Origin of the sequence: Flavobacterium sp. CF108 (assembly GCF_900129795.1) — a bacterium.
Lineage (GTDB): Bacteria > Bacteroidota > Bacteroidia > Flavobacteriales > Flavobacteriaceae > Flavobacterium.
The window spans coordinates 173,015-230,685 of sequence record NZ_FQWW01000006.1; the positions used below are offsets into that span (position 1 = coordinate 173,015).

At 31.5% G+C, this 57,671-nt stretch carries 31 protein-coding genes (2 of these 31 running past the window's edge); 16 read left to right on the top strand and 15 right to left on the bottom strand.

What is annotated here, in order from left to right:
- The 10 genes from BUE10_RS17270 to BUE10_RS24030 form a co-directional block, all read right to left on the bottom strand.
- A protein-coding gene (locus tag BUE10_RS17270; RefSeq protein ID WP_073487098.1) for a hypothetical protein crosses the window boundary here: on the bottom strand, nucleotides 1-1,680 show its 5' portion. Its footprint begins 1,329 nt before the window's first position; the window shows 1,680 of its 3,009 coding nt (coding positions 1-1,680); its start codon is at nucleotides 1,678-1,680; its stop codon lies off the left edge, out of view.
- The gene (locus BUE10_RS17275; RefSeq protein ID WP_073487099.1) at nucleotides 1,680-3,857 is read right to left on the bottom strand and encodes a hypothetical protein; all 2,178 of its coding nucleotides are present in this window, start codon (nucleotides 3,855-3,857) and stop codon (nucleotides 1,680-1,682) included. The genes BUE10_RS17270 and BUE10_RS17275 overlap by 1 nt, the downstream gene beginning before the upstream one ends.
- A 28-nt stretch (nucleotides 3,858-3,885) precedes the next feature.
- Nucleotides 3,886-4,383, bottom strand: a complete 498-nt coding sequence (locus BUE10_RS17280) for a hypothetical protein (RefSeq protein ID WP_073487101.1) — start codon at nucleotides 4,381-4,383, stop codon at nucleotides 3,886-3,888.
- 21 nt (nucleotides 4,384-4,404) lie between these two features.
- Nucleotides 4,405-4,863, bottom strand: a complete 459-nt coding sequence (locus BUE10_RS17285) for a CHAP domain-containing protein (protein WP_073487103.1) — start codon at nucleotides 4,861-4,863, stop codon at nucleotides 4,405-4,407.
- The gene (locus BUE10_RS23905; protein WP_091290755.1) at nucleotides 4,860-5,147 is read right to left on the bottom strand and encodes a methyl-accepting chemotaxis protein; all 288 of its coding nucleotides are present in this window, start codon (nucleotides 5,145-5,147) and stop codon (nucleotides 4,860-4,862) included. The genes BUE10_RS17285 and BUE10_RS23905 overlap by 4 nt, the downstream gene beginning before the upstream one ends.
- Nucleotides 5,148-5,463: 316 nt before the next feature.
- A complete protein-coding gene (locus BUE10_RS17295; RefSeq protein ID WP_053471137.1) occupies nucleotides 5,464-5,709 on the bottom strand; it encodes a hypothetical protein in 246 nt (81 codons plus the stop codon).
- A 436-nt stretch (nucleotides 5,710-6,145) separates the two neighbouring features.
- Nucleotides 6,146-6,346 carry a hypothetical protein gene (locus BUE10_RS17300; protein ID WP_053471136.1) on the bottom strand — a complete coding sequence of 67 codons (201 nt, stop codon included), beginning with the start codon at nucleotides 6,344-6,346 and terminating at the stop codon, nucleotides 6,146-6,148.
- 122 nt (nucleotides 6,347-6,468) lie between these two features.
- Nucleotides 6,469-7,185: a DUF3164 family protein gene (locus tag BUE10_RS17305; RefSeq protein ID WP_083598141.1), complete on the bottom strand. Its 717-nt coding sequence runs from the start codon at nucleotides 7,183-7,185 to the stop codon at nucleotides 6,469-6,471.
- 27 nt (nucleotides 7,186-7,212) lie between these two features.
- Nucleotides 7,213-7,491 (bottom strand): hypothetical protein, encoded by a 279-nt coding sequence (locus tag BUE10_RS17310; RefSeq protein ID WP_073487105.1) that lies wholly within the window; start codon nucleotides 7,489-7,491, stop codon nucleotides 7,213-7,215.
- Complete coding sequence (locus tag BUE10_RS24030) at nucleotides 7,484-7,621, bottom strand: hypothetical protein (RefSeq protein ID WP_157849152.1); 138 nt, start codon at nucleotides 7,619-7,621, stop codon at nucleotides 7,484-7,486. The genes BUE10_RS17310 and BUE10_RS24030 overlap by 8 nt, the downstream gene beginning before the upstream one ends.
- Before the next feature lie 307 nt (nucleotides 7,622-7,928).
- Between BUE10_RS24030 and BUE10_RS17315 the strand changes: the two genes are divergently transcribed.
- Nucleotides 7,929-8,612 (top strand): S24 family peptidase, encoded by a 684-nt coding sequence (locus BUE10_RS17315; RefSeq protein WP_053471133.1) that lies wholly within the window; start codon nucleotides 7,929-7,931, stop codon nucleotides 8,610-8,612.
- A gap of 318 nt (nucleotides 8,613-8,930) precedes the next feature.
- Nucleotides 8,931-10,727, top strand: coding sequence for a glycoside hydrolase family 2 protein (locus BUE10_RS17320; protein ID WP_083598143.1), 1,797 nt, complete (start codon nucleotides 8,931-8,933; stop codon nucleotides 10,725-10,727).
- Between the two features lie 139 nt (nucleotides 10,728-10,866).
- Here BUE10_RS17320 and BUE10_RS17325 read toward each other — a convergent pair whose 3' ends face one another.
- The 5 genes from BUE10_RS17325 to BUE10_RS17340 form a co-directional block, all read right to left on the bottom strand.
- Nucleotides 10,867-13,047, bottom strand: coding sequence for a prolyl oligopeptidase family serine peptidase (locus BUE10_RS17325; protein WP_073487108.1), 2,181 nt, complete (start codon nucleotides 13,045-13,047; stop codon nucleotides 10,867-10,869).
- A 42-nt stretch (nucleotides 13,048-13,089) separates the two neighbouring features.
- Nucleotides 13,090-13,239, bottom strand: a complete 150-nt coding sequence (locus BUE10_RS24035) for a hypothetical protein (RefSeq protein WP_159439065.1) — start codon at nucleotides 13,237-13,239, stop codon at nucleotides 13,090-13,092.
- A 127-nt stretch (nucleotides 13,240-13,366) separates the two neighbouring features.
- Entirely contained in the window at nucleotides 13,367-15,073 is a 1,707-nt protein-coding gene (locus BUE10_RS17330; protein ID WP_073487110.1) for a helix-turn-helix domain-containing protein, read from the bottom strand.
- The gene (locus BUE10_RS17335; RefSeq protein WP_073487112.1) at nucleotides 15,070-15,945 is read right to left on the bottom strand and encodes a thiopeptide-type bacteriocin biosynthesis protein; all 876 of its coding nucleotides are present in this window, start codon (nucleotides 15,943-15,945) and stop codon (nucleotides 15,070-15,072) included. The genes BUE10_RS17330 and BUE10_RS17335 overlap by 4 nt, the downstream gene beginning before the upstream one ends.
- Nucleotides 15,935-18,244, bottom strand: coding sequence for a lantibiotic dehydratase family protein (locus tag BUE10_RS17340; protein WP_073487114.1), 2,310 nt, complete (start codon nucleotides 18,242-18,244; stop codon nucleotides 15,935-15,937). Before BUE10_RS17340 ends, BUE10_RS17335 begins: the two co-directional genes overlap by 11 nt.
- Before the next feature lie 471 nt (nucleotides 18,245-18,715).
- Here BUE10_RS17340 and BUE10_RS17345 point away from each other — a divergent pair, with 471 nt between their 5' ends.
- From BUE10_RS17345 to BUE10_RS17405, 14 genes are all read left to right on the top strand, one after another.
- Nucleotides 18,716-20,068, top strand: a complete 1,353-nt coding sequence (locus tag BUE10_RS17345) for a radical SAM/SPASM domain-containing protein (RefSeq protein WP_073487116.1) — start codon at nucleotides 18,716-18,718, stop codon at nucleotides 20,066-20,068.
- Nucleotides 20,069-20,131: 63 nt separating this feature from the next.
- Nucleotides 20,132-20,281, top strand: a complete 150-nt coding sequence (locus tag BUE10_RS24040; protein ID WP_159439066.1) for a hypothetical protein — start codon at nucleotides 20,132-20,134, stop codon at nucleotides 20,279-20,281.
- Between the two features lie 73 nt (nucleotides 20,282-20,354).
- A complete protein-coding gene (locus BUE10_RS17350) occupies nucleotides 20,355-21,458 on the top strand; it encodes a lysophospholipid acyltransferase family protein (RefSeq protein WP_073487118.1) in 1,104 nt (367 codons plus the stop codon).
- A gap of 29 nt (nucleotides 21,459-21,487) precedes the next feature.
- Nucleotides 21,488-22,627, top strand: coding sequence for a hypothetical protein (locus BUE10_RS17355; protein WP_073487119.1), 1,140 nt, complete (start codon nucleotides 21,488-21,490; stop codon nucleotides 22,625-22,627).
- A 620-nt stretch (nucleotides 22,628-23,247) separates the two neighbouring features.
- Entirely contained in the window at nucleotides 23,248-24,234 is a 987-nt protein-coding gene (gene sbnA / locus BUE10_RS17360; protein ID WP_073487121.1) for a 2,3-diaminopropionate biosynthesis protein SbnA, read from the top strand.
- Between the two features lie 28 nt (nucleotides 24,235-24,262).
- Nucleotides 24,263-25,249, top strand: coding sequence for a 2,3-diaminopropionate biosynthesis protein SbnB (locus BUE10_RS17365; RefSeq protein ID WP_073487123.1), 987 nt, complete (start codon nucleotides 24,263-24,265; stop codon nucleotides 25,247-25,249).
- Between the two features lie 55 nt (nucleotides 25,250-25,304).
- Nucleotides 25,305-26,297, top strand: coding sequence for a TauD/TfdA family dioxygenase (locus BUE10_RS17370; RefSeq protein WP_073487125.1), 993 nt, complete (start codon nucleotides 25,305-25,307; stop codon nucleotides 26,295-26,297).
- 142 nt (nucleotides 26,298-26,439) lie between these two features.
- Nucleotides 26,440-28,386 carry a cyclic peptide export ABC transporter gene (locus BUE10_RS17375; RefSeq protein ID WP_073487126.1) on the top strand — a complete coding sequence of 649 codons (1,947 nt, stop codon included), beginning with the start codon at nucleotides 26,440-26,442 and terminating at the stop codon, nucleotides 28,384-28,386.
- A gap of 20 nt (nucleotides 28,387-28,406) precedes the next feature.
- Complete coding sequence (locus BUE10_RS17380) at nucleotides 28,407-30,797, top strand: ABC transporter permease (RefSeq protein WP_073487128.1); 2,391 nt, start codon at nucleotides 28,407-28,409, stop codon at nucleotides 30,795-30,797.
- 232 nt (nucleotides 30,798-31,029) lie between these two features.
- Nucleotides 31,030-37,374: a type I polyketide synthase gene (locus BUE10_RS17385; RefSeq protein WP_073487130.1), complete on the top strand. Its 6,345-nt coding sequence runs from the start codon at nucleotides 31,030-31,032 to the stop codon at nucleotides 37,372-37,374.
- Between the two features lie 15 nt (nucleotides 37,375-37,389).
- Nucleotides 37,390-43,863, top strand: a complete 6,474-nt coding sequence (locus tag BUE10_RS17390; RefSeq protein ID WP_073487131.1) for a non-ribosomal peptide synthetase — start codon at nucleotides 37,390-37,392, stop codon at nucleotides 43,861-43,863.
- Nucleotides 43,864-43,872: 9 nt separating this feature from the next.
- Nucleotides 43,873-48,612 (top strand): non-ribosomal peptide synthetase, encoded by a 4,740-nt coding sequence (locus tag BUE10_RS17395; protein ID WP_073487133.1) that lies wholly within the window; start codon nucleotides 43,873-43,875, stop codon nucleotides 48,610-48,612.
- 42 nt (nucleotides 48,613-48,654) lie between these two features.
- Nucleotides 48,655-55,206, top strand: a complete 6,552-nt coding sequence (locus tag BUE10_RS17400; protein ID WP_073487134.1) for a non-ribosomal peptide synthetase — start codon at nucleotides 48,655-48,657, stop codon at nucleotides 55,204-55,206.
- Nucleotides 55,207-55,224: 18 nt separating this feature from the next.
- Nucleotides 55,225-57,671, top strand: the 5' portion of a protein-coding gene (locus BUE10_RS17405) for a non-ribosomal peptide synthetase (protein WP_073487136.1). It continues 4,108 nt past the right edge of the window; only the first 2,447 of its 6,555 coding nucleotides appear in the window; its start codon is at nucleotides 55,225-55,227; its stop codon lies beyond the right edge, outside the window.

Here is a 57,671-nt window from a genome sequence, read left to right on the forward strand (position 1 = left end):
ATAATATAAGAAAAATACAGGAATTCGAGATGTAGGGTCATCTATATTGATGTCATTTTTAGGATTTCTAAATTCAATTAAATCTAAATCTGGTTTAAACCCAATAATTGAAATAGGTTGAAATAAATCATATACTCCATATACATACGAATATGGCATTTTATGCTGATTGTTATCCTTAGGGGAATTTGTTGTTATCGTTGTTTCTCCTTTTTCAAGTATAGTAATTTTTCTCCCTTTTATACCTTCAATTTCGTATTCTATATTTGTTGAACTGAGAAAAGCATCGTTTAATTCTCCAAATGATTGATAAAGTAATACTGCTGGAGAATTCTCGCTGTTATAATATTTTGTTTTTTCTATTGAACTTCCTGAATCAATAATTAATTTCATATAATATGATTCTGGGAATAGGCCAAAAGCGTTTGCTCCTAAAGTATATGATGGATCAGCATATTTTGGATTGTATTTAGAAGATTTCCAAATTTTATATAATGTTAGTACGAATTTTTTTCTATTATCATTAGTATTAAAAATGTTATAATATCTACCAGATCTGTTGTCATCAATTTTTGAATATAATATTTCAAAAAGGGTTTGCTGTGTATCGACAGTATTAGTTTGATTATAAACATTAGCAACCTGATATACTTGAATTTTCATAAGTCTATCTAGTAAATCATTTCTATCTCCAGCAGGTACAGAAGAAAAAGTGAAAGATTCGATAATCTTTATAGCTAACTGCTCTCCATTATTATTTTCAGTTAATCGATGACTATAATCACTTATATTTTCTAATAAATCAACTTTGTCATTCATAGGTACAGTTGCTAAAGCTTCGGCAGAGAGACATCTTGCTAACCAGTAAAATTGCTCTTTTTTAGGAGCTTTTTTGATAGAAATTTGATTTGCATAAAAGCCTTCATAGAAACTAGTTAAATTTCTCATATAATCTTCCAAAACTTTAACAGTTGGACTTACAAATATTGGCTGATTACTCCATTCAGATTTTTGACTGTTTATATATTGACCAAAATCACTACTTGTTCCTAATTCAATAGAATTAAATATATTTTCTATTGAGTTGATTTGAATAGCAATCTTTGCGATCAAAAACGCTTTTGCCTGTTTATCATCTACATCGGTAAGTGGCGTGACAAATAATCCAATCTTATGATTGTAAAATTGCATGGCGGTATTATTCAATTGAACGTTTACCCCTTCTATAGGATCCGGAAAAACTCCAGTTGGAATTTTAATCTGCCAAGTTCCATAATCAACAATTTGTATATTAGGTTGATGTGGCCATTTATATGTTTCAATTTTACAGAAATCAGTATACGGGGCTACCACTTTTAGTTTTTTAACAATTATTTCATCTTCAACAGATGCTGGTTTAAAAGGGTACTTATGATGTTTTAGTTCATAGAGTTTATTTTTATCGATAAGATATTCTAGAAAAAAATCTTCTTCATAAAAACCGCCTACAACATCTTTATCTACTTGTCCAACAAGATCTACATCCCTGAAATCTTCCTTTACCGTTTCTCTAAATTTTTTCGTAACTCCATTAACATTAGCTTCAAACGAATTTAAAAAGCCATATATACTATATTTTGGGTTAAGTAAACCAGTTAATTTAATAACTTCTCCTGATTTTAATATTGCTGCTTGTTCCATTATACAGATAAATCTAAATCTAACATTAATTCTTTTTTTAAGTCTTCTTTTACATACTCACTATATTTTTCACTAAAATGATATTTTCGATCAAGGGAGTAAACAAAAACAACACTTTCTGGTTCAGATAATTCTGTTTCACCATTTGTGTTTTCAGCTACAATCGCAACTTTGTATTTCTGATATATAATATTTTCAGGTGAGATCAATTCATTTCCATCCTCAAATAAATCAATCAAAAACAAACGAGGATTTTTTGTGTCATCAGTAATTAATGCTTTTATAGCATCATTTTCATCTTTCGTTAATCCCAGAATAATTTTATTAGGTGTAGAGCCATCCAGCGTTTTTAATTCCAGCCCGGTAATCGTTTCAGTACTGTCTGTAAACAATTTCAAATTATAGTAATAAGGATCTGGTAATTGATACGTTTTACTTTTTGTGACCGCGCCGCTTGCAGAAGCTGTTGTTTTTGTATCTGGCGTTGTGCTTCCGGTTGCAGAAACAGCATTGTTCATAACATCACCTGCTTCTGTTAGATAAGTTACACGAGCAACTGTAGGTGATTCTTCAATTCCGGTTTCAATAACATCATTTACTGTGAGAGTTTGTACAATAGAAATTCCCTGCTGTTTTTTATCGTAAAACTCATTGATAAGATTTAGTTTTTCAGAAGTCATTCTCGAATAACTGTCATCGCCGTTTAATTTTAATAAAGGTTCTGCTTTAATTAAACTAAACACATCATCAAAAAAGTTAGCTTGTCCGTTTACAACTACTGGATCTCCATTTTCATCTAATACTTCTCCAGCTTTATAAGTATTGACTTTTCCCTGATAGAGCAAAATACTAAGTGCGGCAATATTTTTACCCTGAACGGCTGGAGTTGTAAGCTGAATTTTAGCCGTTAAATCTGTATAATTTCCTTCTTCATCAGGAGGTAATTGTAAACCGTCTGCATTAATGAAATTATCTTTTTGTGCATTGGCAACTTTGGCAATCTGTCCGTAAAAAGCAGTATTGTTATTGTTATCGGTTGCAAATTGTAGATAAAGGTTATTTGTTGTAACTGTATTTGCTTGCTCTTGTTTATCAATTAAAACTGGCCAGCCATCCGTGCCATAAGTTATGGCTGTCATTGGGACAATTCCTTCTGAATTCGCTAATAAACCTGTTTTAAGATTTTCTGGACCATCGCCAATTTTGTAGTTTCCGTAAAAATCATAACTGCGCGTACGATCACTCTGAATATAGACATACCAATAGTTTTTAGTGAAAAAATTATTGATAACACTATTGAAAATCTCAGCGCCTTTTTTTGTTGTTTTAGTTCCTGCACTGACAATATCTACAGCATATTCTGGAACAAACAAACCATAAAAAGCAGCAATATCAATAAATTGAACACTTTGCTCCCTCTCTAATTTTTGTTTATAAGGAGTATCGCCTGTAACCAAAATTGAAGCAAATGCTTTACGAGCATATTTTAAATTAAAATCAAACTCGCCATTATTAAAATTATGTTTGTAATCGCCGTAATTTAGAACAACATCAATTCCGCATTCTCCCTGAGCAAATTTTCCCAACGATTTTCCTATATCAATCATAGGAAGTTCGAAATCGTCTGTTTCGTCGAAAGTATTATTCGCTTCAACAAATTCAGACTCTTTAAAAAAGAAACTAGAAAGTGGAATTGCTAATTCTGTTGCTTCCTCTTCCTCAGTTGGATTGTCTTTATAACCAATGTATTTAGCAGCAAAATCTGGTTTTTGAATAGGGTTGTTTTGAGCATCTTTACGATTATCGTGAAAAGCATCAAAATCAATATTAATCTTATTGATAAAATCAGACGTTTGTCCTGTTTGCTGAATTATTCTAGGATTAGAACCCGCTGTAAAAAAATCACTTCTTTGCAGTCCTCTATAAATGAAATATTTAATATTTAACCCAGGAAATGGCTGTTTGTAAGGACGAAGAATAAGATTTACTTTATCAGGACTGCCTGTTTGAGGCTGCACTAAAACAACTCCTTTGCAGATTGCATAAGCCTTTTTGGGAGAAGCTAATGAAAATTTGGAGGTCAGGTTAAACTCGGTACTCGATTGAGGACCAAAAGCTTGCTCGCGGCTTTGCGTAAAGCCTCCTGACTCCACGAAAAAATGAGACTGTGAAGACATATTTAAATGAATTATTTAAAAGTTAATTTTAAACCATTAATGGTTTATAGATTTTGTAGACGAATCTTAGAAGTATAAAAACCAGGGCAATAAGAAGTATTCTGCCCAGCCAAATTTGAACCTTTTGCCAAAAAGTTAAGTAATTGACAAACTTGGTAATTGTAATCGTTTTTTCCTGAACATCTTTTACCTGTTTCGATTTCCAGAAAGCATAGAGTTCCTGTTCTTTTAAGTCGCAGTCAACGCTGAGTTTATTGTTATCAAGTCGAACCCTTGGGCTTTTTAATGTACGCCCTGGTTCGGCCTGAATAACATTTTTAAGAACTACTTTTCCGTTAATACAATCAAGTAATGCATTGTAAGAACTGCTGTCTTTGGCAATTTTAAAAACAGTATCGTGCAGCGTTTCTGTAATAGTAATAGTTTGAACTTTATTTTCGTTTTCAATGGGTTTCGGACTTCGGCATGAAATCACGATCAGAATAATCAAAAGCGAAAAAACAAAGCATTTTAGTTTTTTAGTCATAATTAAAATTGGTTTATAAATTTAGTTTTGCAGACGTAAAAAGCCTTTTACGCTTTTTATATCACGTTTTCTTCTGGCTACTTTGTAACCTTCACGGCCTCCGGCGTCATTTGTGTTTCCTTCAATGGTGTAAATAGTGTTTCCAGTCACTTTTTCAACGAAACCCGTATGGCCAGCGCCATTATTAAAATCCATAATGAAAACATCTCCGGGCTGAGGTGTTTTTTTTACCAAAAGCGGTCTCGAATTATATTGATCCAGAACTCCGGCAGTTTTCTTTAAAGGATTTTTAGCATTAATCTGCAGCGCTGCTTTTTGTGTACACCAGTAAACAAAAGCCATACACCAGGCATATCCTTTTGATAGACCAACGCTTCTTAAATAAATTTCAACTTCGGGTCCGGAGTTGCTGTTTCTGGGAATTTCTTCGACACCAATTTGTGCCGTGGCGATTTCTAAGGTTTTTTGGGTTAGTGTCATGAATTTTTTCCGTTAAGCTGTTTAAATTTTTGTAACTCATCAACCAGCTGTTGGTTAATAAGCATAAGTTCTTTGTGCTGTACTTCCATTTTTTTTATGGTATCTGTGGCGGCGGTTAGGCGAGCGGTAATGTCATCAAGAAGATCACGATAATATTTTACGGCGCTTACTGCGTTGTCAAGTTCGGCGGCGCGGTCTTCTGCTAATGATTTTCGCATAGAGAAAAACCAGGTTATAAAAGCGGCAAAAAATGCCGTAAGAGATGGGTATAGAAACTGTTCCATTGAATGTATTAATGTTGAATATTTAATAAATGTGATTTGGGAAAACAACAGCAGCATGTTGTTTTTTTGGAAGAAGCGAATCTTAGATTTTGGCAGTTAGATTCCTGCCGTTCTTCCCTTTTGTGATTGCAAAGATTGGGTAAAAAAAGCCCTAAAAAAAACGAATGCAAGGTGTGTGAACATTAGTATTCTAGGGCTTTACATAGTTGTACAGAAAGCGAACAAAGCTCATTTTCACGAGAGTAAATGGCTCATCTTTGTACCATAAAAACAATGTTTTTAAGTGCTGAAAAGATTCGCTTTTCTTTTATAAGGATTAAGAAGACTTTTCCTGATTGCTCATAAGTTCTTCAATTTTTTTCAATTCTGAAGTAATAGGTGTGCAAAGTATTTCATACAAAGTAGTTCTTGAAATGGGATAAACAGGATATACATATTTACGCCATACTACCGTAGTAGGAATATCTTCTGTCTTGTGTTTTTGATACAGTTCTTTAACAAGTTTGTAGCGTAATAATTTATTTTTTTGAATTCCGAGGCTTCTGTTTGAGGATATAGGCATGATAATGATATTTATAGAGTGATAGAAAATGAAGAAAGATTTTTTGAAAAGAGAAGAATTATTAAAATGAAGATTTAATCATGATTAAGAATTATTTGAATACGATATAACGACATAAAGATTTACAGCAGCCAAACCATTTAATCTTTTTAAGTAATGGTTTTTCTACTTCAAATGCCATTTTTTTGAACCTCGTTCTGAGGTGCTATTTGTTAAAGAATATTTTTTAACAATTGAGGTCTGTACTCTTCCTATCATGATCTCGTTCCGCAGCTCTAAAGACTGGGAACTCTACAGAAAGAATGGTTTTTGGCTGCTTTTTTGGGTAAAAACCGCCCATCTTCGGTTCCTGTTTTCCTTCAGAAAGAAGCGAAAAACAGGAACCATTTTTTTATGTTTACTTAAGTTTTTATAAAGTAGATTTTGAGGGATTTATTCAGCCTTTGTAGGTGGCAGTTGTGTGTTTTTTAAATCTCGGATTTTTAATTACGATGCTTTCATATTGATTAAAAGCCTGACGTTCTTTATTCGATAAATCATTTTTACAGTTCCAGTTTCCTAGTCCGTCTTTAAAAATGGTATGTTCATTAACCTTGTAACTTTCGTGGTCAGTAATTGGCTTTATTTTTACGCTCATTTAAGTATTGTTTAAAAATTATTTTGATTCTGAAATAAAACCATTCACGGAATAAAAGAATTGGTTTTAAATTGGTTGCAATAAGCAGAAGGGCTAAAAGAGCCGACGCGTAAATATCATTATTAGGCTGCATGACTTTGTTCGTTTTGCTGGTTAAAGAAATTAAAAGCATAACCCTGTAAAAAATCTACAGACGACATTGACAATGGGATATTAGTTTTTACACCATTTTCATCAATTCTGTTTGCCTCAATAAACCAGCTTGAGCGGATAGGTTTAAAAGAAGAAGCAATAATTTCAACACCATCTGTAAATTCTTCATTATTAAATTCTTTCGTTAATTTTTGAAGTTCTAAAACGCGCGAACCTTTTAAATTTCCTTTAGCATCTTTTTTTAATAAATTGAAAACAATTTTTACTAACGATGCTGTTTCTTTACTTGTAGAAAGCGACGAAATATAATTCTGTACTTTTTCGATTCCAATTGTTACTGTATCGTCCCAGCCTTCATTAATGCGATATCCAATCGTGATTTCTTCTTTATCATTAGAAAAAGTATGAGACATTTGTTTCTCTTTAAAACCATAAACCTGATTCTTTAAATCCAGAATAGTTTCAAATAATTGAAAAGTTTCTGTTTTTGCATTTCGCATCATTTCAGAAGTTTCATGTAATCTCGAAAGTGCTTTCGGAATAGTTTCGGCTACCAGCTTTTTATAAGCATCTCGTTCTTCATTTTTTTTATTTTCAATTCGGTTTAAGGCCTCTTTTAATTGCTGTGCAGAAAATTGAGATAAGTCCATAGATGGGTTAATTGTATTTGTTAATGCAGTGTTCATAATAATTAGCTTTAGTTTTATAATAATTTAGTTATGCAATAAGATTTCTTCTTTAAATGGATCACCGTAATAAGGTTTAAAATTATAGTGATCAGCAAGTTTTAATACTTCTTTTAACTTGTTTTCAATTGCCTGTGAAACGGGACGGGGAGAGGCGGTTTCATCGTCCAGAATATGCATCCATTGAAAACGTTCCTGATTAATGCAGATTCTTTCTCCGGGCGTAAAAGATTTCGATCTTTCAGAACAATATTGAAGTGCCAGATACAATTGTGCAATTCTTGTTTCGATTTGATTTCTACTCATGATTTTTATTTAATAAGGTTCGTAATTTTTTGATGTCAGATTCTATTAAGTTTCTCTCGGGGCTGTTTGGATTTTCAATCAGCCAATTTTCCAGTTCCTGAATTTTTTCCTTGATTTGATTTGTTTCCATTTTTATGATTTAGATAATGATGAGTAAAGTTTTTTTTAAATTTTAATGATTAATATTACTAGTCATTCGTAGTTTTATTCTGATTTAGTGTAGTGTTTCTTTTTTTTATTTTTCAGCAACTTAAATGTGTTGTAATTATTTTATAATCAACATATTGTTTGTGCATTTTGTTTTGGTTGTAATTTCTGTGGCGCATAAATTTGTATGTGTTTGGCTTGTTTTTAATATTTATTTTTCTTTACTTTGCAAATATAATGTAAAATAATACATCAAAACAAATTTTTAACGTAAAAAAATACATCTTTTTATGGGGTCGACTGAAAGAATAAGAGAATACCTTGATTATAAAGGGATTACTAAATATAAGTTCTGTAATGATTTAGGATTTTCTAATAAGTTTTTAGATAACAGTAGTAATATGGGAACTGATAAAGCATGTAAAATTTTACACTACTACCCAGAGATAAATTCAGAATGGCTTTTAACAGGAAACGGATCCATGATAAAAGAGGACAACACTAATATTGTAATTATGAATAATGACCGAAAAACAATCGATTCGCTGCATGTGAGTCAGGAAATACCATTATATGATTTGGAAGCTGTAGCAGGTTTAAGGGAATTATTTAGCAGCGGAAAGCCACAAAGAGTTTTGGATACGATAAAAATTCCAAATCTTCCTAAGTGTGACGGAGCTATTTCTGTTACAGGAGATAGTATGTATCCGTTATTAAAATCCGGAGATATAATTTTGTATAAGGAAACAGAATTTGATAATATCTTTTTTGGAGAAATGTATCTTTTAAGTGTCAAATTAAACGACTGGGAAGAATATATTACGGTAAAATATGTTCAGAAATCAGAACAAGGGCAGGAGTTTGTAAAATTGGTAAGTCAGAATTCACATCATCAGCCAAAAGATATTCATATTTCAAAAATATCTGCATTGGCACTTATAAAAGCCAGTATTCGTATTAATACGATGATGTAAACATATATATTACTATAAAAGTTAAGCCTCTTAAATTATTGTATTTAAGAGGTTTTTATTTTTTTACCCCATCAATAAAGTGCAAGTAGATGCTCTTTAAAAGAAAAAATCAACTACGCTCTTTTTTTGCGTTAGATTTACTTTGTAGTGTATTTGATATGTTTTTTCTAAGTTTAAGGTAAATAAACCTATTGTAATTTAGGAACGGCAAATGGATTAATTAGTTATGAAGGATGATTTTTTGATATGCAGCTGATTGTTAATTCGTTTTTTTAATAAGAAATAGAATGTTGTATTAAAAATAAAATAAATTTAACTATGAGAAAAATTATAATGCTGTGTTTTGCTTTTCTGATTTTTGGAAAAATGATGGCACAGGAAATTCCGTTACTATCCAATATTTCATCTCGAAATAACATCAACCTAAATGGGAAATGGAGTTATATTGTAGATCCGCTTGAAAACGGATATTACGATTATCGTTTAATGCCTTTAAAAGACAACGGATTTTTCGAAAATAAAAAATTCAATACCACAGATTTAACCGAATATAATTTTGCGACTTCAGCCACGATGGATATTCCGACTGACTGGAATTCAAAAGATCAAAGATTGTTCTTTTATGAAGGAACAGTTTGGTTTCAGAAAGACTTTAATTATAAAAAAGATGCACAAACCAAAGGTATTCTTCATTTTGGAGCAGTTAATTATGATGCAAAAGTATATGTAAACGGAAAATTGGCAGGAACTCATGTTGGCGGTTATACACCTTTTAATTTTGATGTAACTAATTTATTAGTCGAGGGAAATAACTTTGTCGTAGTAAAAGTAGATAACAAACGCCATAAAGATAATGTTCCAACGGTAAATATGGATTGGTGGAATTACGGAGGAATTACAAGAGATGTTACTTTGGCTCAGGTTCCAAATACATATGTTGAAGATTATTTGGTTCAGCTAGACAAAAAAGAAAAAATTTCCGGCTGGGTGAAGCTGAATACTGAAACTGGAAATCAATCAATTTCGGTTTCCATTCCTGAATTAAAAATAAAAAAGAGTATTACAACCGATACTAAAGGTTTTGCCTATTTCGAAATAAAAGCAAATCCGGTTTTATGGACTCCGGAAAAGCCAAAATTATACGATGTAGCCATAACCAAAACAGGTGAAAATATAAACGATAAAATTGGTTTTAGAACAATTGAAACCAAAGGAAAAGAGATTCTGTTAAACGGGAAAAAAGTCTTTTTAAGGGGGATTAGTATTCATGAAGAAGCACCTTTTAGATCTGGAAGAGCATGGTCGCAGGAAGATGCTGTTACGCTATTAACCTGGGCAAAAGAATTAGGGTGTAATTATGTTCGTTTAGCGCATTATCCGCATAACGAAAACATGGTAAAAGAAGCTGAAAAAATGGGATTAATGATTTGGTCTGAAGTTCCGGTATATTGGACCATTTCATGGACAAATCCTGACACATACGCTAATGCTGAACATCAGCTGCATGATATGATTTACAGAGATAAAAACCGCTGCGGAATCGTAATTTGGTCAATAGCAAACGAAACGCCTCATGGCGACGACAGAGATCTTTTCTTAAGCAAACTGGCAAAATATGCCCGTACGCAGGACAATTCTCGTTTAATTAGTATGGCGATGGAAGTAACCAAAAGTTCGAACAATATCAATACGCTGCAGGATAATATGAATGAATATGTAGATATTGTGAGTTTTAATCAATATTTAGGCTGGTATAGGGGAACGAATGAAACCTGTAAAGATATGCAGTGGGTAATACCATATAATAAGCCGGTTATCATCAGTGAATTTGGTGGCGAAGCTTTACAAGGATTACACGGCGACAAAAAAGAGCGCTGGAACGAAGAATATCAGGAAGAGCTGTATATTCAAAATACACAAATGTTTAATCGAATTGAAGGTTTAGCAGGAGTGTCTCCGTGGATTTTGGTAGACTTTAGGTCGCCAAGAAGGCAATTGACAAACATTCAGGATTTCTTTAACCGTAAAGGCTTAATTTCAAGTAATGGAATTAAAAAGAAAGCTTTTTATGTGATGAAAGATTGGTATGCGCAGAAAGAAGAAGAGTATAAGTAAAACGAGTTTTAGATAAAGTGAAAAACCTTCAAAATCAGAAATGATTTTGAAGGTTTTTGTATTTTTTTCAATATTAAAATTTTCTACAAGTATTCCAGAACCTATTTCTAAGCTCAAAAAATGTAGAAAAATAAAATACTTACTCCCTAACTTTATAGTTGTCTTTGGTTAATTTAAATTTTGGATGCCCCATTTGCCAAAAAGCAAAAGCAAATTCATCTGCAAAATCATTATACAATTGCAAATTTGAACTATTTATCCCATGTCCGGCATCATAATTTACTGCAAAAAGGATTTCATTTGTAGACGATTTAATACTTTCAAGTTTAGCTACAAATTTGGCTGACATCCAAGGGGCAACTCTGGCATCATTCATACCTACAGAAATAAGGCAGGCCGGATAGTTTACACCTTGTTTTAGGTGATTAAAAGAATCAATTTCTGCCAATATATTGAGTTCTTCTTTGATACTTGGATCACCTAACTCCTTCATGTTATTAGGGCCATTTGGAGCCTTGTCAATTCTAAGTGGATTAAGATAACCATCATAACAAATCATTACTTTGAATAAATCAGGACGTTCTGTCATTGCCCTGCCTACAAGAATACCGCCAGCACTTCCACTTAACATACCTATTTTATCTTTTGCAGTTATATTATTAGCGATTAAATATTCTGCAGCAGCAATAAAATCTTTCCATGTATTGGGTTTGTTTTTCTTAAAACCACTTTCATGCCAGCTGTCTCCTTTTTCTCCTCCTCCTCTTACATGTGGTATAACATAAATGCCGCCATTCATGACCCATGACAGAATGATAGGCTGAAATCGCGGACTTCTTGAAATTCCATAAGATCCATAACCATCCATCATGACGTAATTTTCTTTATCACGTTTTAATTTCTTATTGTAAATTAAACTAACAGGGACTAAAACACCGTCGTGCGAAGGAATTTCAATTTCTTTTACTACAAAATCTTTAAATTCAGGATATGAAACAATAGGATTGGTAGTGTCCTCAATAAACTGATTCTTAGCAAAGTTATAGCAAAATCTTCTGTTTGGGTTCAGCCACCCGCTTATGTTTATTGATAGATCACTGCCATATTTGTTGTTTGAAGATATGGAAATGTTTCCCGCTTGTGCAGGTAAATTAAGAGGTTTTATTTTTTTATTTTTTATGTGATATAACTTGGCTTCAACGCCATTTTTTTTAGTCGTATAAAAGAGACCGTCATTATTTACCACAAAATCATCGATCGTTTCTTTTACATTTTCTTTTACGATTATTTCAGGATTTTGAAGGTTTAAATTAGAAATTTGGGTTTTAATGATTTTAAAATTTGAAGTTTTATTTGAAGAAATGCAATACAATTCGTCATTTAAAATTACAGGATTTAATAATCCGTCGCTTTTTTTATAGAGTAATTTCCAATCTATTTTCGAATTTTTTAATTCGCTGATATCAGCATAATAATAGTCTAAATATATTGCCGCCCCACTCAGAGAAGCTAAAATATATTTATCCTTATAATTTATTTTTTTTATAATTGGGAAATCTGATCGTGAAATCTGCAAATCGGGATTGTTTTTTTTTGAGAATAAAACAATATGTTTTGATGAATCATCTCCAATTTTATAAGCAACAGATTCAGTATCTAAAAGATAATTGGGTGATTTTGTGTCAATAACAGGTATGTTAACATAGATTATTCCACTGTTATCTGGCAGCCAGTTAATTCCGCCTAATTCTGCAGGCCAGCAATTTAAAATAATTGAGGGTAGTATTTTTTTGCTATTAATATCAAGAAAACCTATTTCAGCAATTTCTTCTCCATTTTTGGTAAAACTAAGTGCAATTTTTGTTTCATCCCACGATGGTTTAAGGTAAGAAATGGTGTAAATGTTTCCTGTTTCTTTTTTATAGTTTGCAGCATCAAAAATTAAAACTTCATTTTTTCCTTTTTCTTTTAAATAAAGCTTGTCAGACTTGTCTGCAGAGGTTCTTTTTAAATAATAAAAAGAGTTATTTTCTGTAATTGTTAATAATGTTACATTAAATGATTTTCGTTTTTCAAATTCAATGAATTTTTCAACGAATTCATTTCTACCCGAAATGTTATTCAATAAATTTCTAGCTCGATCATTATGTTGTTTAAACCATTTTTGTACTGAATCATTCTGTAAATTTTCTAGATATTGAAAATTATCCATAATTGTAGTATTCGAATGTTTATTATCTTTCTCTTTTACTATCACATCTTGAGATAAGGCGGTAATTGAGAAACAAAATATAAAAATAAGCTGTATTATTGATTTCATTAATGTAACATTATTTAATTGCCTGGATAACTTAAAAACAAATTATCCTCTTATCGTTGGTGAAGTAATTGGTGGATCTTCATCTGCCAGCGAAGCTCCGCCGCCTACGATAACTTTTTTGTTTTTAATTTCTGCAATTCTAAATTTTTCCAAAGAAAGTTTTTTTTCTTCAATTCTGTTTACTTTTTTCATTTGATTTGTATTTGTAGTTGATACTAGTTTGATACAAATGTATATTGATGAAGTAATTTAAAATAATAGTACTTGTCTACATTTATAAATGTAGATGATTTAGGTTGTTAATCATTGATAATCAGAACTATGCGGATAATTTATTTTTTGTTTCTTCTATTTTTTTAATGAAATATGAAGGTTGTAGTCCTGTCTTTGTGTAAAATGCTTTTGCAAAAGATTCCGAATTACTAAAGCCAACCTCTTCTGAAATAGCTTTTATAGTATATCTCCTAAATTTTTTATCTTTTTTCAATCTTGAAATAGCATAATCAATACGCATATCATTAATGTATTGACTAAAGTTTTTCTCTTTGTAAAAATTGATAATTTTAGATAAATAGCTGCTATTACTGGCAAATTCTCTGGCAAGATCTGTCTGTTTCAAGTTTAGTCTTAAATATCCTTTCTTATTTTCAAATTCTGACAGCTTTTTTAATATGTCTTTTATCATTTCAATAGGCAGGTCAATTGTTTTTTCTTCCTGATTGTTTTTTATTTGAATAATTTGTTCTTCATTGTTTGAATTTTCCAGTAAAGGAGCCTGCATTAATTCATTAAAACGTTGTTCAAAGAGTTTATTTTTGTTTTTTACTTTTATTAGGTAATAAATAGAAAATACAAGTCCTAACATTAATAAAATAGAAATAATAGTGTGAAAAATATTTTCATTTTTAATCTCTTTAATTAAGTTTTCTTTCTCAATTAAAAGATTTGGTGTGTCATAATTTTTACTTATTTTATTTGAAAGTATTACATTATTTGCTTTAAAATAGCTCTCAATCTCTATCAGCCTGTTTAAATAATATAATTGTTTTTTATCATTATTAGTAATCTTTGAAATTTCTATTAAACGGATGTAATTGTCTTTTATATCACAAGAGTATTGTTTTGTTTTAACTAAAATGGAATCGACTTTTTCATAATAAAGCATTGCTTTATCAATGTTTTTTTCGCTTTTAAAGATATTCTCTCCTTTATAATAATAACAAATAGCTAAGTTTGAAGTATCATCAGTTTTCTTAATTAAGCTTATAGCTTTTTCCAGATAAGTTTTACTTTGATTAAAATCATTTTTAAGATTCAAACATATCCCTTTATACATTATATAGTATGGGTAATATGGATTAGTAACCGGAAGTGTTTTTAATTCATTATTTATATAATTCAATGCAACATCCTCTTTATTTAATCTTATATAAATATCTGCAAGGACCCATTTAATAAAAATAACGTCGATTTTTTTATTTGGCTTGTCCTTAAAATAATTTAAGTTCTCGACAAATAAGGGCAAAGCTTCTTCTGGCCTTCCTAATTCAATTTTAATTAACCCAATATATCTTTTAATTATTAAATTCTGCTCAAAATTGCCTCTCTCCTGAGACAGCTTTTCAGCAATCAATATATATTTTAATGCTTGGTTTAAATTAAGGTTGATTTGAAAGTAATTAGCTTTCAATACATAAGCTTTTGCCGGATAAATAAAATCAGACTTACCTTTTGTCAATGAAATAATAGAATCTGCATATTTTAATTGAATCGCTTTCCCTCTGTGAGTTAAAGCTTTATAATACATAGCGTCTGCAATCCTGAAAACATCATTGACTTGCCGGGCTTTTTTATAATAAATATCAATATAAGCTGTTTTTTGATTTAAGTCTGACGCTGAATTTTCTATTTTTTCATCTAACTCTTTGAAACTTAATTCTTTTAAGTTTATGTTCTTTAAGTTATTCTGTTGTGAGAAAATCACTCCATTAATAGCAAGCAATAAGATTAAAGTAATTTTTTTCATTTTTTTTTATGTATAACATATTTGTAATATCGGCTCATAAAATCATAACATAACAATTCATATTCTTTTTGTTTCGATCTGAATGTTCTATTAATATTCATATGAATAAAAGAAGTAATTAAATCTAAAGAATTGATATTTGGATTTTTATGACTTTTACTCAGAATTGTTTTTATAGTTTTTATTTCTTCGTTATTAATTTTTATTATTTCAGTAAGTCCATCTAAATATTCCGGGTCTTGTTCATTGTCAAGAAATGACAAAATATCTGGTTTGTATTTTAAATACACCCGGGATAAATTGTTTGTATTTTCTTTTTTTACATTATGTTCGGTTTTAAATTTCATAGACACATGCTGTACAAACTCCAGACAAGTTTCTATTGGTATTTCAAAATATTTCAGCAGGTCTTTAATCATTTGCAGTGAACTAAAAATCCTGGCTATTTCATCATATTCAGGTGTTGTACAACTAATTAATTCAACTACTTTTTTACTATTGTGATAAAATAATTTTTCTGCTTCAACAATTGTATTTCCGCCGTATCTTTCTAATTCTCTTTTGTAATTAGCCAGAAAAAAATCATTAACAACCTGATCTTTAATTAATTTAGATAAATGCTCGTTTATAAATTTTATTACTTCCTGAAATGCATCCAGATTAGTTAGATGAAAACGTATTCTAAGATGATTATTAGGATCTTTATATCTTATAAAAAACCATTCATCAATAAGTTTTTTTTCAAATAGTTCATCTGCAATTATTAAAATTTCATTAACTAAAATTCGGTCTGCTGAGTAACTGCCACAATAAATTTTATAATAGACCCATTCTTCACCAATGATAAAAAATCTTTTTGTTTTAAAATCCATGTTTTTCCCATTTCAAGCTTACTATAAATTCGTTTGCATAATAATCATCTTTACTTTTAACTATTCTATCTGATGGAAATAAATATTCTTCTAATATAAATTTTGTTCGATTTTTAATAACTGATAAAAGCATTTCAACACAAGTCGAATTTTGTGTATTTATAATTAAAGTATTATCTCCATCTACCAGTGAAATATATTGTGGCAGTGATTTAGATATTGCTGAAGAAATATCTGCAATTAAACTAAAAATATTTTTCTCATAAATTTTATATTTTGAGCTTAAATTCCTGAAAAAAACAGGATTCTTCTCATGGCTGAAAATCCATTTGGCTTTTGAAATAATACAATTTCCAATAGTTACCCTTGGGAAATAATTAAATAATTTTTCTAAATTATCTGTTTTAATTCCTATCCCGGATTTGCAATTTTCAAATTGCATATCACATAAAAACTGGTAAATAGGTAAAGCCTTGTATGAAAAATTATGGGCATTGGTTAATTTTGGAATAATCTCTTTTCCATGTTTTTTACTCCATAAAATTAAACGGCCGGATTTTATTTTTAATAGAATATCTGTAATATGGATTTGTTTAGCTGAATCTAAATTTGACTGTCCCAAATAAGGAATTTCATAAGATCTGAAAGTCGGTCTTCTTAGCACATTTCCGGTTCTTGATTCTGGCAGATGAACAATTTCTGCAATAATTGCATTGGCATTACTATCTGATTCATGTTTTGTAATTTCACTTGCAAAAGCGTTTATAAAATCATTACCATAACAAAATCTTGCAAATAAATTTGCAGCACTAGATCCTCCTATGTTTTGAATTACAATCCATTCTTTTTCGTCTTCTTTAACAATTTCAAAAAGGCAGGAAAATGTATTGGGCAGATTTTGATTAGAAAAATCAATATTTTTAAAATCAATAAAATTTAATTCAATACTTTTTTCATTATCAATTATTGCTTTCTCAAATTTATAGTGAATTATTTTTTCTACTGGGCCTAAAATAGTTTTATCATCAATATTCCCTTCCTGTTTTAATCCTAAACCATCTAATATAGGTGACACATCAAAATTTCCATTGTCAGATCCGTACCCAATTCCGGTTTCAAAATCTAACGCCGTTACTAATGGTATAGATTCGCCATCATAACGTTTTATAAATTCGGTTTTAAAATTCTCTAAAAATGTTTTTTTAGGTATTGAAGAAATTTTATTTAAAAGCTTTATGGCATTTAATAAATCACCTTTATATTTTCCGTCTAATTGGAGTTCATTCGAATTAAGAAATAAATCTGTTTGAAACAGATATTTTTCATTAAACAAAAGGTTTTTATCTTTTATGATTTGAACAATCTTTTCATAAGATGATATGGATTTTGTTTGCGCTTCATCAATCTGTGATAGTTTTTTTGACAAAATTTTCAGATCCGGAAGTAAGCCGCTTTTGATAGTTTTATTTTCAGATAACTGTTTTTCTTTTTCTGCTGTTGAATTAAGTTTTTTGTTTTGTTCCAGCGAATCACTTAAATTAAGTAACTTATTTAAAAAATCATCTCCGGTAAGTGTCAGTTCCAATTCTGAAACTAGAATTTGATTACTTATTAATTCGTCTATAAAGTCGATTGCCTCAGTCTCAGTTATTTCATCTGATTTTAAAAAATGAGTTAATTCAATTTTAGAAATTCCTAAAACTGATTTTTCTAGTATAAAATCTAAATACTCATTTCGTTTTACTGCTTCAAGAGAGTAATTACGGCTGTCTTGGTTTAATATATATTGAACATATCTATAATAATCACCTAATTTGTATAAAGTGCTATTTGGATAATAAAGCAAATTATTTTGGATCAGTAAATTGTTTTGTAGTTCGTTCCCTAAATTAGCAATGAATTGCATATCAAAACGGGTCTTTCTATAAAAGGACCCTGCATTTTCAATATTCATTTTTGTTTCAGTACCAAATTTTCCAGAACCACACGCTGAGAAAAGTCCAAAGGGAGTACATCTCGTTGACATCCGGACAAAATACTTTAATAACGAAATTTTGATTTTTTGACCTTTATCTGTGGGATAATTTTCGGATGAAATCCATTTTTGTACTTCTTTATATAGTTCTGGCGATGCTACAAATAGAGATTCCTTAATTTGATTATCATTTAACAATTCCTTTATTACCCTTTCTTCAATTACAAATCCATTTGTAAGATTTTTATAGAAACTAATTGGGTGAATAGGAATTCGGGCAATAAAGGATGGAAAAAAACTATAATCTATTTCTGATTTAAGCATACATTTTACTATAAGAATCGGATTTCAAAAATAAAGTATTTTATCAATTAATCAATGATTATAAGAATATAATTACTATTTCTTTAAACAATATTTATCTCATTATGATAATTTATGATTGAAAACAAAAAAAAGTTGAAGTTGTCAAGCATAGTCGCAGAAAGGCTGCACAATGGGGTGATCAGGCAATTTATAAATATCGATTCGATATTTATAAATCTGGCTTACTAGTTTTTGTTTTGTTTGCTGCCATCCTCTAGTTTTACTACAGAAAAATAATCCATAAATAGAGTTTGCAGTTTACAAATTGCTTAGAAGACGCTAAAAAATCCAAACAATTTTTAAATAAAGATTTAATTATAATTATGAATTGCTTTTATAATTAAATGCAAATCTGTGAATCATCTCTGCTGTTTTTTTTAACCTGAATATTGGATGGGAATACCATGAAAGATCAAAAAATATTTAAAAATGAAATATAAGTTATCAGATTATTTAGTTTTTTCCCAGCCTATTATATCAAATAAATACGTTTTAGTTTACTCTACTATTTCAACCACTATGATATTAATTCAACAGGATTTGTATCATATCTTAATTAATAACTTCTTCGATAAGATCGACAATACTTCATTAAATGAATTATTAAAAAATAAAATACTGATTTCGAGCAGCTTTAATGAGTTAGATTTTATAATTCAGGAAAATAAAGAAGCCATTAAAAACGATGACTTACTTTATCAGGTTATTTCTCCATCAGCAAATTGCCAATTAGGCTGCGGATATTGCGGTCAGGTACATACAAAGAAAAAATTGACCGATAATTTGAACAAAAAAATTATTGAAAGAATTTCAAATAATTTAAAAATCAAAAAATATAAAAAGTTAGGTATTTCCTGGTTTGGTGCCGAGCCATTAATGGGTTTGCTAAACATAAAGAAATTATCTGTGGAGTTAATGGAGTTAGCCTCAAAAAATAATTGCGGGTATTCGGCTAAAATGATAACCAACGGATTAAGCCTAAAAAAGGATGTTTTTTTTGATTTGGCAGTAAATTATAAGATTGAAAATTTTGAAATTACGCTGGACGGTACAGAAGAATATCATGATGCAAGAAGACATACCAAATTAAAAGATAAAACATTTGCTTTGATTTTTAAAAATTTAAAAGATATAGTAAATGATCCAAGATTTGATCCATTAAATTGCGCTGTAAGAATTCGATGTAATGTAGATGAATTAAATTATAAAAGTGCCTTTGATTTAATCGAACTGCTTGATCAAGAAAGGATTCTGGAAAAAATATCATTTTATACCGCACCCATACATTCCTGGGGCAATGATGCTCATTTAAATTCATTGTCACATCAAAATTATTCCAAGTTTCAAATAAATGAATATTTACTGTTAATGAAAAAACAGCATTCTTTTGCAATACTGCCAGGTAAGAAAACCAATATAGTATGCACCAGTCTGCACGAAAATGCTGAAGTATTTGATGCAGATGGTAATGTATATAACTGTACAGAAATCTCTCAGGTAGATGTTTATAAAGATATGCATGCATTTAAGTTAGGTAAACTAAATGATGAGTCATATGTTAATACAGAAAGATCATTTTCTTCATGGAACGATGATATTTTAAATGGAGAAGTTCCGTGTACAACATGCAGAATATTACCTATTTGCGGCGGCGCCTGTCCTAAATTATGGAAAGAAGGGATATCGCCATGTCCTGCTATTAAGTATAATATTGAAGACAGGTTATTGTTAGAATTTAGTAAAAGAAAAGAAGAGTATTTACAACTCAAAAATATTGTTTAGGCCAAACAATAGGGGGAAGTCGAAAAACCTAAATAGAGTAGGCATACATTTAAATCAAAAAACATGAATGATTTAGAAGATTTAAAAAAAGAGCTGGAAGTAATCGAACTGGAAGAAAGACTTGAAATGGTTCAGTTAATTGCTGCAGATGCTGCAGATGGACCACAAAGTCCAAATGGAAATTCTAGCTGTTGTTTTGGTTCAGGCAACTAGTAATTAATCTAGACACCTAAGAAACTTAATTGTTTCATAGGTGTTTAGTTTTTTAAATAAAATTAAATGATATATGGAAGATTACTTAAATTCAATTGAGCAAAAAATAAATTTATTAAAATGGGAAGATGAATCCGCCGAAAGCAGGATTGAGTTTCTTAGGGTATCTGCCAATGGTAAAAAGATAAAAAATATAAAAGAAGATTTATTTTTTAAAAACTATTCCATACAAAAAAGGCTTACCATAAATGAAATTAATAATTTTTCAACATTATACAACGCAGGAAAAATTAAGATTTATGGCGAAGAAAATTTAATTTTAAATGGCCCGGCTTTTTATGCCTCATTCCATATGGGACCGTACATGACTATTCCAATTCTATTGGCCTTGAAAAAAATTACTTTTTCTGTGGTGATGGATGATTATTCGTTTCAGAGAAAAGTGCAGTATGAGAATCCTGATATTAATCCTGCAACATCCGGAATTGATTTAAATTTAAAAATCAACCCTGATTTTTTAAATGCAGAAGATACCAGATCAATCTTTAAAATGATAAAAAATATTAAAGAAAATAAAAGTCTTTTTTCTTATCTGGATGGAAACACAACGACTGTTAATGATCAAAAACACTCCTTAAAGGTCAAATTCATGAATCATGAAATGAGTGCTCAAAAGGGTATTCCTTATTTATGTCATTTATTAAAAATCCCCTTAATTCCTATTTTTTCTTATAGAGAAGATGGTCTTATTAAAGTTATTATTAAAAAGGCTATTTATCCAGCAGGAGATAAAGATGCATTTTGTGAAGAATCTTTAAGTCAATGCTGGAGTATGTTTGGAGATATTCTTACTGAATTTACAGAGCAATATGAGTTTTTAAATAAAAATATTTTTATTTCAAACGATGCTGATATTAAAGCAAATGCATTAGAATTTAAAGAGGCTGATTATGGTTACAAATTTAATTCTCAATGGTATAACTTTTATATAAATGAATCTGATTACTTTTTGTTTAACAGCGTTTCGATGAATTCATTAAAAATTAATAAAGGGCTGTATTTTTTCTTGCAAAAAGTGAATAGTAAAAATTTAAAGCTTACTAAAATCGAACTAATCGAATTTATTCCAGACAAGAATTTTGTAGAGTCATTAATTCAAAATCAGATTTTAATTTAAAAAAGGCTATTCAACATAAAAGCAATAAATTGATACACAATAATAAAATACATGAAATACAATTATTAAAAAACAATGAAAGTTATTTAATATTATATCAGGAAAATTATTTTTCAATTAGCCGGTTATTTTATGAATTATTGCAAGAGCTTAAAAACAATAATCATCAAAAAGAAAAATTTATTGAAACCTATAAAATAAGCTCAGCAGATTATGATGAACTTTCGGGTATTGCTTCAAGTAAGCTGGACTTTATTGTGAACAAAAAAAAGAGCAATAAAAGTTACATTAAACTATCTGTAAATATATTATCAGAAAAAAAAGTTATAAATATATCTCAATATTTGTCTTTTTTTTTTCAAAAACACATTTTCAATGTACTGTTCATAATTGTTGTTTTAGCGGCAATAATTACCCAATTTATTCTAAATTTTAAATATCGAAATCACTCTTTGTTCGATATGTCATGGCCGGATTATATTTTTGTTTATTTTGCTTTACTGGCCGTTATGATTTTTCACGAGCTTGGACATTCTGCGGCAAGTAAATATTTTAAAGTTGAGCCTAAAGAAATTGGTTTTGGTTTTTATATAATATTTCCGGTTTTATATTCAAATGTAACCCGAATCTGGCGGTTAAATAAAAATGAAAAGGTTATTGTTAACCTGGGAGGGATTTATTTTCAAGGTCTTATCAATTGTTGTTTTTTGCTCTTTTTGGTATATAATAAAAATTTTAATTTATTTACTTACCTGATGCTTATTATAATAAAAACAAATCTTTTTGTAATGGTTTATTCCTTAATTCCATTTATAAGAAATGATGGTTATTGGATAGTCTCTGATTATTTTAATATTATTGGCTTAAATAAAAAATCCTATACTTATATTTTTGACCTGATTAAAAGAAAAGCGAAACTGCAATATTTTTTATTAGCTTTTAGTATTGGTCAGTATGTATTTGTTTTCTTTTTATGTCGTTATTTTTTGCTTACAATACCTACTACAATATCCAGATTTATACTTTATACATTAAATAATGGCTTCTGGAATCTGATTTCTACAAATATTGAACTCTTGTTTAAAGGCTTGTTTTCGATACTTATTTTAATTATTGGCCTAATTTCATTTTACAAATTCTTAAAACTTCTTTTTGTAAAAGGACAATAAAATCCTCTTAAAATTTTAGATAAGCGGCATAATTGACGCTGCTTTTTATTATTCAAATAAGGACATAAGAAATGTTTTAGTTTGAAAAAGGTTTAGATAGAATTTTATCTAAATATTTAAAGTGAATTCTTACAAGTAAAATGACTTATAAAATTTAAAATTTATCAAGATCAGGCATAATAAAATTATGTTCTGTTTGTGATTTGAAATTTACAGATTTTCAAAAAATAAAAAGGCTATTTGCAAAAAAACTACCCGTTTTTTATAGTCATATTTTAATAAAATCTCATTTTTATTTGACAGATCTGCATGGTAATTTTAATTTAATATTGTATTTAAGTGATTGATAATAAGTTGTTTAATTGTGTATTTGTTTGAGATTTATAAATACCGACTCGATATTTATAAATCTCGACGAGCTTCATTTGTATTGAAGGGCGTATTCGTCTAGTTTTGGTTTCGGAAAGTTGAGAATTAGAGATTAATTACAAAAAATACTTACACTGTTTATTTCTCATCGGCCGAAATTTATATTCCAAAAAAATAGATTTTTTGATTTTACTAGTATAAGATTAAAAATAAAAAACGAAGGATTTTTTAAGTAAACGATTTTAAATATTATGATAAATAACATTTTAAATAAGGTAGGCAATACACCATTAATATCCATTCCGATGGATGAGAATCCAAACCTAAACATTTTTGCCAAATTAGAATTTTACAACCCAACCGGAAGTGTAAAAGACAGAGCGGCATGCTATATTATAAGCCGTTTGTTAAACGAAGGTATAATTAATAAAGATACTACACTTATTGAATCTTCGTCGGGAAATTTTGGAGTTGCACTTTCGGCATATGCAAAGCTCAATGGTTTAAAATTTATCTGTGTAATAGACAAGACAACTTTGCCTGTTAACGAAATGCTAATCCGTCAGCAAGGTGCTGAAGTTATCTGTATAACACAACCGGATGAGCATGGAGGGTATTTAATGAACAGGCTTAAAAAGATCAAAGAAATATTAAGTACTACAGATAATATTTACTGGATTAATCAATACGGAAATCCATTAAATGCCCAGGCTTATTATAATTCTTTAGGAAAAGAAATTTGTTTTGAAGCGCCAAGACAGAAACTGGATTACTTATTTATGGGAATAAGTTCTGGAGGAACAATTACCGGGGTATCAAGAAAGGTTAAAGAAATGTACCCAAATGTAAAAATTATAGCCGTAGATGTTTATGGGTCAATAATATTTGGAGGTAAAGCACGCAAAAGATTTATACCAGGTATAGGTTCCAGCATGAGACCAGATATATTAAACGATGCAAAAATAGATGACGTGGTTTATGTAAACGAAGAAGAAACTATAAGTTCCTGCAGAGAATTATTAGAATTACATAATCTGTATGCGGGAGGATCTTCTGGTTCTGTATATGCTGCAATTAAAAAGTATTTCATTGAAAACCAGGTAGATACTCAGGTTAATATAATGTGTGTATTTGCTGATAGAGGCGAGAGATATATCACCACAATTTATGATGATGACTGGTGTGACAGAATTAGAAAATACAATTTAAGTGCTTCTTTAGAAGCAGTGGCCCAATAAAATAATAATTAATGTTAAGTGTTTTAAAATGATATATTTAAGCGATAATGATGTAAAACTTATTGATCTTAACTGGGAGCAAAATGTTGATGTTATAGCAGCAGCAACCCAATGTATAAAATCAAAAGACATAGCTCAGCCAATAAAGCCATATTTAAGATATGGAAATCTTCAAAATAGAATTATTGCAATGCCGGCTTTTATTGGCGGCGATATAAACAGATCTGGTATCAAGTGGATTGCTAGTTTCCCTAATAACATTAAAAAAAATATGCCCCGTGCACATGGTGTTATAATTTTAAATGAAGCAGAAACCGGACAGCCCGTATGTGTAATAAATAGTGGTTCAATATCAGCAATCAGAACAGCTTCGGTAAGTGGTTTGATTGTTCGAAAATACATGGAATTAAAAAAACTTAAAAATGTAAAAGTGGGCATTATAGGTTTTGGACCAATAGGCCAGTATCACTTAAACATGTGCAGTCAATTGCTTGGAAATACTATAGACGAAGTATTGCTGTATGATTTAAACGGTGTTTCAAACCAAAATATTCCTGATGCAATAAGAAATAAGGTAAATGTTGTAAATAGTTGGGAAGAAGCATATTTAGATGCAGATATCTTTATTACATGTACAGTATCAAAAGTGCCTTATATAAACTTAAAACCAAAATTAGGTTCTCTTCATTTAAATGTTTCTCTAAGAGATTATAAAACAGATGTTTTCCCTTGGTTCGAAAAAGGAATGATAGTGGATGACTGGGAAGAAGTCTGTAGAGAAAATACAGATGTTGAAAATTTCAATAAAGTCAACGGACTGCAGGAAAATGGAGTTAAGCTTATTCAGGATGTTTTGAATGATTTTCTGCCAAGTTTAAATAAAGACCAGCCTGTTATGTTCAATCCAATGGGTATGGCAGTCTTTGATATTGCAATTGCAAACCATTATTTAGAATTAGCGAAGAAAAATAATGTTGGCGTTTTTCTAGACGACAGCGTACCGCAATTAAATTAAAATAAGGCAATTTTTTATAAAAACAATTGAATTTAAACATCATAATTTTTAAACTATGGAGACTTCTATTAGACCAAAATCCAATCAAGAATTTCAATTTGGTGAAGGAATTATTATAAAAACAGTTTCAAAAGACAATCCTTTTACAATAATCTCTGACAGAGAAAGAGATACTTTAGAATGGGCCGAAAAGCATAAAGACGAGATAAATAATCTGCTTCTGGAACACGGAGCAATACTTTTAAGGGGATTTAAAATTGATAGCCCAAAAAATTTTAATGAATTATTTTCAACTATTTCCGGTCAGGCAATAGAATATAAAAATAGAACATCGCCAAGAGATCAGGTATATAGTAATGTTTATACCTCTACAAGTCATCCAAAGAGCGAAACTATTCATATGCATACTGAAAATTCATATTCAAATATTTATAATCGAATAATTGCATTTTATTGTTTATTACCGGCACAAATAGGTGGAGAAACACCAATTGCAGATGAAAGAAAACTTTTAGCCAGTTTAAAAAAAGAAACAGTAGAAGAGTTTAAGAAAAAAGGTATCCAGTATGTTAGAAATACTATTCCTGGAATAGGATTAAGCTGGCAGACTATTTATCAAACAGAGGATAAAGAGGAGGTAGCTAAGATTCTTAAAAACAACGGGCATGATTTTACTTGGGTAAATAGTGATCACTTAAGAATTAAATGGACTCTTCCTGCTTTTCAGGATCACCCTGTTACCGGTGAGGAAATGTGGTTTAACCATATGTTTTTTGGACATAAAGAACTCTATGATCCATCTGTCTTAGAATATTTTGACGAAGAAGATTTACCATTTGCTACCTATTATGGCGATGGCAGTGAAATAGGGGCAGAAGTAATAGAGGAATTCAAAAACTTTTATAAAGAACACTCCATAGTTTACACCTGGGAAAAAGATGATTTTCTGCTGCTGGATAATTTAATGTTTTCTCATGGCAGAAAACCATTCAAAGGTGATCGTACTATTTTAACAGCTATGGGGCAGCCGCAGGATATGAAACTATAGTATCAAAATAATTATTGAAAAGTGAATCTTATTAAAACAAGTATGCAGTCATCTTGTTCTTTTAATTTATTCTTTCCTAAAAAAAGCATTCGTAAAACTTTAATTAATAAACAATTAAATCTTAGGTAAAATATAGAATAATATGGAAAATATAATATACAAATTGTATTTAATTAATGGCATTATTGCTCTTTTAGGGTTGGTGTTTTTTGGATTGGTAATCTTTCAAAAAATAAATAAAAAGAGAGAAGTAGATTTTTCATATAAAAAAGTTTACAGTTATTTCAAGGGCTTTCTAGTGCTTTTACCAGTTCTGGTCGCGCTTTACTATATACCAATTGCTCTTTATGATAAAGATTTTTGGTTAGACAGCAAATACCAATATGTAGAGGCACAAAATGCAGTACTGTTTTTGGGTATTATTATTTTAGGTTTTTACGCTTTAGTAAGAATTTCAACTTTTTTTCCTCATAAAAACGAATACTACGATATTGGTTCGCAATTGTTGTTGTTAAGTTTATTTCCGGGAATTGCAAGTGCTATAAATGTTATGATTATCAGCAAGTTTGTTACTGATGATATAGAAGCCAAATACCTTTTGTTCTTCTTTGCCGTAACCACCTTTATTTATATTGTCACTGTTAGGTTAAGTAAAAGAAAAACAGCAAGCCTTGGGATTTTAATAGCTCATAAGTTTAATATAATTATAGCTAACAAAATTTTTAAAATCCCATATAGAAAATATGAAAAACTTGCCAAAGGAAAAATCTATACAATCCTGAATGATGATATTAATGCCATTTTTGGGTTTTCGCAAAATGTAGTTAATATTTACACCACTTTTATCACTACCGTGATGGTTTTGGTATATATGTTTACTCTAAACATAATTAGTTCACTAATGCTTATTGGCGTAACTGTAATAATACTTGGACTTTTATTTTTAATGTCAGGCAGACTTAAAAGAACAGGACACAAAGCAAGATCAAAAAGAGAAAACTATACAAGTTTACTATCTGGATTGCTTAACGGATTCAAGGAGCTGGTTTTGCATAAAGTAAAAAGAGACAGATTTCAATCAGATCTAAAAGTAGTAAGTAAAGATTATTACGATGCCAGTCAGGAAAATATTAATGCAGGAATTGATGCTGCTTTATTTTCAGAGCTTTCTTTTACCATCGCAGTAGGAGTTTCATGTTTAGTTTTTCCGGTAATTTTTGATTTTAATAAAGAACTTGTTACAGCTTATGTAATTGCGGTTCTGTACTTATGGGGGCCTGTTGGGGCTTTAATAAGCGGAGTTCCACAAATAATAAATGTACAGGTTTCATGGAAAAGGATTAATGATTTCCTTGAAAATGCAGATGTCGATGAAGTATCATACAGAGATATTACTGAAGAAGTAGAAATAGTAAAAGTTGAAAAAATAAGTGTTAACGAAGTTTATTTCAAGTATCAGGGTGAAAATGATAAACAAGACATTACCTACGGAATTGGACCAATAAACTTTGAAGCAGATCGTGGCGAATTAGTTTTCATAATTGGCGGAAACGGAAGCGGTAAAACAACTTTTCTAAAATTACTTATCGGCCTTTATGAGCCAGAGTCAGGAGAAATTCTGATTAATGGAAAAGTGGTTACTTCAAAAGAATTAAGTGAGTGTTTTTCAGTTATTTATAGTGATTTTTATTTGTTTAAAAAGATATATGATATAAAAGAAAACCGCTTAGATCAGGTATACGAATGGCTGGATGTGCTTCAGTTATCTGATAAAGTTAAAATTGAAGACGGCGTTTTCAGCACTATAGATCTATCTAAAGGACAATGTAAGCGTTTGGCCATTTTAAAATCATATTTAGAAGACAGATCTGTTTATTTCTTTGATGAGGTTGCTGCTGATTTGGATCCGGAATTTAGAGATTTCTTTTACAATGACTTATTAACAAAAATGAGAAATGAAGGAAAGATATTGATCATAATTACCCACGACGATAAATATTTTGACATAGCCGATAATATCTATAAAATGGAAATGGGCAAAATTGTACATCTCAATAAAGAAGCTTTTAAACTATCAGAACACATTTAAATTACTAAAATATATTAAACATGTTAAAACTTAATTTTTTATTAGTATTAAGACAATTAAAGAAAGATAAAAAAACATTTTTTATTAATCTTTTAGGAACGTCTTTTGGTTTTACGGCTATCATCTTAATGTCATTATATATATCATATGAAAATAATTATGATGCATTTAATGAAAATAGTGAAAACTTGTTTAGAGTTGAAAGAACCGTTAATGATAAAAGCCAAAGTCAAATTTTTGACTCTACACCTTATGAACTGGCTAAAGAATTAAAATCATCATTTCCTGAAATAGGGAATGCTGTGGGGGCCAGAACTGTAAGCAATTATTTATCGGTAAGCGATGAAATATTTCCAAGAAACGAAGGGCTTATTACAGATAGCAATTTTCTGTCTATGTTTAGCTTTGATTTTTTAGAAGGCGATAAAAATACTGCTTTGAGCCAGCCAATGAGCATTGTGCTTTCAAAGTCATTGGCAGATAAACTATTCCCAAATGGAGCTGCCATTGGAAAAACGGTTTATATAAACAAGAAACACAACTTTACAGTTACAGGAGTTTTTGCTGATTATAGAAAAGACTCTCACATGAATATGGAGTATATGATTTCGTATAGTTCTTATGAAGGTGTTTATGGTATAAAACCTGAAAAAGGATGGGCAGAAAGTTATGTAGCCACATATATTCAGGTAAAAGATAAAGATCAGGTTGATGAACTATCAAAAAAAATAGAAAAAACATTAGCAAATCATGTTGAAGAACAAGAAGGCACAACTGAGCTGTTAAGCCTAAGGCCAATTACAGATATTTACCTTAAAACATTAGATGTACGAAGTGATGCTATGGGAGGTATACGAAATAATGTAATTGTTATTTATCTTTTTATTGCAGTGGCATTTTTTACAGGCTTTATAACAACTGTAAATTATATAAATCTTACAACTACCCAATTAGTCAACAGAGAATTGGAAATTGGAATGAAAAAAGTTTTGGGTATTTCGAAAGGACAATTGAGATATCAGTTTATTATCGAATCATTATTAATGGTATTTGGGGTTATAATTGTTTCATCAATATTAGTAAGTTCTATATTACCTCTTTTTAGTTTAGTTGTAGACAGAAACCTGTCATTAGGATTTAGCGGCAATTGGCTGTTCTTTTTAAAGGTATTTATTATTATTATATCATTAGGTCTTTTAAGTGGCTTATATCCTGTAATGTATCTTTCGTCATTAAAAATAAATTCTATTTTACAAGGAATTACTTCTATTAAAAGACGTACTTTTTTAAGAAAAGGTCTGGTGCTTTTTCAATTATTAATCGCCTTTCCTTTAATATTTCTTTCTGTTTTTATTATATCACAAATCAATTACTTAAATAACAAGGATACCGGATTTGATAAACAAGATGTTCTATTAGCCTGGATTAAAACTCCTAATCCGGAAGACAGGGAATTGCTTAAAGTTATAAAAGATAAATTACTTCAAAACCCAAATGTTATAGATTATTCCATCTCAACCGGCGCTCCCTTTTTTGCATCAGGAGATGAAATAAAATTAAACTGGGAAGGTGCAGAAGCAAATGATAAAATTTTAATGTCATCTTATTCTGTTGATTATGATTTTCAGCGTACTTATAAGCTGGCAATGCTTAAAGGAAGATGGTTTTCTGAGGATTTTTCTACCGACGCCCAAAATTCGTGCGTTATTAATGAAACCGCGGCTAAACTTTTAGGATGGGAAAATCCAATAGGAAAAACGTTAGATGACGGTCGTTTAAAAGTTATTGGTGTTGTTAAAGATTTTAACCAATTCTCTTTATTTCAAAAAATACCACCAATGATGTTATCAATGAATACTGATGACTTAGCTTATTCTCTTGTAAGTATAAAAACAAGAGGAGGCAACAGAACAGATACTCAAAAGTTTATTAATGAAACTTTCAATACAAATTTTATTGATGTACCTGTTGATTTTAGATTTTTGGATGTAGGGTTTGATGAAGGTTTTATGACCGCATTACAAAATGTTATGAAGATATTCATTCTATTTTCAGTTATCTCTATTTTGTTGGTAATCATTGGTCTATACAGCTTGATCGCATTTTCATTAACCATGCAGAAAAAAATGATTGCCATACGAAAAGTATTGGGTGCAAGTACTAAAAGTCTTTTCTTACTTATTCTAAAAGAGTATATGATTTTATACAGTATAGCATTAGCAATCAGTCTTATATTAACGTATTTCACAGTTATACAGGTTTCAAAGGTATTTGCGTACAGTGTAGGTATCCAATGGATTAATTTTTTAAGTGTAATCATAATGACCCTTGTTATTGTACTCTTTACAATATGCGGTAAAATTTGGTCTACCTCAAAAGAACATCCTTTAAATTCTATTAGTCGTTCCTAAAGGTTTACCATGAATTTTAAAAAATTCATGTTCCATAAAGATAGAATTCAATAATTAATTTCTATTAAGTATCCTATGTATTTACCACTAGCTATGCCTAAGTGGACAGGTATTTAATTGATTTTTTTTAAAGCTAAAAAAGTTAGTTGTTGGTTGTGTAATGAATTGATTTTCAATAAATATACATCCATAAAATACAATAAAAAAATGTGCAACATTTTCAAAATAAATTATGAAAGATCAAAATAAACCTATCGCAATTGTTGGTATTGGATGCCGATTTCCAGGGTCAAGTTCCTCTCCAGAGAAATTTTGGGAGATGTTATTAAACAAAACAGATGCAGTAATAGATGTACCATCAAATAGATGGGACAACAGACGCTTTTATGACGAGAATGAAAAAAAAGCTGGTAAAATCAAAGCTAAACAAGGCGGATTTTTAAAAGAGGAAATAGAGTATTTTGATCCAATGTTTTTTGGAATCTCGCCTGTAGAGGCAGAATCATTAGATCCTCAGGAAAGAATATTGCTCGAGGTGGCTTATGAAGCTCTTGAAGATGCAGGAATGTCACTTGAACAATTAAGAGGTTCTGACACTGGAGTTTTTGTTGGAGGGTTCACATTTGATAATTATCTGCTAAAAACAGCTGCTGAAAACAAGCACTTAATAAACTCCCACACAGCTTTAGGAATTTCATTAACAATGCTTTCCAATAGATTATCCTATTTTCTGGATTTAAAAGGACCTTCTATTACTATCGATACTGCATGCTCATCCTCTTTGGTAGCAACGCATTATGCTTGTCAGAGTATTTGGAGAGGAGAATCTTCTATGGCTTTGGTAGGAGGTGTTAATCTATTACTTAAGCCAGAGGTTTCTCTGGTTATGAGCAAAGGTCAATTTCTTTCTAAACATTCCCGCTGTAAAACATTTGATAGCGATGCAGCTGGATATGTAAGAGGTGAAGGCGGCGGAGTAGTTGTTTTAAAACCTTATGAACAAGCTGTAAAAGATGGCGATCAAATATATGCCTTAATAAACGGAACTGGTGTAAACCAAGATGGGAATACAAATGGTATAACTGTACCAAATAAAAATTCTCAAATGCAGCTTATACAAAAAGTATACGAAGAAAGCGGCGTAACTAAAAAAGATATTCATTATGTTGAAGCCCATGGAACAGGTACAGCAGTTGGGGATGTTATTGAATTTAGCGCTCTGAACGAGAGTTTATTTGATGATAGAGATAAATGTTTGGTAGGATCTGTAAAGACTAATATTGGTCATTTAGAAGCCGCCTCTGGTGTAGCAGGATTAATTAAAACAGCATTGTCCCTTAAGAATAATGCAGTTCCGGCAAACTTACATTTTAATATTCCAAACCCGGCTTTAAATTATGAAAACAGCATATTAAAAGTACCTACTTTATTAGAAAAACTTCCGGAAGGAGTTGATTCTTATGCTTCGATAAATTCATTTGGTTATGGGGGAACAAATGCCCATGCAGTTTTAAAACAGTTTTCTTCCAGTAAAGAAGAAGTTCAATATGATTTAGAAAAAAAGGATCATTTTATCTTTCCTATCTGCGCAAGAAGTAAAAATGCGTTAAAAGAACTTGTATCTAAATATAAATCGCATATTGAAGATAAAGACAAAAATTTTGCACAGATACTTAGTAATGCTATTTACAGAAGATCACTTCACTCAGATCGGTTAGCAATTGTTGCATCTTCAAAAGAAGAATTAATCGAAAAAATAGAAGCATTTGAAGAAGATATTTTAGTAAAAGGGGTAACTGCAGGAAATATTCTGGATAAGAAACCAAATATAGTTTTTGTATATACAGGAATGGGGCCGCAATGGTGGAAAATGGGTAGAGAACTCATCGAAAAAGAACCCGTTTTTTATAAGGCAGTTCAGGAATGTGATGATTATTTTAAGATCATTTCGGGCTGGTCAATTTTAGAAGAACTTCAAAAACCTGAAGAAACATCCAATATAAAAGAAACATCCATTGCACAGCCAGCAAACTTTGTTATCCAGGTTGCATTAACCAGATTACTGGAGCATTATGGAATTAATGCAGATGCAGTAGTGGGACATAGTGTAGGTGAAGTAACATCGGCCTATATCTCAGGGGCACTTTCGCTGCAAGATGCATTACTGGTAAGCTACAACAGAAGCCGTTTACAGCATAAAACAGCTGGTAAAGGAACTATGCTGGCAGTTGGCCTGTCTGAAAAAGAAGCCAATGAAACTTTTAAAGAATTCAAAGATGTTTCTATTGCTGCAATAAACAGCCTTGATTCAGTAACATTAGCAGGTAATCAGGAAAGTCTTGAAAAATTAATTGAAAAATATGAATCGTCTGGAATATTTCACCGTCTGTTGGATGTTGAAGTTCCTTACCACAGCCCTGTAATGGATCTTATCGAGGATGAACTTCTGGAATCCCTTAAAGAGCTTAAAGGAAAAGAAACAGTTATTGATCTTTATTCGACTGTAACAGCAGAAAAAATTTCAGGAGAGCAGATAAATAATGATTATTGGTGGAAAAATGTTCGCCAGCCCGTTCTATTTGCTAAAACAATGGATTCTTTAATGAAAGATAAGTACAATGTATTTATTGAAGTTGGACCACATCCGGTTTTGAAAAATGCAATGATGGATTGCATGAAGAATAATGAAGCATGTCATTTTTTACAAACTCTTAATCGTAAAGAACCGGAGCAATTAAATTTCTTTGAAAATATTGCTGCCCTGTTTACTCTTGGAGTTCCTTTAAAATGGGAGCGATGGGTTAATAAACTGCCGCACCTTTCTTTACCGTCATACCCATGGCAGAAAGAATATTATTGGCAGGAGTCTAATACTTCTCTTGAAAATAGAATAGGACGTAAAGGAAATGTTTTTTTAAACCAGCTAATAAATGCTCCGCAATTAACCTATAAAGTAGAGCTTAATAAATATTTTTTCCCTTTTTTAAATGATCACGTTGTTCAGGATAGAGTAGTATTTCCAGGCGCTGGTTATGTAGTTGCAGGAATAGCATTTTATCAGCAGGAAATAAGCCAGGGAAATTCTTTTAGTCTTGAAAATATAAAGTTTCATCAAATGCTTGTTCTGGATGATTTGAAGGTACAAGACTTGTATACTTCCTATAATTCAAAAAATTCCAATTTTAGCATTGACAGTAAAGATGTGGGCGATGAAACTGTCTGGGTACAAAGAGCTACAGGTAAATTTATTATAGGTGATTATATCAAAAGTGCTTCGCAGTTAGATTTAAAAGCAATATCTGATCGTTTAAATATAGTACATTCCAAAGAACAGATCTATGAAAGATTGAGCAAATCTAAACTTGATTACGGTCCTTACTTTAGAACCATAAAAAATATTGATTCATCAAAAGAAGAATCAATTGCCAAAATAGAAGGCCACGCAGCGATTGAACATCAGGATGAATTTTTCATTCACCCAACTTTGTTAGATGCCTGTTTTCAATCAGTAGTTGTATTTGATGAGTCGGAGTTTGTACCTGTATCAATAGGGAAAATATACTGTTATTTTCCTCCGGGAACCAATTTTATCTGTTATTCACGATTAATATCACGTTCAGATAGTTCAGTAGTAATTGATATGTCTATTTGTGATGAAAAAGGTAACGTAGCAATTGAGATAAAAGATTTCAAATGTCAAGAATTGAATGTAAAAGTTGAGGAAGAAGATACTTTTATTGACGATTGCTTGTTTGAGAACAATTGGATCGAAGAAAAAGCAGGTTTTGATGCTATTCCGGATACCACAGGTGTAACCTATGTTTTTGCAGATGATTATTCTTTATGCGAGCCTCTTTTAAAACAACTGGCAGGTCGTGTTGTAGTTATACAAGCAGGAACTAGTTTTAAAGAATTAGGCGAAAATTATTATATGGTAAATCCTGAAAATTTGGAAAGCATTCTCCAAATAGCAGAAAATGATTTCCAGTCTGATATTACATTAATTTATTTACCTGCAGATAATCAGGAAACTAATGAAAATTTGACAGTAAGTGAAGAATGCTTAAACCAAATAAAACCACTTTTAAATATTGTTCGTTTCTTTTCTGAGAAATCACATCATAAACTTACTTTAAACCTGATAACTTATGGAAGTCAGATTGTTAATGAAGAAGATAAGATTACCTCAATTACCTCTACAGTTTCACATGGTTTAGGAAGACTTATTGTAAATGAATTACCAAAATGGCAGGTTCGATTGATAGATTTTCAAAGAACCGATAGTCTGCTTATTTCAAAAGAAGACTGGAAGATTGCCCTGTATAAAATATACTCTGGAAAACCTTTTGAAGAAATTGCAATCAGACAAGATAAAATTTTTAGAAAAGGCACGAAAAAAAGAGAAGCAAAAGATTCAGTGTTATCCCTTGAAAATGTATTCTTTAAGGATAGATCAATGAAATTAGTGAGTTCAAAATCTAAACAATTAGAAGATTTATATTTTGAAAATACGGAAAGAGCAGAACTAAAGGCTGGTGAAATCGAAATTTTAATAGAAAATACCTCTATTAATTTCAAAGATTATTTAAAAGTATCTGGTAAAATTTATTCTGAAGCACTTGAAGGTACTTATGGTAAAAATGCAGTAGGAATTGACTGCGCTGGAATTATTACCCAGATTGGTGCTGGAGTAACCAAGTTTAAAGTAGGAGATAAAGTTATCGCCCTTGCCGCAGGTACGTTTCAATCTTATACCACTACGCCTGAACATTTAGCGGTAAAATGCCCTGAAAATTTAATTGAAGCAGAATCAAATATTGTCTTAAGTTATCTTACTGCTCTGTATTGTTTACGAGATAAGGCAAATCTGGGAAAAGGCGACAGAGTACTTATACATAATGCTGCCGGCGGTGTAGGATTAGCGGCAATTAATTATGCCAATCTGGTAGGAGCTGAAATTTACGCGACTACCGGGAGCGAAGAGAAAATGGATTACCTAAGATCTATAGGAATTAATCATGTATATAGTTCAAGAAGCCTTGATTTTGCTAAAGAAATTTTAGAAGATACTCAAGGTAAGGGAGTTGATGTTATTTTAAGTGCATTACCAAAAGAAATGCTTTATCAGAGTTTGTCCATTTTAGCTTCTTATGGAACTTATTTAGAAATAGGTAAAAAGGATATTATAGATAATTTCTCGCTTTCAATGCATTTCTTTAACAAAAACATTTCTTACATAGCTGTAGATATGGACAGAATGATAAGTGAGAGGCCTGAGAAAATTTCGATGTTATTAAATGATGTTTCAGCTTATATTAAATCTGGAGAATTAAAAACCTTGCCTGTAAAAGTGTTTACGCCTAAGACTATATCAGACGGATTTCAACTTATAGATGAAGGGAATCATATTGGTAAAGTAGTCATAAACTTTAAAGACCAGTTTATAGACGTCAAAAAACAAGGAGATACGATTTTTAAAAACGACAAAACTTATGTAATTACCGGAGGAACAAAAGGTTTAGGTTTTGAAATAGGGAAATGGCTGGTTGATAATGGCGTTAGAAATTTAGCACTTTTAAGCAGAAGCGGTCTTAGTACTTCATTAGAAAGAGAGGCAGTTGCCGAAATGGAAAAGAAAGATGTCAATGTTAAGGTTTATGCGGCAGATGTCGCCGAAATGGACCAGATGAACAATGTATTTTCTCAAATTGAAAATGATCTTCCTGAGATTTCAAGTGTTTTCCATTGCGCTATGGTATTAGACGACGGATTTTTAATTGATATGAATGAGGATAGATTTAGAAAAGTGTTAAAGCCAAAGGTTGATGGTGCAATGAACCTGCATTACTTAACTAAAAACTTAAAGCTTGACAATTTTGTATTGTTTTCTTCAATATCCTCACTTATAGGGAATGTTGGGCAGGCCAATTACATTGTTGCAAATGCCTTGTTAGATTCATTTGCTTACGTACGAAAAAGTCAAGGCTTACCTGCAACTACAATTAATCTTGGTGTTCTTTCAGAATCTGGTGTAGTATCTAGAAGCGAGAATCTGGAAATGATTCTTCAGGGAGTAGGAATTAGAAGTTTTACAAACAAACAAGTTTTGAGTGGATTAGAAAAAATACTTCATGAAAAACCAACACAAATAGGCTTTTTTGATTTGAACTGGGAACTTCTAAGTGTCAATTTAAAGGAAAGCGGACAATTTATTTTCAAAGATTTAATTGATAGTAATCTGGGATCTGTTAATGGATTAAGTCAGGAACAAGATGCATGCTTAAGTGATTTGCTTTCTTTAACCAGGATTTCTCAACAGGAATTTGTTGTGACATTCTTAAAAGAAGAATTATCCAAGATATTAAAAATGCCAAAAGATAGAATCCAATCAGATAAAGGGATAGGTTTTTTAGGAATCGATTCGATTTTATCAATTGAATTACTAAGGGTGATCAACAACAAGTTTGCGTTAAAAATGTCTTCTATGGAAATCCTTGCGCTGCCTTCTGTAAATGGATTGTCTGCCATAATAATTGAAATGATTTTGAAACAAGTGAATTTGAATGTACAAGTTTAAAACGAACAGAATTTTATGGAAATGAACGGACAAACGATACAAAGCATTTTTCTTGAAAATATTAAATCAGGAAAGGAATCTGGAATTACTTTTATTGAAGGAAATAATGGAGTTGAGTATTTATCGTATAAGAAACTATATCTCGAAGCCGGTTATAAATTATATGCTTTACAAGAAAAAGGGCTAAAGCCCGGAGATGAAATAGTATTTCAATTTCAGTCAAATAAGAGTTTTGTAATTACATTTTGGGCTTGTGTGTTAGGTGGCTTTATACCAGTTCCTATCGTATTAGGAACTACTTCGGATATTGTTCAAAAGCTTAATAAAGTATGGAAAAAACTTAAAAATCCATCTATAATAACAGATGCTTCTTTTTTAACATCTATTATAAAGGATTTTAATTTGGGGAATGATGGAGAAATAGAACAACTTTTATCAAAAATTATATATTATGATGAGTTAGCCTATACTCAAAAAGCAACAGCTGTCCCAGGTACATCCTCAGATCTGGTATTCATTCAATTTTCTTCGGGATCAACAGGATCTCCTAAAGGAGTAATGAACCAGCAAGATAGTATCTTATATAATATCAATATGTCATTGGAAAAATGCAGCATTCAGGATTCAGACAAGTTTCTGGGATGGATGCCTCTAACTCATGACATGGGATTAATTTTCTTTCACATTTTACCATTGCTGGCTAATGCTGATCAATTTTTAATGCCGCCAATGCTGTTTCTTTCAAGTCCTGAATTATGGCTGGAAAATTTATCTGTAAATGAAATCACTATTTCGGGTTCACCAAATTTTGGTTATGTGCATGTTCTCGAAAATATTGAGAAAGCAAAATTAGAAGATTTTTCTTTTGACAAATTAAGGCTAATGATTAATAGTGCTGAACCAGTATCTATTGAAACCTGTAGAAAATTTGCAGAAACGCTTAAACCATATGGTTTTAAAAAAGAAGCTGTCAGCCCTAGTTATGGCCTTGCCGAAGCTGTTTTGGGAGTGTCTTTATATAATGAAGAAGATGGTTTTAAAGAACATTTTTTAAATCGACATAAATTAAGCATTGGGGATGAGGTTGAGTTTCTGGAATCAAATTCCAGTACTACTGCTTCTTTTGCAGATTTAGGCACCTACAATCGTACTGAGATAAAAATTACGAATGAAACAGGAGAAACTTTATTAGATGATACACTTGGCATTATTCAATTAAAAAGCCCTGCAATGACCGCGGGTTACTATAATGATGAGGAAGCAACTCAGGAAGTAATTTCAAATGATGGATGGTTCAATACAGGAGATGTAGGGTTTATTCATAACAGCCGATTGATTATAACAGGCAGAAAGAAAGAAATGATTATCATTAATGGGCAAAATTATTTCCCTAATGATTTAGATAGTTTAATAGAAGAATTGCCTGAAATAAAATTTCAGCAAGCAGTTTCATGTAATGTTTTTAATGAAGAAAGCCATCAGGACGAATTATTTGTATTTGTTCATTATTTAGGTGAGGTTAAGGATTTTGTTGTTTTGGCAGATGCTATAAAAAAGATAATAAGCGAACGCATTGGTGTTACTGTAAAAAAAGTAATTGCTGTAGAAAAAATACACAAAACAACAAGCGGAAAAATCCAACGTTATGTACTGCGTGATAAGTATTTGAATGCAGAATACGATGCATTTTTAGATGAATTTGAAAAAGCTAAGAAACATTTAGAAGACGATTCTTATGTAGCTCCGGTGACTGATTTAGAAAAACAGCTGGCTAAAGTTTGGCAGGACTTTTTTGGAATTGAACGAGTAGGAACAAAAGACAATTTTTTTCATCTAGGTGGAAATTCTTTAGGAATAGGGATTTTGGCAGTAAAAATCCAAAAGGAATTTGGAATAAGTTTAGATGTCAGCCAATTATTTAGAAACACCAATTTTGCAGATCAATTAGAAATAATTAAAAATTCTCTGGGAAAATCAATTGTTACAATTGAGTCTGCTCCTGTAAAATCATATTATCCGTTATTTAGTACTCAAAAAAGATTATTTATTCTGAATCAAATGGATACAGAATCAATCTCTTATAATACTCCGGTAGTATTAAAAGTAGAAGGCGATTTAGATGTTCAATTATGCGAGGAAGTTTTCAAAAAAATAATCAGCCGACATGAAATTTTAAGGACTTCTTTCCATGATTTAGATGGAGAACCAATACAAAAAATTCATGATAAAGTTGATTTCAGCATTCAATATATTGAGAATGAAGAAGAAAATATCCAGGAATTACTAAAAAAACATATCAAGCCTTTTGATTTAAGCGAGCCTGCTTTAATTAGAGTATTGATTAGTAAAGAAAACAATGTAATTACTAATATCATATTAGACATTCATCATATTGTTATAGACGCGGCTTCATTTGAGGTTTTGATAGAGGAATTTCAAACTTTGTATGGAAAAGGACAATTAGATGAATTAAGTGTTCAATATAAAGATTTTGTGGAGTGGCAGGAAAAAAAGCTGAGAGAGAAAGAATTAACTGCCGAAAAAGAGTTCTGGTTACAGGAATATAGTGTGGTCCCAGAAACTTTAAACATGCCTTTTGACTTTCTTAAATCTAATATAAAAAATGCTGATGGCAGTACGGTTTCTTTTGAAATTAATCCAGATAAAAGAAAAAAATTAGAGGATATATGTAAGCAGCAGGGAGTAACAATGCCAACCTTAACCCTGACAATTTTTTACGTTTTACTATCAAAATTAACCAATCAGGAAGATATCATAATTGGTACTTCTACAATTGGCCGCTGGCATAGTGAATTTAAAAATTTAATAGGTTTATTTATTAACACATTACCGCTGCGCTGCGCTGCAAAAGGAGATTTAGAATTTTTAGAGTTTCTGGATAATGTTAAAACACATGTTTTAGATTGTCTTGCTAACGAAGAATATTCATTTGACCGACTATTAAATCAATTAGAATTAAAACCCAATGCAAACAATAATCCTCTATTTAATGTCACTTTTGAGTACCATAATTTCAATTGGTCAGGTGTAGAACTGCCAGGCTTGCGATTATCTAAAATAGATCATCCTAATATGTTCTCAAAATTTGATTTGGTACTGCGTGTGGTAGAAAAAGAAAACAGCAGTGTTTTTAATCTGGACTATCAAACTAATTTATTTAAAAAAGAAACTGTAGAACGTTTTGCTTCTTATTACAACAACATTATTGACTGGGTTTTAGATGGAAAAAATGGTGCACTTAAAGAAATCGAAATTTTATCTAATGACGAGATTTCTCGACTATTAGAAGAGTTTAATAATACCGAAGAAGTTTACGAAAAGGGGAAAACGGTTTTGGATATATTTTCGGAGCAGGTTTCATTAAAACCAGAAACCGCTGCTGTTGTTTTTGGAGAAAAAAGTATTTCTTATAAAGAACTCGACCATCAGTCAACAAACTGGGCCGGATATCTTATGGAATGCAATGTAAAACCAGGAGACGTTGTAGGTCTTATCATGACGCGTTCTGTAGATATGATTACGGCCATGTTTGCTATAATGAAAACAGGGGCATCTTATGTGCCTATAGATCCTGCTCAGCGTATTTCCCGTGTGGTTTTTATGCTTGAAGAATGTAACGCAAAAGTGGTCATTTCAAATAGTATAGAAAAACCAATAGAGTTGGAATCGTATACTTATATCAATGTTGAAGAACTAAATAATTTAATAACACCGGATTATAAAGCAGCATTACCAAAAATAGCAGCTGAGGATTTGATGTATATCATTTTTACATCAGGATCTACAGGAAAGCCTAAAGGCGTAATGATAAAACATAATAGTGTTATCAATTTGGTAAAAGGGTTAAAAAACCGTGTTTATAATTCGTATGGAGATAAAACTTTACATATAGCATTATTAGCATCCTATGCATTTGATGCATCTGTACAGCAAATATTTGGAGGATTATTACAAGGACATAGTTTGTATATAACAGATGATGAAACTCGTAAAGATGGGGTTAAATTGATAGCTTTTTATAATGACAATAAAATAGACCTGTCAGATGGTACTCCAACACATCTTCGCTTTTTTGTTGATGCACTGACAGAAAACAGCACATTAAATACTTTATCCAGCTGGATATTGGCTGGTGAAGTTTTACAAAAGGAATTGGTTAGGACTTTTTATTCAAAACTGGGAACAGGAGTACAATTGTATAATTTTTATGGTCCTACTGAAGCCTGCGTAGACTCTACAGGATATAAAATAGATCCGGAACAATTAGACCTTCATGATTACATTCCAATTGGGAAACCACTGCCTAACGAAAGAATTTACATTACAGATCAATATGGCAATTTAGCTCCAATAGGAACTATAGGAGAATTATGTATTGCCGGCGATGGATTAGCGTTAGGATATGTTGGCGACGCGGAACTTACTGCTCAAAAATTCAACTCTGAGTGGATGTTTAATAAAGAGCGAGTATACCGAACCGGAGACATGGCAAAATGGTTAAATGATGGTAATATAGAATACCACGGAAGAAATGACGATCATGTTAAAATAAGAGGATATAGAATACATCTGGGAGAAATTGAATTGGTTTTAAATAGTTTACCTCAAATTCAACAATCTGTGGTTATGGTAAATGAAGACTCTAACCATAGTAAACAATTAGTTGCCTATGTGGTTTGTGAGGAAGAGATTAAAAACAAAGAAATTCAAGAGCTGTTAGAGGAGCACCTGCCAGAATATATGGTGCCAAGAGTTTATGTGCACTTATCAGCCTTTTCAATGACAGATGGTGGTAAAATCGATAAAAAAGCGCTACCGGCTCCAGAAGCTGCCAATAATTATGTTGCACCAACAGAAACATTACAAAAACAATTTGTAGAGCTTTGGCAAGATCTTTTAGGAGTCGATCAGGTTGGTATTCATGATAATTTTTATGAACTGGGAGGAGATTCCATCAAGGCTATTCAGCTGGCAAGCCGAAGCAAAGCAATAGGAATTCATTTTCAGGTAAAGGATGTATTTAATTATCAGACTATTTCTGAGATTGCACTGCATTTAAAGAGTACAGATACAGCAATAAAAGAGACAGGGTTTTTGGCCGGAGATGTACCGTTACATCCAATTCAAAAACTTTTCTTTAAAAGAGAGTATGAGGCAATCAGCCATAATAACCAGTCCATATTACTTAAGGTATCAAAAGCAATTACAAAGGAAAGTCTTGTTTTTGGTTTGTCAGAATTAGTAAAACACCATGATGTTTTGCGAATAAATTTTTATAAAAATGAGGGCTCATTATACCCTTCACAAAAATATGAATCGTCTATTCCAAAACTACAAGTAGAGCAGGTACTTTCTTTAAAAGATATTCCTGAAATAGGTACAAAATACCAATCAGACCTGGATATTTTTAAAGGTGATTTAGCTCGCTTTGTATTGTTTGAAACATCGCAGGAAGAAGAAGAGAATAGATTATTTATTGCAATACACCATTTAGCTGTAGATGGGGTTTCTTTACGAATTCTAACAGAAGATTTTATAAACCTTGTCGAGAACCATTCGTCTGGAAGTAAATTTTCTCTGCCCGCTAAAGGAACTTCGTACCGCCAATGGGGAGAACATTTAAGAGTTTATGCCTCTACAGCAACACTGGAGAACGAATATATCTATTGGAAAGAAGTATTATCTAATTATTCACCACTGCCTGTAGATATATCTTACGATAAAAGGATCAGTTATGAAGAGACAGAAAAGATTCAGGTTTCATTACCATCTGCTTTAACCCATTTACTGGTACATGAAACAAATAGTATGTACGGAACAGAAATCAATGATATTTTGATTAGTGCATTATCCATGACATTATCAGAATGGACAGGTGCTCCTAAAGTAGTTATTGCTTTAGAAGGACATGGAAGAGAAGAATTATTTGAAGATGTAGATATTAACAGAACAACAGGTTGGTTTACCAGCGTTTATCCGGTTTGTTTAGACTTAAGTGACGTAGACGACATAGGTATTTTAATAGCAGACACAAAGGATATGCTAAGAAATATTCCTAACAAGGGAATTGGGTATAATGTATTGCAATTCGAATCGAAATCTGAAAAAATCAAATCTGACTTATCAATATTCTACGAAGATTTAATTTTTAACTATTTAGGTGATTTTGACAATAGTTTTTCTAAAGAAACGAAAAACAGTATTGGCTTAGCCTTAGAACCTACGGGGTTAAATATTGCAAAACAAAACGTAAATCCTTATAAGATAGCTGTAGATAGTATTATTGTAGATGGGACTTTATATCTGGATTGGAAATACGATACAAAACGTTACAAAAAAGAAACGATTCAAAAATTAGCCAATGCTTATATAGCTGCATTAGAGGATATTCTTTCTTATAGTAATGACATTTTTAATCAAGGTGGAAATCAAACCAAAGACGAAGATTTTGAAATTATCTCTTTATAAATCATTAAAATGAAAAGTAAAAACATTTATAAAATCATTGAGCTTCTTACAAGTAATGGAATTTCATTATTTGTGAAGGATAATGAACTGAAGGTGATGAAAAGAACAGATAATAAACTATCTGAAGAGCTTTTGTCAATAATCAAATCAAATAAAGAGGAGCTAATCACTTTTTTAAACAGCCAGAAAAACAGCTCGCTTAATAAAGTTAAAACTGTAAGTGATTATGGTTTGCCAACTACTATAACCAATAAAAAACTGAAGGATTTTTTAGAAATGCCTGTACATGAAAGTAAGGTTTCTAATGTGTATCCATTAACACCTTTACAAAAAGGGTTTTTGTTTCACAACTTATATGATGATGATAAATCGGCTTATATATGCCAGTTTCATTGCGATTTAAAAGGAGTAATTTCCAGAGAATCTTTTAACAAAAGCTGGATGTATTTATTACAGCAGCATACGGTTTTAAGAACAGCAGTTTTTGGTCAGGATTTGGATATTCCTGTTCAAACTGTTTATGATCAGGTTCAGCTGCCAATTAATGAGTTGGATTATAGCAGCTTATCAAAAGAAGAATTTCAATTAGCATTTGATAAGTTTTTAAAAGCAGATGAAGAAGCCGGTTTCAATTTAGAAGAAGCTCCGTTGTTTCGAATGACCCTAATTAAGTTTGGAGAAGATGATACCCGTTTTGTATTTACACATCATCATATTATACTAGATGGATGGTCTGTTCAAAACATAATGAGAAATTTCCATTCTATTTATATACAATTAGAAACAAAAGGAGTACTTCCAGAACTAGCCTTAGATGATTTTGGATCACATCTTCGTCATATTTCAAATGTAAATGAGGCTAAAGGTTTATCTTATTGGCAGACCTATCTTTCAGATATTACATTACCAAGTTATATTCCGTTTGTGAAGGATAATACATTGCGCAACAAATTATTTGGCAACAAAAAAATAGAGTTCACAATTAATGGATCGATAAAAGCTTTTACAAAAAAACACCGCATTACCGAAAATACTTTATTGCAGGGAGCTTGGGCTTACTTATTATCGAAATATACAGGAAATGAGACTGTTGCATTTGGTGCAATAATATCAGGAAGAGATTCTAAAGAAGAAGATATAGAAGCAAAAATAGGATTGTACATGAATACAATTCCTGTATGCAGTACCCTGAATAAAGATGCTAAAATAGCAGACTGGTTACAGGAATTACAAAAAGGACATACAATTGCAAGAGAAGAATATGGTGATTTAGCATTAAACGATATCGAATCTCAAAGTAATTTAAAAGGTTCCTTGTTTGATACTTTAATTTCTTTTCAAAATTACCTTGATGAAGAGGATGCACCAAGTATCGATGCTGAGCTAAGAATGCAAAATTTAAAAGGAGATACAAATACAAATTATGCAATTACGTTAGATGTTTATGCTTCTTTAAATAAGCTGAAAATTATATTACAATATAATAATGAACTTATTACAGACGAGAGTATCTTAAATATTAAAGGACATTTTGAAACACTTTTTGAAAGCCTTTTAGATGATATTGAATATATAAAAGAGCTAAACTATTTAACTAAAAAGGAAGAAGAGTTATTAATTGAATTTAATAATACCGAAGCAGATTACGATAAAGAAAAGACCGTTTTAGACTTAATAGCAGAGCAGGTTTTGCTAAATCCAGAAGCAACGGCTCTTGTTTTTGAAGAGGAACATCTTACTTATAAAGAACTTGATTTACGATCAAAACTTTGGGCAGCAAATCTTATCGATTCAGGAGTAAAATCAGGATCTGTTGTTGCACTTAGAATGACAAGATCTGCAGACATGATAACGGCTATTCTTTCGGTTATGAAAGCAGGGGCTTCGTATATGGTAATTGATCAGGGGCTTCCAAACTCTCGTACAATCCATATGATGGAAGAAAGTTCTTGTACAAATATCATTACCAACATTGAGGATCAGCCTGCCGGACTAGAATCTTATAATTGGATAAATACAGCGCAGCTGGAGAAACAAAATGATGAGGTAGAACTGCCTAAAGTAACCACTCATGATTTAGCCTATTTGCTTTATACATCTGGCTCTACGGGCAAGCCTAAAGGCTGTATGATTTCTCATGGTAACTTATTTAATTTTATTTCCTGGGGAAATAACTATTATTTCGAAAATATCGAACAAGGCAATTGGGGATTAATAAGTTCAATGTCATTTGATTTATCTGTAACCGTAATTTTTACAAGCTTAACCAGAGGAAAAAAACTTTATATAGGCAGTGAAAAAAAGAGCATGGATCAATTACTGGAGGAATGTTTAAACAATCCGGAAATTGATACTTTAATGTTAACCCCAACTCACGTTACAATTATAAAAGATCTGGACATTCAAAAAACAAATGTCGAAATCTTCATTTGCGGAGGAGAGGAATTAAAGAAAAGCCATATTGAAATTATAAAAGATCTCAATGAAAGCTGTAAAATTTATAATGAATACGGTCCTACCGAAACCACTGTAGGATGTACTGCAATTGAAGTTTCATTAGAAGATGAAAAAATTTCAATAGGCCGCCCTATCGCCAATACAAAAATATACATTCTCGATGCTAATGTTAAAGCTGTACCAGTAGGTGTAGTGGGTGAAATTTATATAAGCGGACGTGGCGTATCAAAAGGATATATAGGTAATCCATCTTTAACAGCAGAAAAGTTTGTATCGATAAACAATTCGATATGCTACAAAACAGGAGATTTGGCTAAATGGGATTCTCAAGGGAGAATTGAATATGCAGGAAGAATCGACGACCAGGTTAAAATAAGAGGACACCGTATTCAGTTAAAAGAAATTGAATCTGTTCTGGACAGTTTAGAAGAAATTCAGGAATCTACAGTTATTATCAGAGAGGACCATACAAAAAGTAAGCAGCTTGTTGCTTATATCGTTTCCAGTCAGGAAATTAGTAATGCTGCTGTACAAAAATTTCTGGAAACCAAACTGCCTGAGTATATGGTTCCCCGAGTATATGTTCGCTTAGATGCTTTTCCTACAACTACCGCAGGTAAGATTAATAGAAATGCATTGCCAATTCCCGAATTTAGTGACAACTATGCAGCACCTGTAGAAGAATTAGAAAAACAATTGGTTGCGATATGGCAGAAACTTTTAGGCGTAGAAAAAATAGGTATTCATGATAATTTTTATGAACTGGGAGGAGATTCTATTAAAGCCATTCAGCTGGCAAGCCGCAGTAAATCAATTGGCATTCATTTTCAGGTAAAAGACGTATTTAATTACCAGACTATTGCTGAGATTGTACTGCATTTAAAGAGTGCAGATACTGCAATAAAGGAGACAGGACTTTTAGAAGGAGAAGTGCCGTTACATCCCATTCAAAAACTTTTCTTTAAAAGAGGGTACGAAGCAGTTAATCATAGTAATCAATCTGTATTGCTTAAAGTTTCAAAAACAATTACAAACGAAAACCTTGTTTTTGCCCTATCTGAATTGGTAAAACACCACGACGTTTTGCGAATGAATTATTATAAAAAGGAAGGCTCAATATACCCTTTGCAAAAATATGAATCCTATATTCCAAAATTGCACATAGAGCAGGTATATTCTTTAAAAGATATTCCTGAAATAGGTACAAAATACCAGGCTGATCTGGATATTTTTAAAGGCGATTTGGCTCGTTTTGTATTGTTTGAAACATCGCACGAAGAAAAAGAGAATCGTTTGTTTATTGCAATACATCATTTGGCAGTAGATGGAGTTTCGTGGAGAATCTTAACAGAAGATCTTATAAATCTTATCGAGAACCATTCATCTGGAAACAAACTGTCTTTACCAGAAAAAGCAACTTCATACCGTCAATGGGTAGAACAGCTTAATAGTTATGCAAGTACAGCTAACCTTGAAAGCGAATATATCTATTGGAAAGAAGCTTTATCTAATTATTCTCCGCTGCCGGTAGATACATCTTACGACAAACAAATCACTTATAACGAGACTGAAAATATCAGAATCTCTTTAGAACCTGCTTTAACTCATTTGCTTGTACATGAAATGCATACTATGTACGGAACAGAGATTAATGATATTTTAATAAGTGCCTTAACAATAGCATTATCAGAATGGATAGATGCCCCTAAAGTAGTTATTGCTCTAGAAGGACACGGTAGAGAAGAATTATTCGAAGATGTAGATATTAATAGAACAACAGGCTGGTTTACCAGTGTTTACCCTGTTTGCTTAGACTTAAGAGAAGTAGATGATATAGGTATTTTAATCGCAGACACAAAGGATATGCTAAGAGGTGTTCCTAACAAAGGAATTGGATATAATATATTGCAATTTGAATCGAAATCTGAAAAAATTAAATCCGACTTATCAATATTCTATGAGGATTTAACTTTTAACTATCTGGGAAGTTTTACAAATGTTCTGGATGCAAAAAAGGACAGCAAGGTTGATTTAGCTTCTGAATCTACAGGATTAAATGTAGCGAAACAAAACGCAAACCCGCATAAAATTTCTATAGACAGTATCATTATAGACGGAAGCTTACAAGTAGATTGGAACTATGATGCAAAACGTTACAAAAAAGAGACTGTTCAAAAATTAGCCAATGCATATATAGCTGCATTAGAGGATATTCTCTCGCATAGCAATCAATTTATTAATCAGGAAGAAGATGAAGTCGAAGAGGATGATTATCAAATCTCCATCTTATAAATCGTAATTTATTTAAGTCAAATTTATTTAAAGAAGTATAAAATGAAAACTAAAAATATTCCCGAAATAATTGAACTTTTAAAAAGTGACGACATTACTTTGTTTGTAAAAGATAGTCAGCTGGGCATTAAAAGTAAAAAAACGACCAAATTGCCTGAAGAGATTTTATCAATGATTAAATCAAATAAAGAGGAATTAATTACTTTTTTAAACAGTCAAAAAAGCAATTCACTTAATAAAATTAAAACAGTAAGTGATTATGGTTTACCAACTACAATAACAAATAAAAGGCTAAAGGATTTTTTAGAATTGCCGGTACATCAAAGTAAGGTTGCTAATATATATCCATTAACACCTTTACAAAAAGGATTTTTGTTTCACAATTTATACGATGATAATAAAGCAGCCTATATATGCCAGTTTCACTGTGATTTAAAAGGAGTAATTTCCAGAGCATCTTTTGATAAAACCTGGAACTATTTATTACAGCAGCACACGGTTTTAAGAACAGCCGTTTTTGGTCAGGATTTGGATATTCCGGTTCAAACGGTTTATGATAACGTAAAACTGCCAATCAATGAACTTGATTATAGTAAATTATCAGCAGCAGAATTTCAATCGGCATTTGATACGTTTTTAACGGCAGATAAAGAAGCGGGTTTTAATTTTGAAGAAGCTCCGTTATTTCGAATGACTTTGATTAAACTAGGAGAAGACCATACCCGTTTTGTATTTACACATCATCACATTATACTCGACGGATGGTCAGTACAAAACATAATGAAAAATTTCCATGCGGCTTATATACAATTGGAAACAAAAGGAACACTTCCAGAATTGGCTTTAGATGATTTTGGATCACATCTTCGTCATATTTCAAGTGTAAATGAGGCCAAAGGGTTGTCATATTGGCAAAGCTATCTCTCAGATCTTACCTTACCAAGTTATATTCCGTTTGTCAATGATAATACACTGCGAAACAAACTATTTGGCAACAAAAAGATAGAATTCACGGTTAGCGGATCAATAAAAACTTTTACAAAAAAACACCGCATTACCGAAAATACCTTATTGCAGGGAGCATGGGCTTATTTATTGTCAAAATATACAGGAAATGAAACTGTTGTTTTTGGGGCAACTGTTTTAGGGAGAGATTCGAAAGAAGAAAATATAGAAACAAAAATAGGATTGTATATCAATACAATTCCAGTATGCAGTACCCTAAAGAGGGATATTAAAATATCAGACTGGTTACAGGAATTACAAAAAGAACATACAATAGGAAGGGAAGAGTATGGACATTTAGCTCTAAGTGATATTGAAACTCAAAGTAATTTAAGAGGATCATTATTTGACACCATAATTTCTTTTCAAAATTATCCGGAAGCAGCTTCTCAATCAGAATTTAAAGAAAAACTGCAGGTAGAGAATATAGAAGGAATCGAAAGTACCAATTATACCATTTCATTAATTGTTTATTCATCCTTAGATAAACTAAATATCACGCTGAAATATAACAATGAATTTGTTTCAGATGAGATGATACTTAAAATTAAAGGACACTTAGAAGTAGTACTGGAAAGCTTTTTAAGGGATGTTGAACAGGTAAAAGACCTAAATTATCTTACCAAAGACGAAGAAAAACAATTAGTAGCTGGATTTAATAATACAAAAAGAGAGTATGTTAAAGATCAGTCAATTATTGATGTTTTTTCGCAGCAAGCACAACTTCATCCAGAGCGTACAGCCTTAGTTTTTGGATCAAAAGAAATAACGTATAAAGAGTTAGACATGCGTTCTAACCAAGTAGCTCAATATTTAGTTTCACAAGGAGTAATTCCCGGCAATATTGTAGGTTTATTGTTTGATCGTTCCTGGGAAATGATCGTTGGAATTATAGGGGTTTTAAAAGTAGGGGCCGGTTACTTACCACTAGATCCTAATTTGCCTGAAAAGCGTATTGAATATATGCTGGATCAAAGCAGAGCAACATTTTTATTATCTCAGCAGCAGTATCTGGACGAATATGCGGCATATCTTCCGGTTCAGGCTATGGATTCTCCAAAAATTAGTTCTCAAATAACTTCAAATGTAGCGGTTAAAACATTAGCCACAGATTTGGCCTATTGTATTTTCACTTCGGGTTCAACAGGAAAACCAAAAGGAGTGATGATGAATCACGGCAGCGTAATTAATTTGGTAAATGGTCTAAATGAGCTTGTTTACCAGCCTTATGAAGATAAAGTTTTACGTGTAGCCTTATTAGCCTCATATGTATTTGATGCTTCTGTACAGCAAATATTCGGATCTTTATTACAAGGGCACAGCCTATATATTTTAGATGATGAAAGCAGAAAAGACGGTGTTAAATTATTGTCTTTTTATAATGAAAACAGCATTGATTTATCAGACGGTACACCAACGCACCTTCGTTTATTAGTAAACGCTTTAGAGAAAAATGCTGCCTTGAATAGCTTGTCAAGCTGGATATTAGCAGGAGAGGTTTTATCTAAGGATTTAGTAAATACATTTCACTTAAAATTAGGCTTAAAGACACAATTATATAATTTTTATGGTCCTACAGAAACTTGTGTAGATTCGACATCATATAAAGTTGATCCTAAAAAATTAGATCAATATACCACCATTCCAATTGGTAAACCAATGCCAAACGAACGCGTTTACGTGACAGATAATCATGGCAGCCTGGTACCGCAGGGAATAATTGGAGAACTGTGTATAGCCGGTAGTGGGTTAGCCCAAAGATATATTGGAGATCAGTCACTTACTTCAGAGAAATTTAATTCAGAATGGATTCCTTGGGAAGACAGGGTTTACAAAACAGGAGATTTAGTAAAATGGATGCCAGACGGTAACCTGGAATATCACGGACGTAAAGATGATCAATTTAAAATAAGAGGATATAGAATAGAACCTACAGAAATTGAACAATATTTAACGGCTCATCCAAAAATTGAAAACTCAATTATTGTCGTTCAGGAATTTGAAAACGAGAAAACTTTAATTGCTTATTATCAGGCAAAATCTAAAATAAGTACTTCTGATATAAGAGGATATCTTGCTGCTTATCTGCCAGATTATATGATTCCGTCTTTTTACATGCATATTGAGAACTTTCTTTTTACTAGCAATGGAAAAATAGATCGTAAGAGCCTGCCGTCATATGAAATCAGTCCGGAAAAAGAGATTGCTCTTCCAACTAATGAAACAGAACAAAAACTTATAGCCATATATTCAGAGGTCCTTAAGGTCGACAGTAGTATTATTGGGGTTAATAGTAATTTTTTCGATCTGGGCGGACATTCACTAACCATGATGTTCTTAAATAATAAAATTGAGAAAGCCTTTAATTTAAAAATTCCATTAAAGGAAATGATGAGGTATTCAACAGTAGCTGATTTAAGCAAATTTATGCTGAAATCTACTGCATCTAATCACTCAGATATACAACCAGCAGAAAAGCAGGAGTATTATCCTTTGTCTTCATCACAAAAAAGAATGTACTTTTTGCATGAATACAACACAGGTTCCTTAGCCTACAATCTTCCGGCTGTTGTTACTTTAAACGGGATTTTGAAGAAAGAAAAACTGGAAGCTGCTTTTCAAAAATTAATTCAGCGTCACAATAATCTCCGAACTTCATTTGAATTTCTGGACGGAAACCCAATACAAAGAATTTTAACTAAGGTTGATTTTGTAATAACAGATCTTGCCAAAGAAGAAGATATAAATAAAGCAATTAAAAACTTTATCAGGCCTTTTGATTTGCATGAGGCACCACTTTGGCGTGTTGGAATTATGTCTGTATCAGATCAGGAACATATTATGGTAATTGATACGCATCATATTATTTCTGATGAAGTTACCAATGGTTTATTGTTAAGAGATTTGATATCCTTATACAAAGGAGAAACACTTCCTGAACTTCAAATACAATATCAGGATTATGTTATCTGGAATTTAAAAGAGAACCAGCAAAAAGAAATTTTAAAACAAAAAGAATATTGGCTTAATCAATTTATAGATGAAGTCCCTGCATTGCAATTGCCTTATGATCATGCAAGACCAAAACAACAAAGTGAATATGGTGACAAGTACGCTTTTAATTTAAGTAAAAATCAAATTGAGCAACTAAAGAAAATAGCCCGTGCAGAAGGAGTAACCATGTACAGTCTTATTCTGGCAGTTTACAATGTATTCCTTAGTAAGTTATCAAACCAGAATGATATCGTAGTAGGTACGCCGGTTGCCGGCCGCAGACATGCAGATTTAGAGAAAATTGCAGGTATTTTTATCAATACACTTCCTATCAGGAATCACGTTGATGGATCACAAAGCTTTACAGCATTTCTGCATCAGGTACAAGAAGTCAATTCAACGGCATTTGAAAATCAGTTATATCCGTATGATGAGTTAATTGATGCTTTAGATTTAGAAAGAAATGGAAATAGAAGCCCATTATTTGATGTGTTTTTAAATTATGAATTTGAAAATGAAAAACTAGATTTAAAGGATTCAGAACTTAAAATTGGCAGCATAGATATACCTTATCCAATTGCAAAATTTGACCTGCACTTATCAGTATTAGAAACAGAAGAAAATCTCAACCTGAGCCTGGCTTACAGTAAAGATCTATTTGAATCAGCCAGTGCAGAACGTTTCGCTTTTTATTTTGTTCGTATTGTCGATACCATAATAAATAATAAAAACGAACTGCTAAAGGATATTTCTATTCTGTCTGCAAAAGAGCAAAATCAGCTGTTAGTTGAATTTAACGATTCAGCACAAGATTATGAGATAGACAAAACAGTTTTGGATTTGTTTTCAGAACAGGTTTTACTCCATCCAAACGAGCAGGCACTTATTTTTGAAGATAATCATATTACATATAAGGAATTAGATTCAAGATCTAGTATTTGGGCTGCTAACTTACTTGATATGGGTATTAAACCAGGATCTGTAGTGGCGCTTAGAATGACCAGATCTATAGAAATGATAACCACACTTCTTGCCATAATGAAAGCAGGTGCTGCTTATATGATAATAGACTCCAATTTACCGGGTTCTCGTGCAGCGCACATGATGGAAGAAAGTACTGCTTTCCTTATCATTACAAATATAGAGCAGCAAATAGAAGGTTTAGAAGCTTATAATTTCTTGTTAGTAGAAGACTTAGACAATCATGAAATTGAAAACGAAACCATTAAACTCCCTGAAGTAAGTACAGAAAACCTGGCTTATCTGCTTTACACATCAGGTTCTACAGGCAGGCCAAAAGGATGTATGATTTCGCATGCCAATCTATTTAATTATATCGTTTGGAGTAACAATTTTTACTTTAAGAATAATGCCGAAGGCAATTGGGGAATCACCAGTTCTATGTCATTTGATTTGTCTGTAACGGCAGTTTTTACCAGTCTGACCAGAGGAAAAAAACTCTTTATAGGAAATGAAAAAGAAAATGTGGATCAGCTTTTAGAAGATTGCTTTAACAATCCTGAAATAGATACTATAAAGCTTACACCAACACACATTGCACTTTTAAAAGATCTCGATATTCAAGATACAAATGTGACTATAGTTATTTGCGGAGGTGAGCAGCTAAAGAAAAGCCATATAAAAATTCTGAAAGATTTAAATACAAATATCAGGGTTTACAATGAATATGGACCAACTGAAACTACAGTAGGATGTACATCGGCTGAGGTTTCAATAACTGACGAACCTATAACGGTAGGTTACCCTATTGCAAACACAAAAATCTACGTTTTGGATGCTGATAAAAAAACAGTGCCAATTGGGGTAATAGGAGAATTATTCATTGGAGGTTCAGGTGTGTCAAAAGGCTACATGGGCAATCCGGTTTTAACAGCAGAAAGATTTGTGTCAATAGAAAACAAAACATGTTATAAAACAGGAGATTTAGCCCGATGGGATGTAGAAGGAAGAATTGAATATATAGGAAGAATTGATGATCAGATAAAAATAAGAGGATATAGAATAGAACCCGGAGAAATAGAATTGGTTTTAGAAAATCTTCCGTTCATAGAGCAGGCTTTTGTAACAGTTAAAGGAATAGATGAAAATAAACAACTGTATGCCTACATAAAAGGAAATAAGGAAATAGAAGCAGTAGTAATAAAAGAAATCCTTAAAGACATTCTTCCTAACTATATGATTCCGTCCTCATTTATTTGGTTAGATGAGTTTCCTTACACTGTAAATGGAAAAATAGACCATAAAGCACTTTTAAATAATGAGGAAAAGATAACAGTGGCCTATGTAAAACCATCCAATTATGTGGAAGAAAAATTAGTAAAAATATGGTCCGGAATTCTTGATTTAGAAGAAGACGAGATAAGTGTAGAATCTAATTTTATAACACTCGGAGGTCATTCGTTAAATGTAATTCAAATGGCCAATACGATCAATAAAGAATTTGGGGTTCAAATAAAACTAGATGATATTTTCAATGGAAAAACCATTCGGGAATTATCAGAATTAATAGGAATGAAAGCTTGGCTGGAAACCGAAAGTGACCAAAAAAGTACACGTAAAGAAATTGTATTATAAATCGAAGACAAAAAAAACATGGAAGAATTATTTTTAAAACTAAAAAATCTGGATGTTCATTTAAGTGTTGAAGATGGTAACTTAAAATTAAGTGTACCTGATGACTTTGAAGAAAACGACTTAATTGATGAAATCAAAAAAAATAAAATTGAATTAATTGATTACATCTATGAAAGCAGAACAAAGAATATAAACTCTTTAGAAATTCCAAAGAAAAAAAATGCTGTTTCTACAAAATTAACGCCGCCTCAGGCTCGTTTATACGTGCTGCAAGGTCTGGCAAAAGATTCTAATGTATACAACATTCCTTTTGCTTCAGAATTGATAGGAGCAGTAGATGTTTTGCAATTACAAAAGGCTTTTATTGAATTAATTCAAAGACATGAAAGTTTACGAACCTCTTTTTTACTCGATAATAATTACGAGCCAATACAAAAGGTACTGGAAAAATTCGATTTTGAATTAGAACATATTAAATCTGACGAGAAAGGATTAAAAGAAATTGTCGAAAATTTTTCATTTTCTTTTAATCTGGAGAAAGCACCATTAGTTAGGGCAAAGCTGGTAGAACTTCAGGCAGATAGATTTATTTTATTAATGGATGTACATCATATTATTTTTGATGGGATTTCATTACAGGTATTTTTGCGTGATCTGGTTTCACTTTACAGTAAACAAGAATTGCCAGAACTTACATTACAATACAAAGATTATGCAGACTGGTATTTTAGCGAAGATTATCAAAAGAACCTTTCTTTGCAAAAAGCATTCTGGCTTAAGGAATTAAATGGATTTAAAAACACGGCTATTCTACCTGCCGATTTTAAAAAATCAAACAAAATTTCGTTTGAAGGAGCCTACGCAAATTTCATCATTAAAGGAAAAAGAAGAAAAGCGCTGGAAGAACTTGCTAAAAAATCTGAAGCTTCTTTGTTTAGTGTACTTACTTCTTTGTACAGCATCTTGCAAGCCAAATTAACAGGCATTGATGATTTAGCAATTGGTACTCCGGTAGCAGGAAGACGTCATTGGAGTTTAGAGAACATGATTGGTATGTTTGTCAATACACTGGCCATAAGAATCAACTTTAAAAATGAAATCAGCTTTAATGATTATTTAAAAGAAGTTAGCTCAAAGATTATTCATTGTTTTGATAATCAGGAATATCCATTTGAAGCATTATTAGATGATTTAGGTTCAAGACAAAGCAATGAAATGAACCCATTTTTTAATACACTTATCACATTAGATAATTTTGAGCAGACAGTAGTTGCTATAAATGATTTAGAGATAAAACCTTTTGAGATAAATAAATCAACTTCAAAGTTTGATTTAATCATGCATTTTAGCGAGAAAGAAAATGAACTTGCCTGCACATTTGAATATAGTACTCAATTATTTAAGAAGGAAACTATTGAAAGATTCTTCGATTATTTTATCAATATATTAGATCAGGTTGCAGAAAATGAGTCTGTTATTCTGGATAAAATAACACTTCTGGATCAAGAGTCGAGCAATGAATTATTACAGCTAAATGATTTTACAGATGTAGTGTACGACCAAAACCTGACTATAATAGATCTATTTGAAGAACAAGTTGTTAAAAGTCAGGATAATACGGCTTTAGTTTTAGGCAACGAGACTTTATCATACAAAGAACTAAATGAAAGAGCTAATCAGGTAGCAAGATTACTAAGAGCCAAAGGATTAGAACGAGAAGGCGTGGTTGGAATATTGATGGAGAAAAGTTTTGAGGTTATTATAGGAATGCTTGGTATTCTTAAAGCCGGTGGAGTTTATGTGCCAATTGATGTCAATTATCCGCAAAATCGTATCGATTACATTGTTGAAAACAGTGGCCTTAAAATGATCCTTACAATCCCGGAATTTGAAAACATTGTTGATAAAAAAGACGTATCTAATATATTTATCTCTGAAGCAGATCAAATTAAAGACACATCAAATCTGGATATTGTAAATTCTCCTAATGATATGTGTTACATCATATATACATCAGGAACAACCGGAGTTCCAAAAGGAGTTATGGTAGAACATAGAAATGTGGTACGTCTACTTTTTAATAAAGGATTCCAATTTGATTTTACTGACAAAGATGTATGGACAATGTTCCATAGCCATTGTTTTGATTTTAGTGTTTGGGAAATGTACGGGCCATTACTTTACGGTGGAGTTTTAATTATCATTACTACTCTGGAAGCACGAGATCCTTCAAGGTTTGTAAAAATAATGGAAGACAATAAAGTGACCGTTTTAAATCAAACCCCAACTTCATTCTATAATTTAATTAGAGAAAGCATTGAGAAAAACGCAAATCTTAAAGCCCTGCGCTATGTGGTTTTTGGAGGAGAAGCATTAACACCATCCAAATTAAATCATTGGAGAGATTTATATCCAAATACAAAATTGATCAATATGTACGGTATTACAGAAGTAACGGTGCATAT

What these genes read in the sequence shown, in the direction of transcription:
- BUE10_RS17275 (WP_073487099.1), bottom strand. Translation starts at nt 3,857, where the DNA reads ATGTCTTCACAGTCTCATTTTTTCGTGGAGTCAGGAGGCTTTACGCAA.
- BUE10_RS17280 (WP_073487101.1), bottom strand. Translation starts at nt 4,383, where the DNA reads ATGACTAAAAAACTAAAATGCTTTGTTTTTTCGCTTTTGATTATTCTG.
- BUE10_RS17285 (WP_073487103.1), bottom strand. Translation starts at nt 4,863, where the DNA reads ATGACACTAACCCAAAAAACCTTAGAAATCGCCACGGCACAAATTGGT.
- BUE10_RS23905 (WP_091290755.1), bottom strand. Translation starts at nt 5,147, where the DNA reads ATGGAACAGTTTCTATACCCATCTCTTACGGCATTTTTTGCCGCTTTT.
- BUE10_RS17295 (WP_053471137.1), bottom strand. Translation starts at nt 5,709, where the DNA reads ATGCCTATATCCTCAAACAGAAGCCTCGGAATTCAAAAAAATAAATTA.
- BUE10_RS17300 (WP_053471136.1), bottom strand. Translation starts at nt 6,346, where the DNA reads ATGAGCGTAAAAATAAAGCCAATTACTGACCACGAAAGTTACAAGGTT.
- BUE10_RS17305 (WP_083598141.1), bottom strand. Translation starts at nt 7,185, where the DNA reads ATGAACACTGCATTAACAAATACAATTAACCCATCTATGGACTTATCT.
- BUE10_RS17310 (WP_073487105.1), bottom strand. Translation starts at nt 7,491, where the DNA reads ATGAGTAGAAATCAAATCGAAACAAGAATTGCACAATTGTATCTGGCA.
- BUE10_RS24030 (WP_157849152.1), bottom strand. Translation starts at nt 7,621, where the DNA reads ATGGAAACAAATCAAATCAAGGAAAAAATTCAGGAACTGGAAAATTGG.
- BUE10_RS17315 (WP_053471133.1), top strand. Translation starts at nt 7,929, where the DNA reads ATGGGGTCGACTGAAAGAATAAGAGAATACCTTGATTATAAAGGGATT.
- BUE10_RS17320 (WP_083598143.1), top strand. Translation starts at nt 8,931, where the DNA reads ATGAGAAAAATTATAATGCTGTGTTTTGCTTTTCTGATTTTTGGAAAA.
- BUE10_RS17325 (WP_073487108.1), bottom strand. Translation starts at nt 13,047, where the DNA reads ATGAAATCAATAATACAGCTTATTTTTATATTTTGTTTCTCAATTACC.
- BUE10_RS24035 (WP_159439065.1), bottom strand. Translation starts at nt 13,239, where the DNA reads ATGAAAAAAGTAAACAGAATTGAAGAAAAAAAACTTTCTTTGGAAAAA.
- BUE10_RS17330 (WP_073487110.1), bottom strand. Translation starts at nt 15,073, where the DNA reads ATGAAAAAAATTACTTTAATCTTATTGCTTGCTATTAATGGAGTGATT.
- BUE10_RS17335 (WP_073487112.1), bottom strand. Translation starts at nt 15,945, where the DNA reads ATGGATTTTAAAACAAAAAGATTTTTTATCATTGGTGAAGAATGGGTC.
- BUE10_RS17340 (WP_073487114.1), bottom strand. Translation starts at nt 18,244, where the DNA reads ATGCTTAAATCAGAAATAGATTATAGTTTTTTTCCATCCTTTATTGCC.
- BUE10_RS17345 (WP_073487116.1), top strand. Translation starts at nt 18,716, where the DNA reads ATGAAATATAAGTTATCAGATTATTTAGTTTTTTCCCAGCCTATTATA.
- BUE10_RS24040 (WP_159439066.1), top strand. Translation starts at nt 20,132, where the DNA reads ATGAATGATTTAGAAGATTTAAAAAAAGAGCTGGAAGTAATCGAACTG.
- BUE10_RS17350 (WP_073487118.1), top strand. Translation starts at nt 20,355, where the DNA reads ATGGAAGATTACTTAAATTCAATTGAGCAAAAAATAAATTTATTAAAA.
- sbnA (WP_073487121.1), top strand. Translation starts at nt 23,248, where the DNA reads ATGATAAATAACATTTTAAATAAGGTAGGCAATACACCATTAATATCC.
- BUE10_RS17365 (WP_073487123.1), top strand. Translation starts at nt 24,263, where the DNA reads ATGATATATTTAAGCGATAATGATGTAAAACTTATTGATCTTAACTGG.
- BUE10_RS17370 (WP_073487125.1), top strand. Translation starts at nt 25,305, where the DNA reads ATGGAGACTTCTATTAGACCAAAATCCAATCAAGAATTTCAATTTGGT.
- BUE10_RS17375 (WP_073487126.1), top strand. Translation starts at nt 26,440, where the DNA reads ATGGAAAATATAATATACAAATTGTATTTAATTAATGGCATTATTGCT.
- BUE10_RS17380 (WP_073487128.1), top strand. Translation starts at nt 28,407, where the DNA reads ATGTTAAAACTTAATTTTTTATTAGTATTAAGACAATTAAAGAAAGAT.
- BUE10_RS17385 (WP_073487130.1), top strand. Translation starts at nt 31,030, where the DNA reads ATGAAAGATCAAAATAAACCTATCGCAATTGTTGGTATTGGATGCCGA.
- BUE10_RS17390 (WP_073487131.1), top strand. Translation starts at nt 37,390, where the DNA reads ATGGAAATGAACGGACAAACGATACAAAGCATTTTTCTTGAAAATATT.
- BUE10_RS17395 (WP_073487133.1), top strand. Translation starts at nt 43,873, where the DNA reads ATGAAAAGTAAAAACATTTATAAAATCATTGAGCTTCTTACAAGTAAT.
- BUE10_RS17400 (WP_073487134.1), top strand. Translation starts at nt 48,655, where the DNA reads ATGAAAACTAAAAATATTCCCGAAATAATTGAACTTTTAAAAAGTGAC.